Origin of the sequence: Microbacterium sp. M3 (assembly GCF_033548675.1) — a bacterium.
Taxonomy (GTDB): Bacteria; Actinomycetota; Actinomycetes; order Actinomycetales; family Microbacteriaceae; genus Microbacterium; species Microbacterium arthrosphaerae.
Map to the genome: position 1 here is coordinate 752,803 of NZ_JAWTZT010000002.1, position 57,095 is coordinate 809,897.

At 71.1% G+C, this 57,095-nt stretch carries 47 protein-coding genes and 5 tRNA genes (2 of these 52 only partly in view); 19 read left to right on the top strand and 33 right to left on the bottom strand.

The genetic code is table 11. The features are described 5' to 3' along the window. The 7 genes from R8Z57_RS08845 to R8Z57_RS08875 form a co-directional block, all read right to left on the bottom strand. On the bottom strand, positions 1-471 hold the 5' end (the start) of the coding sequence (locus tag R8Z57_RS08845) for a D-alanine--D-alanine ligase family protein (protein ID WP_318353385.1). 648 nt of this gene lie to the left of the window's left edge; 471 of the gene's 1,119 nt are visible here — the first part of the coding sequence; the start codon lies at positions 469-471; its stop codon lies beyond the left edge, outside the window. Continuing rightward, entirely contained in the window at positions 371-1,507 is a 1,137-nt protein-coding gene (locus tag R8Z57_RS08850; protein ID WP_318353386.1) for an NAD(P)H-dependent glycerol-3-phosphate dehydrogenase, read from the bottom strand. Before R8Z57_RS08850 ends, R8Z57_RS08845 begins: the two co-directional genes overlap by 101 nt. Continuing rightward, positions 1,497-2,261, bottom strand: a complete 765-nt coding sequence (locus R8Z57_RS08855) for a lysophospholipid acyltransferase family protein (protein WP_318353387.1) — start codon at positions 2,259-2,261, stop codon at positions 1,497-1,499. The genes R8Z57_RS08850 and R8Z57_RS08855 overlap by 11 nt, the downstream gene beginning before the upstream one ends. Positions 2,262-2,264: 3 nt before the next feature. Beyond that, on the bottom strand, positions 2,265-3,647 hold the full coding sequence (gene murA / locus R8Z57_RS08860; protein WP_318353388.1) for a UDP-N-acetylglucosamine 1-carboxyvinyltransferase: 1,383 nt from the start codon (positions 3,645-3,647) through the stop codon (positions 2,265-2,267). Between the two features lie 75 nt (positions 3,648-3,722). Then, positions 3,723-4,343 (bottom strand): 3-isopropylmalate dehydratase small subunit, encoded by a 621-nt coding sequence (gene leuD, locus R8Z57_RS08865; protein WP_318353389.1) that lies wholly within the window; start codon positions 4,341-4,343, stop codon positions 3,723-3,725. Position 4,344: 1 nt separating this feature from the next. Beyond that, positions 4,345-5,814, bottom strand: a complete 1,470-nt coding sequence (gene leuC, locus R8Z57_RS08870) for a 3-isopropylmalate dehydratase large subunit (protein ID WP_318353390.1) — start codon at positions 5,812-5,814, stop codon at positions 4,345-4,347. Positions 5,815-6,021: 207 nt separating this feature from the next. Then, positions 6,022-7,146 carry a TerC family protein gene (locus tag R8Z57_RS08875; RefSeq protein WP_318353391.1) on the bottom strand — a complete coding sequence of 375 codons (1,125 nt, stop codon included), beginning with the start codon at positions 7,144-7,146 and terminating at the stop codon, positions 6,022-6,024. A 242-nt stretch (positions 7,147-7,388) separates the two neighbouring features. Between R8Z57_RS08875 and R8Z57_RS08880 the strand changes: the two genes are divergently transcribed. Genes R8Z57_RS08880 through R8Z57_RS08895 form a run of 4 tightly spaced genes read left to right on the top strand, consistent with a single transcriptional unit; the run spans position 7,389 to position 9,869 of the window. Next, complete coding sequence (locus R8Z57_RS08880) at positions 7,389-7,958, top strand: sigma-70 family RNA polymerase sigma factor (RefSeq protein WP_318353392.1); 570 nt, start codon at positions 7,389-7,391, stop codon at positions 7,956-7,958. Then, on the top strand, positions 7,955-9,157 hold the full coding sequence (locus tag R8Z57_RS08885; protein ID WP_318353393.1) for a DUF4349 domain-containing protein: 1,203 nt from the start codon (positions 7,955-7,957) through the stop codon (positions 9,155-9,157). The genes R8Z57_RS08880 and R8Z57_RS08885 overlap by 4 nt, the downstream gene beginning before the upstream one ends. Then, on the top strand, positions 9,154-9,516 hold the full coding sequence (locus R8Z57_RS08890; RefSeq protein ID WP_318353394.1) for a YidH family protein: 363 nt from the start codon (positions 9,154-9,156) through the stop codon (positions 9,514-9,516). Before R8Z57_RS08885 ends, R8Z57_RS08890 begins: the two co-directional genes overlap by 4 nt. Continuing rightward, positions 9,513-9,869: a DUF202 domain-containing protein gene (locus R8Z57_RS08895; protein ID WP_318353395.1), complete on the top strand. Its 357-nt coding sequence runs from the start codon at positions 9,513-9,515 to the stop codon at positions 9,867-9,869. The genes R8Z57_RS08890 and R8Z57_RS08895 overlap by 4 nt, the downstream gene beginning before the upstream one ends. 57 nt (positions 9,870-9,926) lie before the next feature. Here the strand turns inward: R8Z57_RS08895 and R8Z57_RS08900 are convergent. The 4 genes from R8Z57_RS08900 to R8Z57_RS08915 form a co-directional block, all read right to left on the bottom strand. Beyond that, a tRNA-Glu gene (locus R8Z57_RS08900) sits at positions 9,927-10,002 on the bottom strand. Between the two features lie 42 nt (positions 10,003-10,044). Further along, a tRNA-Glu gene (locus R8Z57_RS08905) sits at positions 10,045-10,120 on the bottom strand. Positions 10,121-10,162: 42 nt separating this feature from the next. Then, a tRNA-Glu gene (locus R8Z57_RS08910) sits at positions 10,163-10,238 on the bottom strand. Between the two features lie 42 nt (positions 10,239-10,280). Further along, positions 10,281-10,356, bottom strand: a tRNA-Glu gene (locus R8Z57_RS08915). A gap of 118 nt (positions 10,357-10,474) precedes the next feature. Here R8Z57_RS08915 and R8Z57_RS08920 point away from each other — a divergent pair. Beyond that, positions 10,475-11,113, top strand: coding sequence for an MBL fold metallo-hydrolase (locus R8Z57_RS08920; RefSeq protein WP_318353396.1), 639 nt, complete (start codon positions 10,475-10,477; stop codon positions 11,111-11,113). Between the two features lie 96 nt (positions 11,114-11,209). Here R8Z57_RS08920 and R8Z57_RS08925 read toward each other — a convergent pair whose 3' ends face one another. The 4 genes from R8Z57_RS08925 to R8Z57_RS08940 all read right to left on the bottom strand — a co-directional run bounded on the left by R8Z57_RS08925 (position 11,210) and on the right by R8Z57_RS08940 (position 15,350). Next, positions 11,210-11,479, bottom strand: coding sequence for an HPr family phosphocarrier protein (locus tag R8Z57_RS08925; RefSeq protein WP_318353397.1), 270 nt, complete (start codon positions 11,477-11,479; stop codon positions 11,210-11,212). Positions 11,480-11,543: 64 nt separating this feature from the next. Further along, on the bottom strand, positions 11,544-13,604 hold the full coding sequence (locus R8Z57_RS08930; RefSeq protein ID WP_318353398.1) for a fructose-specific PTS transporter subunit EIIC: 2,061 nt from the start codon (positions 13,602-13,604) through the stop codon (positions 11,544-11,546). Between the two features lie 28 nt (positions 13,605-13,632). Next, positions 13,633-14,574: a 1-phosphofructokinase family hexose kinase gene (locus R8Z57_RS08935; RefSeq protein WP_318353399.1), complete on the bottom strand. Its 942-nt coding sequence runs from the start codon at positions 14,572-14,574 to the stop codon at positions 13,633-13,635. Beyond that, a complete protein-coding gene (locus R8Z57_RS08940) occupies positions 14,571-15,350 on the bottom strand; it encodes a DeoR/GlpR family DNA-binding transcription regulator (RefSeq protein ID WP_318353400.1) in 780 nt (259 codons plus the stop codon). Before R8Z57_RS08940 ends, R8Z57_RS08935 begins: the two co-directional genes overlap by 4 nt. Positions 15,351-15,438: 88 nt before the next feature. Between R8Z57_RS08940 and R8Z57_RS08945 the strand changes: the two genes are divergently transcribed. Next, positions 15,439-16,362, top strand: a complete 924-nt coding sequence (locus tag R8Z57_RS08945; RefSeq protein ID WP_318353401.1) for an aminoglycoside phosphotransferase family protein — start codon at positions 15,439-15,441, stop codon at positions 16,360-16,362. A 33-nt stretch (positions 16,363-16,395) separates the two neighbouring features. Here the strand turns inward: R8Z57_RS08945 and R8Z57_RS08950 are convergent, their stop codons facing one another. Continuing rightward, positions 16,396-19,482, bottom strand: a complete 3,087-nt coding sequence (locus R8Z57_RS08950; RefSeq protein WP_318353402.1) for an MFS transporter — start codon at positions 19,480-19,482, stop codon at positions 16,396-16,398. A 211-nt stretch (positions 19,483-19,693) separates the two neighbouring features. On the opposite strand from R8Z57_RS08950, the gene R8Z57_RS08955 reads away from it, so the two are divergent. After that, a complete protein-coding gene (locus tag R8Z57_RS08955) occupies positions 19,694-20,659 on the top strand; it encodes a hypothetical protein (RefSeq protein ID WP_318353403.1) in 966 nt (321 codons plus the stop codon). 10 nt (positions 20,660-20,669) lie between these two features. Here R8Z57_RS08955 and R8Z57_RS08960 read toward each other — a convergent pair whose 3' ends face one another. After that, the gene (locus R8Z57_RS08960) at positions 20,670-24,473 is read right to left on the bottom strand and encodes an AAA family ATPase (RefSeq protein WP_318353404.1); all 3,804 of its coding nucleotides are present in this window, start codon (positions 24,471-24,473) and stop codon (positions 20,670-20,672) included. Positions 24,474-24,546: 73 nt separating this feature from the next. Here R8Z57_RS08960 and R8Z57_RS08965 point away from each other — a divergent pair, with 73 nt between their 5' ends. The 3 genes from R8Z57_RS08965 (at position 24,547) to R8Z57_RS08975 (ending at position 28,580) form a co-directional block, all read left to right on the top strand. Beyond that, complete coding sequence (locus R8Z57_RS08965; protein WP_318353405.1) at positions 24,547-27,396, top strand: helix-turn-helix transcriptional regulator; 2,850 nt, start codon at positions 24,547-24,549, stop codon at positions 27,394-27,396. Between the two features lie 540 nt (positions 27,397-27,936). Beyond that, complete coding sequence (locus R8Z57_RS08970) at positions 27,937-28,071, top strand: hypothetical protein (protein ID WP_318353406.1); 135 nt, start codon at positions 27,937-27,939, stop codon at positions 28,069-28,071. Next, positions 28,071-28,580: a hypothetical protein gene (locus tag R8Z57_RS08975; protein ID WP_318353407.1), complete on the top strand. Its 510-nt coding sequence runs from the start codon at positions 28,071-28,073 to the stop codon at positions 28,578-28,580. The genes R8Z57_RS08970 and R8Z57_RS08975 overlap by 1 nt, the downstream gene beginning before the upstream one ends. A 363-nt stretch (positions 28,581-28,943) precedes the next feature. Here the strand turns inward: R8Z57_RS08975 and R8Z57_RS08980 are convergent, their stop codons facing one another. The 3 genes from R8Z57_RS08980 to R8Z57_RS08990 are packed head-to-tail and all read right to left on the bottom strand — an operon-like array spanning position 28,944 to position 31,001. Beyond that, the gene (locus tag R8Z57_RS08980) at positions 28,944-29,897 is read right to left on the bottom strand and encodes a hypothetical protein (protein WP_318353408.1); all 954 of its coding nucleotides are present in this window, start codon (positions 29,895-29,897) and stop codon (positions 28,944-28,946) included. Next, positions 29,863-30,477 carry a sigma-70 family RNA polymerase sigma factor gene (locus R8Z57_RS08985; protein ID WP_318353409.1) on the bottom strand — a complete coding sequence of 205 codons (615 nt, stop codon included), beginning with the start codon at positions 30,475-30,477 and terminating at the stop codon, positions 29,863-29,865. Before R8Z57_RS08985 ends, R8Z57_RS08980 begins: the two co-directional genes overlap by 35 nt. A gap of 50 nt (positions 30,478-30,527) precedes the next feature. Continuing rightward, complete coding sequence (locus R8Z57_RS08990) at positions 30,528-31,001, bottom strand: GNAT family N-acetyltransferase (RefSeq protein ID WP_318353410.1); 474 nt, start codon at positions 30,999-31,001, stop codon at positions 30,528-30,530. Between the two features lie 89 nt (positions 31,002-31,090). Between R8Z57_RS08990 and R8Z57_RS08995 the strand changes: the two genes are divergently transcribed. The 4 genes from R8Z57_RS08995 (at position 31,091) to R8Z57_RS09010 (ending at position 35,766) form a co-directional block, all read left to right on the top strand. Continuing rightward, positions 31,091-31,861, top strand: coding sequence for an aspartate/glutamate racemase family protein (locus R8Z57_RS08995; RefSeq protein WP_318353411.1), 771 nt, complete (start codon positions 31,091-31,093; stop codon positions 31,859-31,861). A 933-nt stretch (positions 31,862-32,794) separates the two neighbouring features. Beyond that, the gene (locus tag R8Z57_RS09000) at positions 32,795-34,615 is read left to right on the top strand and encodes an alpha/beta hydrolase (protein WP_318353412.1); all 1,821 of its coding nucleotides are present in this window, start codon (positions 32,795-32,797) and stop codon (positions 34,613-34,615) included. Positions 34,616-34,707: 92 nt separating this feature from the next. Beyond that, complete coding sequence (locus R8Z57_RS09005) at positions 34,708-35,076, top strand: hypothetical protein (protein WP_318353413.1); 369 nt, start codon at positions 34,708-34,710, stop codon at positions 35,074-35,076. Between the two features lie 270 nt (positions 35,077-35,346). Further along, a complete protein-coding gene (locus tag R8Z57_RS09010; RefSeq protein WP_318353414.1) occupies positions 35,347-35,766 on the top strand; it encodes a DUF732 domain-containing protein in 420 nt (139 codons plus the stop codon). Between the two features lie 497 nt (positions 35,767-36,263). Here R8Z57_RS09010 and R8Z57_RS09015 read toward each other — a convergent pair. The 3 genes from R8Z57_RS09015 to R8Z57_RS09025 form a co-directional block, all read right to left on the bottom strand. After that, positions 36,264-36,335, bottom strand: a tRNA-Gln gene (locus tag R8Z57_RS09015). Positions 36,336-36,404: 69 nt separating this feature from the next. Beyond that, the gene (gene gltX, locus R8Z57_RS09020) at positions 36,405-37,934 is read right to left on the bottom strand and encodes a glutamate--tRNA ligase (RefSeq protein ID WP_318353415.1); all 1,530 of its coding nucleotides are present in this window, start codon (positions 37,932-37,934) and stop codon (positions 36,405-36,407) included. 40 nt (positions 37,935-37,974) lie between these two features. Continuing rightward, complete coding sequence (locus R8Z57_RS09025) at positions 37,975-38,949, bottom strand: LysR family transcriptional regulator (protein ID WP_318353416.1); 975 nt, start codon at positions 38,947-38,949, stop codon at positions 37,975-37,977. Between the two features lie 81 nt (positions 38,950-39,030). Between R8Z57_RS09025 and R8Z57_RS09030 the strand changes: the two genes are divergently transcribed. The 4 genes from R8Z57_RS09030 to R8Z57_RS09045 all read left to right on the top strand — a co-directional run bounded on the left by R8Z57_RS09030 (position 39,031) and on the right by R8Z57_RS09045 (position 43,482). After that, complete coding sequence (locus R8Z57_RS09030; RefSeq protein WP_318353417.1) at positions 39,031-40,092, top strand: aminotransferase class V-fold PLP-dependent enzyme; 1,062 nt, start codon at positions 39,031-39,033, stop codon at positions 40,090-40,092. A 78-nt stretch (positions 40,093-40,170) separates the two neighbouring features. After that, entirely contained in the window at positions 40,171-41,826 is a 1,656-nt protein-coding gene (locus R8Z57_RS09035; RefSeq protein ID WP_318353418.1) for an N-acyl-D-amino-acid deacylase family protein, read from the top strand. Between the two features lie 10 nt (positions 41,827-41,836). Further along, positions 41,837-42,223, top strand: coding sequence for a RidA family protein (locus tag R8Z57_RS09040; protein ID WP_318353419.1), 387 nt, complete (start codon positions 41,837-41,839; stop codon positions 42,221-42,223). Then, positions 42,223-43,482, top strand: a complete 1,260-nt coding sequence (locus R8Z57_RS09045; protein WP_318353420.1) for an alanine racemase — start codon at positions 42,223-42,225, stop codon at positions 43,480-43,482. The genes R8Z57_RS09040 and R8Z57_RS09045 overlap by 1 nt, the downstream gene beginning before the upstream one ends. Before the next feature lie 15 nt (positions 43,483-43,497). Here R8Z57_RS09045 and R8Z57_RS09050 read toward each other — a convergent pair whose 3' ends face one another. The 5 genes from R8Z57_RS09050 to R8Z57_RS09070 form a co-directional block, all read right to left on the bottom strand. After that, complete coding sequence (locus R8Z57_RS09050) at positions 43,498-44,796, bottom strand: MFS transporter (RefSeq protein WP_318353421.1); 1,299 nt, start codon at positions 44,794-44,796, stop codon at positions 43,498-43,500. Next, entirely contained in the window at positions 44,789-45,556 is a 768-nt protein-coding gene (locus tag R8Z57_RS09055; protein ID WP_318353422.1) for a fumarylacetoacetate hydrolase family protein, read from the bottom strand. Before R8Z57_RS09055 ends, R8Z57_RS09050 begins: the two co-directional genes overlap by 8 nt. 217 nt (positions 45,557-45,773) lie before the next feature. Continuing rightward, on the bottom strand, positions 45,774-46,880 hold the full coding sequence (locus R8Z57_RS09060; RefSeq protein WP_318353423.1) for a branched-chain amino acid aminotransferase: 1,107 nt from the start codon (positions 46,878-46,880) through the stop codon (positions 45,774-45,776). Between the two features lie 63 nt (positions 46,881-46,943). After that, positions 46,944-47,996, bottom strand: coding sequence for a 3-isopropylmalate dehydrogenase (locus tag R8Z57_RS09065; protein ID WP_318353424.1), 1,053 nt, complete (start codon positions 47,994-47,996; stop codon positions 46,944-46,946). 7 nt (positions 47,997-48,003) lie between these two features. Continuing rightward, the gene (locus R8Z57_RS09070; protein ID WP_318353425.1) at positions 48,004-49,545 is read right to left on the bottom strand and encodes an MFS transporter; all 1,542 of its coding nucleotides are present in this window, start codon (positions 49,543-49,545) and stop codon (positions 48,004-48,006) included. A gap of 63 nt (positions 49,546-49,608) precedes the next feature. Here R8Z57_RS09070 and R8Z57_RS09075 point away from each other — a divergent pair, with 63 nt between their 5' ends. After that, positions 49,609-50,154 (top strand): TetR/AcrR family transcriptional regulator, encoded by a 546-nt coding sequence (locus R8Z57_RS09075; RefSeq protein WP_318353426.1) that lies wholly within the window; start codon positions 49,609-49,611, stop codon positions 50,152-50,154. A 30-nt stretch (positions 50,155-50,184) separates the two neighbouring features. On the opposite strand, the gene serA is transcribed toward R8Z57_RS09075, so the two are convergent. The 5 genes from serA to R8Z57_RS09100 form a co-directional block, all read right to left on the bottom strand. Next, the gene (serA, locus tag R8Z57_RS09080; RefSeq protein WP_318353427.1) at positions 50,185-51,789 is read right to left on the bottom strand and encodes a phosphoglycerate dehydrogenase; all 1,605 of its coding nucleotides are present in this window, start codon (positions 51,787-51,789) and stop codon (positions 50,185-50,187) included. Between the two features lie 147 nt (positions 51,790-51,936). Then, positions 51,937-52,311 carry a bacitracin resistance protein gene (locus R8Z57_RS09085; protein WP_318353428.1) on the bottom strand — a complete coding sequence of 125 codons (375 nt, stop codon included), beginning with the start codon at positions 52,309-52,311 and terminating at the stop codon, positions 51,937-51,939. Continuing rightward, the gene (locus R8Z57_RS09090; protein ID WP_318353429.1) at positions 52,308-52,901 is read right to left on the bottom strand and encodes a DNA polymerase III subunit gamma/tau; all 594 of its coding nucleotides are present in this window, start codon (positions 52,899-52,901) and stop codon (positions 52,308-52,310) included. The genes R8Z57_RS09085 and R8Z57_RS09090 overlap by 4 nt, the downstream gene beginning before the upstream one ends. Before the next feature lie 74 nt (positions 52,902-52,975). Continuing rightward, positions 52,976-53,830 (bottom strand): peptidoglycan-binding protein, encoded by an 855-nt coding sequence (locus R8Z57_RS09095; protein ID WP_318353430.1) that lies wholly within the window; start codon positions 53,828-53,830, stop codon positions 52,976-52,978. An 84-nt stretch (positions 53,831-53,914) separates the two neighbouring features. Next, positions 53,915-57,095: the 3' portion of a lamin tail domain-containing protein gene (locus tag R8Z57_RS09100; RefSeq protein ID WP_318353431.1), read on the bottom strand. Its footprint extends 74 nt past the window's final position; 3,181 of the gene's 3,255 nt are visible here — the last part of the coding sequence; its start codon lies off the right edge, out of view; the stop codon is at positions 53,915-53,917.

The following is a 57,095-nucleotide window of genomic DNA, read 5'->3' on the forward strand; positions in this document are numbered from 1 at the left end:
CGGAACGCCCGCCGCCGCCAGCACGACCTTCATGAAGTGCTTGTCCATGCAGAGCGCCGAATCCAGCACGCCGCCTCCGGCGTAGGGGATGCCGAGGGTGTCGAAGAAGCCCTGGACGGTGCCGTCCTCGCCGTGGAGCCCGTGCAGGATCGGCAGCACGACGTCCACGCGACCGAGCTCGTCGACGGCTCCGTCCGCCCGGCGCACGCGCAGCGTGCGATCCGCGCCGCCCTCGGGCCACACCACGCGGGTGCCGTTGTCGACGACCTCGGGGAGCCGCTCGGCGTCGAGTGCGAACTTGTCGGGGTCGTCGTCCTCCAGCACGAAGACGCCGTCGCGCGTGATGCCGACCGGGATCACCCGGTAGCGGTCACGGTCGATCGCCCGCAGCACCCCGCCCGCCGTTGCGGAACTGATCGAGTGCTCGCTGGATCGACCGCCAAAGAGCACCGCCACCGCCGGCTTGTCCATTCGTCGTCCTCTCGCCCTGGGGGGTGTCGTCGTCGGTCGTGAGATGCGGCGCGATGTCGCGAGGGTTCATGGTGCCGTCGAGCACCATCTTCACCTGCTCGACGATGGGCATCTGCACCCCCACCTCGCGCGCCAGCTGCAGGATGGGCGCGACCGACGCGAGCCCCTCTGCGGTCTGATTCATCTGCTTGACCACGTCGTCGAAGCGGTAGCCCTGTCCGAGCAGTCGCCCGGCGGTGTTGTTGCGGCTGAGGGGCGACTGGCAGGTCGCGATGAGGTCGCCGAGCCCGGCCAGGCCCTGCAGCGTCTCGTGATGGGCTCCAAACGCGACGGCGAAGTCCGTCATCTCGACGAGGCCGCGCGTGATGATCGACGCCTTGGTGTTCTCGCCGTAGCCGACGCCGTCGACGATGCCGATCGCGACGGCGATGAGGTTCTTCAGCACCCCGCCGAACTCGGTGCCGATGACGTCGGTGTTCACGAACGTGCGGAAGTACCGGTTGCGCGCGAGGCGCGCGACGGCCTCCGCGGTCTCCTGGCTGGTGGACGAGATGACCGCAGCGGTCGGCTGCTCGCGTGCGATCTCGAGCGCGAGGTTCGGGCCGGAGGCGACCGCGATCCGGGCCGGATCGCAGTGGAGCTCCTGCTCGATCACCTGGCTCATACGCAGGCCCGTGCGGCGCTCGACGCCCTTCATGAGCGACACCACCGGAACGTCGGACGCCGAGATCAGCGGCCGGACCGCCTTGAGGTTCTGCCGCACCGCCTGGCTGGGGATGGACAGGTAGATCTGATCGGCGCCGTCGAGGGCTTCGGACAGGTGGTGGGTCGCGTGCATCTCGCGCGGCAGGTTGATGCCGGGCAGATACTCGCTGTTCCGCTTGGCCTCCTGGATCTCGCTCGCCAGCTCCGGGCGACGTGCCCACATCGTCACGTGAGCCCCGCCGTCGGCGAGGATCTTGCCGAACGTCGTGCCCCAGCTGCCTGCGCCGACCACGGCGACGCGCGGCCGCGCGGCATCCTGCCTACGACTCAAGGCGCCCCGTCTCCTTCTGGCCGTGATCGGCCGGGTTCCACCGCTGTGCGGGCGCCGGCTCGCCGCGCAGCTCGCCGAGCAGCGCGGCGATCTCCGCCATCACGACGTCCGTCGCCTCGACCAGCGCAGACTGCGAGGACGCCTTCCCGGCGTACGCGGACAGGTCGACAGGATCGCCCACGATGACGCGGACCCTCCGCCGCAGCGGCCACAGCTTCAGCTTGCCGTAGCGCGGGAGCACCTGCTGCGCACCCCAGTGCGCCATGGGGATGACCGGGATGCCGCCGGCCAGTGCCAGGCGCACCGCGCCGGTCTTCCCGCGCATCGGCCAGAGCCCGGGCTCGCGCGTGAGTGAGCCCTCGGGATAGACGATGACACCGCGACCGTCACGCACGAGGGCCTCGGACGCCTCCAAGGTGGCGCGAGCCGCAGCCGACGAGGTCGCGCGGGCGACCGGAACCATGCCCGTCGCGCGCAGCACCCACCCGAGGACGGGCACCCGGAAGAGGCTCTCCTTCGCCATGAACCGCGGCGCCCGGCCGATACGCCACACCGCCAGCGCGACGACGAGAGGATCGATCTCGCTCAGATGGTTCGGTGCCAGCACGAAGGCACCGTCCCGCGGCAGCTTCTCCCGCCCCTGGATCTCGAGTTTGAACAGCAGGCTCAGCAGCGGCACGAGGAGGCCCGCGAGGGGCCAGAAGACGCTCGGACGCGTCTTCTCGGCGGAGGCCCGGGTGCGGTGGCTCGCCATCGCCTATCCGATGACGTCGAAGTCGGCGCCCAGCATCTCGAGCTTGGCGAAGAACTTCTCGTAGCCCCGGCGGATGATGCCGACGTTGCGGACGATCGACTCGCCCTCGGCGGCCAGCGCCGCGATGACGTAGCTGTAGCCCCCGCGCAGGTCGGGGACGACGACGTCGGCGCCGTGCAGCGGGGTCGGCCCGTTGATCACGGCCGCCTGCTCCAGCTCGCGGCGCGGCACACGACGGCCGGGGGCGTCGATGCCGCGCGCATGCACGACGATGTCGGCGCCCATCTGGTTCAGCGCCGCCGTGAAGCCCAGGCGGTTCTCGTACACCGTCTCGTGGACGGTGGACTGCCCCTCGGCCTGGGTGAGCGCCACGATGAGGGGCTGCTGCCAGTCCGTCATGAACCCGGGGTGCACGTCGGTCTCGACGACGACGGACTTCAGTGCGCCGCCGCGACGGAACTGGATGCCGTCCTCGCGCACGTCGAACCAGCCGCCGGCCTTGCGGAAGACGTTGAGGAAGGTCAGCATCTCCTGCTGACGGGCGCCGCCCACGAAGATGTCGCCGTCCGTGGCCAGCGCCGCGCAGGCCCAGGACGCTGCCTCGTTGCGATCGAAGATCGCACGGTGGTCGTAGCCCCGCAGCGTGTCGACGCCCTCGATGAGGATGACGCGGTTGGGCTCGTACGAGATGATCGCGCCCATCTTCTGGAGCACCGCGATGAGGTCCATGATCTCGGGCTCGATCGCGGCGTTGCGCAGCTCGGTCGTGCCCTTGGCCTTGACAGCCGTCAGCAGCACCTGCTCGGTCGCGCCGACACTGGGGTACGGCAGCTCGATGTTCGCGCCGTGCAGGCCGTTCGGGGCCGTGATGCGGATGCCCTCGTAGCTCTTGTCGACGACCGCACCGAACGCGCGGAGGGCGTCCATGTGGAAGTTGATCGGCCGATCGCCGATGCGGCAGCCGCCGAGATCGGGGATGAGCGCCTCGCCGAGCAGATGCAGCAGCGGTCCGCAGAAGAGGATCGGGATGCGCGAGGCCCCGGCGTGGGCGTCGATCGCCTCGAAGTGCGCCGCGACGGCGCCGCTCGGATCGAAGTGGATCGTGCCCTCTTCGTCGCCGTCCCAGACGCGCACGCCGTGCACCTCGAGCAGCGAGCGCACCACCTGGACGTCGCTGATGTCGGGGACGTCGCGCAGCGTGCTGGTCGTCTCGCCCAGGAGCGCGGCGACCATCGCCTTGGTGACGAGGTTCTTCGCGCCCTTGACCTCGACACGGCCGGTCAGCGGGCGTCCGCCCCGGATCGCGAGCACCTCACCCGTCGCTTCCAGCGCTCCCGCCTTCACGGCTGCGCTCTCGTCTGCGGCGACGTTCAGAAGTGGCTTCATCCGGTGGATCCTCACTAGGTGTGCACGAGGGTGCTTTGCGGCGGTCGGGCGCCCTGGTGGGGCGCCCGGCCCGGCTTACGGAACGGGAAGCGTCCGCGGCCGCCACGCCTCTCGGCGAGCCTCGAACTGCGCGATCTTGTCTTCGTCACGCAGTGTGAGCCCGATGTCGTCGAGCCCTTCGAGAAGCCGCCACCTAGTGTAATCATCGATCTCGAAAGCGAGCTCAAGGTGGGTTCCGGACGCCGACGACGGGTCGCCGATGGACGCCGTGCGCGCCTCGAGATCGACCGTCATCCGGACACCCGGGTCGGCCTCGATCGCCGCCCAGGCCGCCTCGAGGTCGGCCTCGGAGATCACCCCGGCGACCAGGCCCTGCTTACCGGCGTTGCCGCGGAAGATGTCGGCGAAGCGGGGGCTGAGCACGACCTTGAACCCGTAGTCGCGCAGCGCCCACACCGCGTGCTCGCGGCTCGATCCGGTGCCGAAGTCGGGACCGGCGACGAGGATGCTGGCGCCGGCGTACGCCGGCTGGTTCAGCACGAAGTCGGGGTCCTGCCGCCAGCTCGAGAACAGGGCGTCTTCGAAGCCTGTCTTCGTCACCCGCTTCAGGTACACCGCGGGGATGATCTGGTCGGTGTCGACGGCGGAGCGCTTGAGCGGCACCGCCACACCGGTGTGCGTCGTGAACTTCTCCATGTCAGACCTCCGTCCCCTGCGCGGCCGCGACCGGCGCGGTCAGATCGCTGGGGCTCGCCAGGCGGCCCAGCACCGCGGTCGCCGCAGCGACGAGCGGCGACACCAGATGGGTGCGTCCGCCCTTGCCCTGACGACCCTCGAAGTTGCGGTTGCTCGTCGAGGCGCAGCGTTCCCCCGGGGCGAGCTGGTCGGGGTTCATGCCGAGGCACATCGAGCACCCGGCGAAACGCCACTCGGCGCCGAAGTCCTCGAACACCTTGTCAAGACCCTCGGCCTCGGCCTCCAAACGCACCCGCGCAGAGCCCGGGACGACCATGACCCGTACCCCGTCGGCCTTGGTGCGCCCCTGGATGACCGACGCGAAGGCGCGCAGGTCTTCGATGCGGCTGTTCGTGCACGATCCCATGAAGACCGCATCGACCGGCACCTCCTTGAGGGGCGTGCCCGGCACGAGGTCCATGTACTCCAGCGCGCGCTCGGCGGCGGCACGCTCGTTGGGATCGGCGAAGTCCTCGGGGGCCGGCACCGCGCCGCTCAGCGATACGCCCTGTCCGGGGTTGGTGCCCCACGTCACGAAGGGCTCGAGCTCGTCGGCGTCGAGGAAGACCTCGGCGTCGTAGACCGCGCCCTCGTCGCTGGGAAGCGTGCGCCAGTACGCCACGGCGTCGTCCCAGTCCTGGCCCTTCGGCGCGTGAGGGCGCCCCTCGAGGTACGCGAACGTGGTGTCGTCGGGCGCGACCATCCCGGCGCGGGCGCCCGCCTCGATCGACATGTTGCACATCGTCATGCGGCCCTCCATGGAGAGCGACCGGATGGCGCTGCCGCGGAACTCGAGCACGTAGCCCTGGCCGCCGTTGGTGCCGATCTTCGCGATCACCGCGAGGATGATGTCCTTCGCCGTGACACCCGGCTTCAGCGCGCCCTCGACAGTGATCGCCATCGTCTTGAACGGCTTCAGCGGGAGGGTCTGCGTCGCCAGCACGTGTTCGACCTCGCTGGTGCCGATGCCGAACGCCATCGCGCCGAACGCGCCGTGGGTGGAGGTGTGGGAGTCGCCGCAGACGACGGTGATGCCGGGCATCGTCAGCCCCAGCTGCGGGCCGACGACGTGGACGATGCCCTGCTCCTTGTCGCCCAGCGAGTGCAGGCGGACACCGAACTCGGCGGCGTTGCGGCGGAGGGTGTCGATCTGCGTGCGGCTGGTGAGATCGGCGATCGGCTTGTCGATGTCGAGCGTCGGGGTGTTGTGGTCCTCGGTCGCGATCGTGAGGTCGAGGCGGCGGACCGGGCGGCCCTCGGCACGGAGGCCGTCGAAGGCCTGCGGGCTCGTCACCTCGTGCACGAGGTGCAGGTCGATGTAGATCAGATCGGGCTGGCCGTCGCTGCCGCGCACGACCACGTGGTCATCCCAGACCTTCTCGGCCAGGGTGCGGGGGCGATCGGGGATGCCGGATGCATCGGTGCTGCTCATTGCTTTGTCGTTCTCCTCTGGGGACTGTGCCCGCATGGGTGGGGCCCGCGACGAACTCCGCGACGAGAGAGGCCTGGGAACTAGGACTCGTCGCGGCCGCTAAGGAGAAGGCGAGCGATCCGCACGGGCCCAGGCTACCACCCAGCCGAACGGCGACGGGGCACGCGCGACGTCGTGTGACGTCGCGCGGGCCCCGTCGCCGGCGGGTCAGCGGTGGTCGTCCCGCGGCTGCTCCACGGTCGACGGGGTGCCCTTCTCGTCGGCGACGACCGCGGCGGCCTCGGCGGCTGCCTCGGTGCCGGCGGGAGCTGCAGAGGCGGCGACGGCGGCCGCGGCATCCGTCTTCCCCTCCTTCTTGTCGCGGGCGCTGGCGATGAGGCTGGCGACCGTGGCGACCGTCATGGCGACGATGATCACGCCCAGCGACATCCACGTCGAGATCTCGGGGGCCCACTCGATGTGCTCGCCGTTGTTGATGAAGGGCAGCTCGTTCACGTGCATGGCGTGGAACACGAGCTTGACGCCGATGAAGGCGAGAATGAACGCGATGCCGTAGTGCAGGTAGCGCAGGCGGTCGAGCAGGTCGCCCAGCAGGAAGTAGAGCTGGCGCAGGCCCATGAGCGCGAAGATGTTCGCGGTGAACACGATGAACGGGCTCGTCGTGATGCCGAAGATCGCGGGGATCGAGTCGATCGCGAACAGCAGATCGGTGACGCCGATCGCCGCGAACACGATGATCATGGGTGTGAAGAGCTTCTTGCCGTCCACCACCGTGCGGATCTTCGCGCCGTCGTAGTGGTCGCTGATGTCGATGAACCGACGCAGCAGGCGGACGACGAAGTTCTCCTGCTTCACGTCGTCGTCGTGGTCGCCGCCCGGGAAGGCCTGGCGCCATGCGGTCCACACGAGGAACGCGCCGAAGATGTAGAACACCCAGCTGAACTGCTCGATGATGGCGGCGCCCGCCAGGATGAACAGACCGCGCAGCACCAGCGCGATGATGATCCCCACCATCAGGACTTCCTGCTGGTAGCGCCGCGGCACCGCGAACTGGCTCATGATCAGCACGAACACGAACAGGTTGTCGATCGAGAGGCTGTACTCGGTGAGCCAGCCGGCGACGAACTGACCGGCGTACTCCGGCCCGGCGAACACCCACATCAGGCCGGCGAAGATGAGCGCGAGCGTGACGTAGAACACCACCCACAGGGTCGACTCGCGGGTCGACGGGATGTGCGGCCGCTTCAGGATGAGCAGCAGGTCCGCGAGGAGGATGAGCGTCAGGATCACCAGGGATCCGATTTCGAACCACAGCGGGAGTTCGAGGTCCATGCAGGGCCTTTCGGAGGAAGCGTCGGAGGGGTCGTTCGTGACCGAAAGTCTCTCCCCCGCCGGACGTGGCCTGCGGTGCGCACCCGGGGTCGCTGTGTCGGGACCCGTGATGACGGATACGCGTTACCGGGATACTCCCTCTCGCCCGATCAGGATACAGGCTCCGGACACGGTGCTCGGGCGGTGAGACGATCCTCGCGCTGCGCACACTGACACGGTGAGAGACAATTCGGAGGATGGGGATGCCCGACGACGACTCGCCCAGCGCCACCACCGGTGACGCCGCGCTCGTGGCCCTGGCCGCAGGCGGGAGCGAACACGCCTTCCGCACGCTGTACCGGGCTTACGTGCGCCCGGTGTACTGGCTGGCGCACGGCCTGGTCGGCAACCCCGCCGACGCCGAAGAGGTCGTGCAGGAGACGTTCCTCGTGGCGTGGCGCAAACTGCCGGGGCTCGAGCTCGCAGGAGAATCGCTGCTCCCCTGGCTCGCGACGATCTGCCGCTTCCAGTCGGCCAATCGCGTCCGGCGCCAGCGCCGTGACCGCGAGCACACCGCAGCCGCCGCCGACGAGACGCTGCCGGCGACCGTCGACGTCGAGCAGCAGGTCATCGACGCCGGCCTCGCCGAGGCGATCATGCGCGAGGTCGCCGGACTCGGCGACCTCGATCGCGCGATCTTCCGGCTGTGTGCGACCGAGGGCTACGCCTATCAGGCGGCAGCCGACGAGCTCGGCGTCGCCCACGGAGTCGTCCGCAATCGTCTCTCCCGCATCCGCACGCGTCTGCGGACCGTCGTCAAGGAGAGCACATGAGCACCTCAGCCCCCGAGCCCGGCACCCACGTTCCCCTGCCCGAGCTCAGCCCGCAGCGGATCGACGAGATCGAGACCGCTCTCTTCGCCGACATCTCCGCCGAGCGGACGCGTCAGACCTCTCGAGGCCGACGGCGCCGCGGCCTGTGGATCGCGAGCGGTGCGGCCGCTGCGGTCGTCGCGGTCGCGGCGGTGATCGCACCCTCCGTCGGCTCGCTCGTGAACGGCCCGGTGGGCGGCACGGCCGACGAGGCGGCGGTCGCCCCGGCCGGGCCCGCCGGCTCCGAGGCCTTCACCCAGGAAGATTCGGGTGCGGCCGGCTCCGACGCGCGCGATGCGGCACTCAGCCCGCTCACCACGGAGAGCGGCGTCGAGGGCGCCACCGCCGACCGCGACATCATCACGACGGCCTCCGCAACGGTGTCGGTCGACGACGTCGATGCCGCCACGCGGGCGATCGGCAACTCCGCCGTCGCGCACGGCGGCTACATCGAGTCCCTGAGCATCGGCAGCGACGGCACCGTGTACCCGATGGCCCCCGGCGACGGCGGCGTGGTCTACGACTCGATGCCCTACCCCGCGCCCGCCGACGGCGCCTGGATCACCGTCCGCGTGCCCGCCGACCAGCTGCAGTCGGTCGTCGACGAGCTGGACGATGTCGGAAAGGTGACCGCGACCAGTGTCAACCGGCAGGACGTCACCGAGCAGACGGTCGACCTCGAAGCGCGGATCGACGCGGCGCAGGCGTCGGTCGATCGCCTCACCGACCTGATGGCGCAGGCGCAGAGCGTCGCGGATCTGATCGCCGCCGAGACGGCCCTCTCGGAGCGCCAGGCACTCCTGGAGTCCTACCAGCAGCAGCTGGAGATGCTCGACGATCAGGTCGCGATGTCGACGCTGTCGGTCTCGGTGACGCCGCGGGTCGAGACCGTGACGGCCGATCCCGCGGGATTCGGCGACGGACTCGCCGCCGGGTGGAACGGCCTCGTCGCCACTCTCAACGGCATCGTCGTGGCGCTGGGCTTCCTGATCCCCTGGCTCGCCGTGGCGGCGCTCGTCGGCCTCATCGTGTGGGGCATCGTGCGGCTCGTGCGTGGGCGCCGTCGTCAGCGGGCGGATGCCGCGTCCCGCGCGGCACGTTCCGCCGCGGCGTCCGCGGCCCCCGAGCCGCGCGACGGCGTCGATAGCCTGGGCCGGTGACACGCAGCAGATTCCCCGCATCGGTCTACGGGGCGGGCGCCGAACCGGACGCCCGCTTCAGCCTGGCCAACGAGCGGACCTTCCTGGCGTGGAACCGCACGGCGCTCGCGCTGATCGCCGGTGGCGTGGCACTGGAGGCGCTCGGCCTCGACCTCCAGCCGGGACTGCGGCTCGCGGCATCCCTCCTCCTCATCGCGGCCGGGCTGATCGTGCCCGTGCTCGCGTGGCGGGAATGGGCGCGGACGGAGCGGGCGCTGCGGGCGGCGTCGCCGCTGCCCGGCTCTGCGACCAGCATCGCGCTGGCGGTGACGATCGTCGTGGTCGGCGTGCTCGTCCTCCTCGGAGTCGTGCTGCGGTGAGCGGGGGCCGGCTCTACGATCCGGGACTCCAGCCGGAGCGGACATCGCTGGCGTGGCGACGCACCGCGCTGGCCATCGGCGTGGGCTCCCTCATCGCCCTCCGCGTGCTGCCGGCCATCGCCGCATCGCCGGAGCTGTCGGGGTGGTGGCTGGTCCCCGGCATCATCGGGCTCGGCTTCGCCGTGCTGCTCTGGCTCGCCGCGCAGGCGCGCATGCGCGGGCTCAACGCGGCGCTCCTCGACGACAGCCCCGACCGATTGCCGGGCGCCGGCCTGCTCGTGGCCCTGACGCTGTTCGTCATGGGGTGCGCGGCCGTCTCGGCGGCGCTGACGCTGCTCGCCGTCTGGTCCTGACCGGCTCGGCGGAAAAGACGAAGCCCCCGGATCCTGTCGGTTCCGGGGGCTTCGTGGTGGTGACCCCAGCGGGATTCGAACCCGCGTTACCGCCGTGAGAGGGCGGTGTACTAGGCCGCTATACGATGTGGCCGCACAGCGCGCCGCAGCGTATGCTGCGACGGTGTTGCCTGGCTGGTGACCCCAGCGGGATTCGAACCCGCGTTACCGCCGTGAGAGGGCGGCGTACTAGGCCGCTATACGATGGGGCCGCACAGCGCGCCGCAGCGTATGCTGCGACGTTGTTGCCTGACTGGTGACCCCAGCGGGATTCGAACCCGCGTTACCGCCGTGAGAGGGCGGCGTACTAGGCCGCTATACGATGGGGCCGCACAGCGCGCCGCAGCGTATGCTGCGACGTTGTTGCCTGACTGGTGACCCCAGCGGGATTCGAACCCGCGTTACCGCCGTGAGAGGGCGGCGTACTAGGCCGCTATACGATGGGGCCGTTCAGGCAACCGTTCGATTATGCCACGCCCCGCATGCCCGCTCCAAATCGAGACGGCAGCGCCCCGGGAGCCCGCCGGACGCTTGCCTGCGACCGGCCGGAGCGCTTGACTCGACCCATGCGAGTCACGAAGTTCGAGCACGCCGCGCTGACCCTCTTCAACGCCGGGAAGACGGTCGTCGTCGACCCCGGATCGTTCACCGCGCCGCTGGGAGAGCTCGAGGGGGTCGTGGCCATCGTGATCACGCACGAGCACGGGGATCACTGGACGCCGGACCACCTCGATCGGATCCTCAGCACCTTCCCCGGCACGCCGATCTTCGCCCCCGAGGGCGTCGCGCGGGCCGCCTCGGACTACGACGTGACAATCGTCCATCCGGGCGATGTCGTGGAGGTCGACCCGTTCCGGCTGGAGTTCTTCGGCGGGCGGCACGCGGTGATCCACGAGTCGATCCCGGTGGTCGACAACGTCGGCGTGCTGGTGAACGACGAGTTCTACTACCCCGGCGACTCGTACGCGGTTCCCGAGGGCAGGGACGTGAAGCTGCTGGCGGCTCCCGTGGGCGCCCCGTGGCTGAAGATCGGCGAAGCCATGGACTTCGTGCTGGCGGTCGCCCCGCGCCGCGTCTTCGGCACCCACGACATGACCCTGTCGGTCGCCGGCCGCGACATGGGGCGGGTGCGGCTGGGATGGGCGGCGGAGCAGGACGGCGGCGAGCTGGTCACCCTCGACCCGGGGGACGGCACCGACGTCTGATACGTCGGCCGGACGCGGACGACGGATGCCGCAGCGGCTTCGACCCGCGGCATCCGTCGTAGCGGTGTGGTCCGGCACGGTCGCCGGACGCGGCTCCTACTGTGCGTCGAGGTCGGTCTCGAGCAGCTCGACGAGGGCGTCGAGCGCCTCGTCGGCGCCCTCGCCCTCGGCCTTGAGGGTCACCACGGTGCCCTGCGAGGCACCGAGGCCCATGAGGGACAGGATGCTGCCGGCGTTGAGGTCGGTGCCGCCCTCGACGGCGATGGTGACCGGAACGGACTGCGCCTGAACCGCCTGCACGAAGAGCTTCGCGGGGCGGGCGTGGAGGCCCGAGCTGCTGGCGATGGTGGCCTGACGTTCTGCCATGGTTCTCTCCTGTCTCCGCCGGACCGCTGGGGGTCGACGATCTCGATTCTGGCGGACGACGACCTCAGGCCGCCACCATCACCCCGGCCTCGGCCTGCTCGAGCTCCTTGCGACCCACCCACTTCTTGAGGGCGATGACCGCCAGCGCCGAGACCACCGTGCCGGCCACGACGGCCACCAGGAAGCCCCAGAACGGGTTGATGGCGAAGAAGACGAAGATCCCGCCGTGCGGCGCGAGGGACTGCACCCCGAACGCCATCGTCAGTGCGCCGGTGACCGCACCGCCCACCATCGAGGCGGGGATGACACGCAGCGGGTCGGCCGCCGCGAAGGGGATGGCCCCCTCCGAGATGAACGCCGCTCCGAGCAGCCATGCGGCCTTGCCGTTCTCGCGCTCGACCGGCGGGAAGAGGTCGCGCGCCAGCAGCGTGGAGGCGAGCGCCATCGCGAGCGGCGGCACCATGCCCGCGGCCATCACGGCCGCCATGATCAGGTACGGCGTGGTGTTGTCGGGTGACGCGGCCGCAAGGCCCGCGACCGCGAAGGCATAGGCCACCTTGTTGATCGGTCCGCCGAGGTCGAAGCACATCATGAGCCCGAGCACGATGCCCACGGCGACGATGCCGGCGCTGCCGGCGAGCTCGTTCAGCCAGTCGGTGAGCCAGACCATCAGCGTCGCGATGGGGCGGCCGAGGAAGAGCACCATGAGGCCGGACGCCACGATGGACGCCAGCAGCGGGATGATGGCCACCGGCATGAGGCCGCGCAGCCAGCGCGGAACGCGCCACGTGCCGATCCACCAGGCGGTGACACCGGCGAGCAGACCGCCGACGATGCCGCCGATGAAGCCGGCGTTCATCGTCACGGCGATGGCACCGGCCACGAAGCCGGGGGCGATGCCCGGCCTGTCGGCGATCGCGAAGGAGATGTAGCCGGCCAGCGCCGACACCAGGAAGCCCATCGACGCGGCGCCGATCGCGAAGGCGACCGAGCCCAGATAGAGGCCGAGACCGCCCTCGGGCAGGTCCCACAGCGAGTTCTCGACGATCACCGTCGTGGCGTTGTTCGGTGCCGAATAGTCGTCGCCGAAGAACAGGAAGCCGAGCGCGATCAGCAGCCCGCCGCCCGCGACGAACGGGATCATGTAGCTCACGCCGGTGAGGAGGATCCGCTGGATCCGCGCGCCCCACGACAGCGTCTCGGCCGGAGCAGCGGCCGTCGCGGACGCCTCGCCGCCGACACGCGCCGCGGACGGGTCCTTCGCGGCGGCCAGCGCCTCGGCGATGAGCTGTTCGGGCTGCTCGATGCCCCGCTTGACGCCCGAGCGCACGACCGGCTTGCCCGCGAAGCGCTGCGGCTCGCGGACGTCGACGTCGGTGGCGAAGATCACCGCGTCGGCGCCCTGGATGACGTCGGCGGGCAGCGCCTGGTAGCCGCTGGAGCCCTGCGGCTCGACGACGAGGTCGACGCCCGACTTCCGGCCGGCGGCCGTGAGCGCGTCGGCCGCCATGAAGGTGTGGGCGATGCCGGTGGCGCACGCGGTGACGGCCACGATCCGCGCGGGGCGACCGTCGACCGTGAGGCCCGGGGCGGGGGCGGCGGCCGCGGTCGCGGCGGCGGCGGGCGCCGTAGACGCCGCCGGCGCCGGCGCAGGACGCGCGGGGGCGGCGTCCGTCTCGCCGATCGCCGCCTGCACGATCGCGACGACGTCCTCGTCGGTCGCGGCGGCGCGCAGCCCCGACGTGAACTCCTCCTGCATGAGGCTCCGTGCGAGCTTCGACAGCACCGCGAGGTGGGCCTCGGCGGCGTCGGCGGGTGCCGCGATCAGGAAGACGAGGTCGGCGGCGCCGTCGGGCGCGCCGAAGTCGACGCCGGGATTCAGACGCGCGAACGCGAGCGACGGCGTGGTGACCGCCGGGCTCTTCGCGTGCGGGATCGCGATGCCGCCGGGAAGCCCGGTCTCGTCCTTCTCCTCGCGCGCCCAGGCGTCGGCGAACAGCGCGTCGGCGTCGGTCGCGCGGCCCTGCGCGACCACGCGTGCCGCGAGCGCGCGGATGACGGCGGACTTGTCGGCGCCCAGCGGCGCGTCGAGGCTCACCAGGCCTGGAGTGATGGTGTCGGTCACGGTGACCTCCTGGGTCGTGAGTGGATGGTTAGGCGAGACGGGTGACCGGCACGTCGCCGGTAGGCAGATCCGCCGGGGCGGGCGCCTGTGTGCCGGGAAGGGATGCCGCGGCCGCCCCGTAGCGCACGGCCAGGCGCAGCCGTTCGTCCGGGCCGGCACCGCGGGTGGCGGCGAGGACGTAGCCGGCGAGCGAGCTGTCGCCCGCGCCGACTGTGCTGACCACCTGGATGGGCGGCGGACTCGCCGCCCAGGCGCCACCCCCCTCGACGAGGAGGGCGCCGCGCGCGCCGAGCGTGACGAGGGCGGCACCCGCCCGCGCCGGCACGATCGAGCGGGCGATGTCGGCGATCGCGCCGGCATCGGCGTGCTCGATGGTCGTGCCGGCGAGCTCCGAGAGCTCGTCGTCGTTCGGCTTGATGAGGTCGGGCCTGCCGTCGGCGACCACGGCGGTGAGCGCGGGACCCGACGTGTCGACGGCGATGAGCGGGGCGGCGTCGCCGTGCGCGGTGCGCACGGCGCGCATCGCCCTGACGTAGAAGTCGTCCCCCGCGCCGGGCGGCAGCGAGCCGGCGAGCACGAGCCAGCGGGCGCCGGCGGATGCCGCGACCACCGCGTCGATGACAGCGCCGACTTCGTCGGCCGACAGCTCGGCACCCGGCAGGTTGAGCTTCGTGGTGACGCCGGCGGGGTCGGTGATCGCGAGGTTGGCGCGGACGTGACCGGCGACGGCGACCCGGTGCGTGTGCAGGGCGGCCTCGCGCAGCGCGGCGGCGAACGGGTCGCCGATGGCCAGGGGCAGCACCGCAGTGCACTCCTCCCCCGCGGCCGTGATCGCGCGCGCGACGTTGATCCCCTTGCCGCCCGCGTCCTCGCGGGCCGAGGCCGCGGACTGGACGTCGCCGACCTGCAGCGCGGCCGGGAGCATCACGGTGCGGTCCAGCGACGGATTGGCGGTGAGCGTGACGATCATGCGAGCCAGACCTCCACATCGGCCTCCGAGAGGGCGGCGGCGAGTTCGGCGTCGGGCGGGGCATCCGTCACCAGCACGTCGATATCGGACAGCGGCGCGAACCCGACCAGGAGTTCGGCTCCGAGCTTCTCGGCGTCGGCGACCACGATCACGCGGCGCGCGGACTCGACGATCGCGCGCTTGACCGCGGCCTCGTCGGGGTCGGGGGTGCTGAGGCCGAACCCGGCCGACACGCCGTTGGTTCCGACGAACGCGACGTCGGGCCGCAGCGCGCCGATCGCGCGGACGGTGTCGGCGCCGACGGCGGCGGCCGTCAGTCCGCGGATCCGGCCGCCGATCAGAGAGAGCGAAGCCCCGGGCACCCCCGCCAGCGAGTAGCCGAGCGTCAGTGAGTGGGTGACGACCTCGATGCGCGCGCCGGCGAGGCGAGGGGTCAGTGCCGCGGCGACGGCGCCGGTCGTCGTGCCGGCGTCGAGGAAGAGGGATCCGCTGAAGTCGGCGCCGAGGGCGTCCAGGGCCCGGTGACCGATCGCGGTCTTGGCACCGCCGTGGTGCTCGAGGCGCTCGGCCAGCGACGGCTCGCGGGTGCTGGCACGCTCACGCGTCACCGCTCCGCCGTGAACCCTGCGCAGCGCGCCGCGGGTCTCGAGCTGATCGAGGTCGCGGCGGATGGTCTCCGTGGTGACCTCGAAGCGGTCGGCCAGCTCGACGACGCTGACACGGCCCTGTGAGGCCAGGAGGAGCTCGATCTGGTCGTGTCGCTCCGTCGCGTACATGTGGACACCCTTCATCGGATTCACACACAATACAACACATTCCAACATGAACACAAGCATCCAACCGACACGCGAGTATCTTCGGACCGTGCCAGACAAGCCCAGCGCCGAGGTCGCCATCGACGCCCCGCTGATCCGCCGGCTGCTGGCCGCGCAGGCGGAGGGACCGATCCCCGGTGCCCAGGCCATGGCTCTGGCGAAGGTCGCGGAGGGCTGGGACAGCGAGGTGTGGCGACTGGGCGACGACTACGCCGTGCGGCTTCCGCGGCGCGCCCTGGCGGCGCCGCTGGTGCGGCACGAGCAGGCGGTGCTCGCGGGCATCGCCGCGCGCCTGACCCCGCTGGGCGTGCGCGTGCCGGCCCCAGTGGTGCACGGCGTCGCCGGCGACGGATATCCGTGGGCGTGGTCGGTGGTGCCGTGGATCCACGGCGAACGCGCGCTCGACGTGGACGTCGCCCATCGGACGTCGTGGGCCCCCTTGCTCGCGCAGGTGCTCGGGAGGCTGCACACCCCGGCGCCCGCCGACCATCCCCTGAACCCCTTCCGCGGCAACCCGCTGTCCACGCGCACCGACGCGGTCGAGGGCCGCGCCCGCGACCTGCGGAGCCGCGGCACGCTGGACGCAGCATCCCTCACCGCCCTCCTCGGCGTCTGGCGAGCCGGTGTCGCTGCCACCCCCTGGCAGGCGCCGCCGGTCTGGATCCACGGCGACCTGCATCCGGGCAACCTCGTCGCCCGCGATGGCACGCTCGCGGGGGTCATCGACTTCGGCGACGTGACCGCCGGAGACCCCGCCTACGACCTCGCCGTCGCCTGGCTCGCCTTCGACGCCGCGGGCCGCCGCCGGTTCATCGAGGCCGCCACCGGGTACGACGACGACGTCTGGGTGCGCGCCCGCGCGTGGGCGGCCGCCGTCGCGCTCATGCTGCTGGCCCACAGCGACGACAACCCCGACTACTTCGCGTTGGGACGGGATGCCGCGGCCGAGGTGCGCTCCGACACGCGGGCGTGACGCCGGGCATCGGACGCCGGGTGCTGCGATCGTCTACCGGTTCGCGGCGGAGAAGTCTCCGCCGGTCTGCTCCAGGAGCGTCCGGGCCGCGGCGCGCCCGGACTCGACGAGCCGGTCGAACTGGTGGAACTCCAGGAAGCCCACGCCCATCGAGTGCGGCGTGACGACCCAGGCGCCGAGGCGCTGCGCGCCCGCGGCATCTCCGCCGTTGATCATGAACGTGCGCATCATCGTCTCGCCGAGCGGCGGGATGCGCACCGGAGGCGGCGGCTGTCCCGGTGCGGCAGGCGGCCTGCGGCTGCCGGCCGAGATGTTCACGGCGATGATCGGCCCCTCCGCGCGCTCGGTCACGGTGTCGACCGGGAGGTTGTCGAGCACGCTCCCGTCGATGAGCAGGCGTCCCTCGCTGACGATCGGCGTGAAGACCACCGGGATCCGCGAGGTGGCCCGCATCGCGTCCACCAGGGGGCCCGAGCGGTGCACCACGGCGGAGCGCGTGACGAGATCCGTGCTGACGCAGCGGAACCCGCGCGGAAGCTCCTCGATCCGCCAGTCGCCGTAGCTCCTGGCGAGCGAGCGCTGGACGCGCCTGCCGCGGATCAGCGAGGTGCGCGGCAGCCCGTAGTCGCCGAAGACGTCGTGCCGCACGAACTCGCGGTACGCCGCGTCGCCGACTTCGGCGGCGCTGACGCCCGTGGCGTAGAGGCCGCCGATGACGGCGCCCATGCTGGTGCCGGCGACGCGATCGACGTGGATGCCGGCCGCTTCGAGCTCGAGCAATATCCCGATGTGGGTCAGCGCCCGCGCTCCTCCCCCGCCGCAGACGAGGGCGAGGGAACGGCCGGCGAGCCGGTCGACGAGCCCCCGCATCCCGGTCGGAACAGACCCGCCGGCGAGATCGGCCCTCGTGACCTCGCTGAAGCGCCACGGGTCGACGGCGTCGAGCCACTCCTGTCGCGTGGCGCGCGCGGCGCCGGACGCCGCCGCGGCCACGAGGACGAGCTCGGGGCGAGCGGGCGAGCGCGGAGCGCTGTCCGGCGGGTCCTCGGCGGCGGCGACCAGCACGACCGTGTCGGCTTCCCGGGCGCAGCGCGCGGCCCACTCCTCGTCGTCTCCGGCGGCGACGAGCAGCACCAGCTGGTGCTCGCGCTCGGCGCGGTCGATCTCGTCGGGGGTGCGCGGCTCGTCGATGGCGGCGACGCGGAGATGAGCCGACAGCCCCCGCTGCAGCACGGTCGCGACCTCTCGAGCCGGCGCGCTCGCGGCCGTGCCGACGACGGCGACCAGGCTCGGGCGGGAGGCCCGCGGCGCGGTGGGCGGACTGGCGTCGGCGAGCTGGTGGGCCAGGGCCGTGACCAGCGCCGAGAGCGCCGCCGGGTCCTGCCCGATCGCGTCATCGAGCACCGTCCGCGGCACCTCGAGCACGCGGCAGTCGCGACGGGCGCGGATGGAGGCCGACCGCACCCCGCCGGTGAGCAGGGCGAGCTCGCCGATCACCGCACCCGGTCCGAGCTCGCGCACGACCCGGCCGCCGATCACCACCTCGGCACGACCGGCGAGGAGCACGAACATCGACGATGCCGGATCGCCCTCCTGCAGCAGCCAGTCTCCCGCCGGCACCGTCCGGTGGGGAGCGGTCTGCTCGATGCGCTCGCGGACAGCGGGCGGAAGCCGCGCGAACAGCGACTCTTCGACCGGCGGCAGCGTGCGACGCATCAGCACCGATCGCCCCGCGTCCGGCTGGTGCAGCCGCGAGGGATCGATCGGCTCGGCGCCCGCCTCGACCGCGGGAGGACGCACGCGACCCATGAACAGCGTGATCACCGCGCCCGCCACGAAGGACGCGATGCACAGCTTCCATCCGTCGCGCAGATCGTCCACGACCGTCAGGGCGGTCGGCGTGCCCAGGATCACCACCAGCAGCGCGACCCCGATGGTGCCGCCGATCTGCCGTGCGCTGGAGATGACCGCGGAGGCCGTCGCGTAGCGTCCGCCCGGCTGCGTGGCGAGCGTGGACGCCGCCAGCAGCGGCAGGGTCGCGCCCACCCCGACGCCGCTGATGATCTGGCCGGGAAGCCACTGCAGCCAGAAGTCGGGCGTGACCTCCACGACGGTGAGGTACCACACGTATCCCAGGGCCCACACGACGAAGCCCGCGGCGATGATCCACCGGTACCCGAAGCGCGCCGCGACCGGTTCGAGCAGCCCCGCCGTGATCGCGGCGACGATGGCGCCGGGCACGAGTGCGAGTCCGGCATCCAGCACGGAGTACTGCCACACGTACTGCAGCCACAGCACGTTGGTGAGCATGTAGGCGAAGAAGCCGACGCCGGCGACGAGCGTCACGATGTTGGCCACGAGGAACGGCCGGTTGCGCATCATCGCCAGATCCAGGACCGGAACGGGATGCCGCATCGAACTGGCGACGAACGCCGCGAAGAGCACGACCGCCCCCGCGACGACGAGCCACAGTCCGACGCTGGACGCGCCCCACTCGGAGCCCTTGATGATCGCGAGCGTCGTCAGTCCGAGCGCGCCGGCCAGGAGGACGGCGCCGCGAAGGTCGGGCATGCGGCGGCGACCGGGTGCACGGCTGTTGACGAGGAGGCCGCGGCCGAGCCACCAGGCGAGGATGCCGAGGGGAAGATTGATCCAGAACGCCCACCGCCAGCCGCCCGCTTCCACGAGCATGCCGCCGATGGGCGGTCCGAGACCGGCGGCGACCGCCGCGGCGGCTGCCCACAGCCCGACCGCCCGCGCACGCTTTCCGGCCGGTGCCCCGTCGATCACCACGGCCAGCGAGGCGGGCACGAGCATCGCGGCGCCGAGCGCCTGCACCACCCGGGCGAGCACCAGCACTTCCACCGTCGGCGCCGCCGCGCACGCCAGCGAGGCCAGGGTGAACAGTCCCACCCCGACGAGATACAGCCGGCGACGGCCCATCACGTCGCTGAGCCGCCCGAAAACGATCATGAACGAGGCGAACACGATGTTGTAGGCGTTGAGCACCCACGAGATGGTGCCGATCGACTCGTCGGGGAAGTCCTCCCGCATGCTCGGGAAGGCGATGTTCACGATCGTCGCGTCCAGGAACGCCAGCAGCGCCCCGAAAGAGGCCACGAGCAGCACCGTTCGTCCAGGGATCCGGCTGCGCCCCGCCGCCGGGCGCGATGCGTCCTCGTGCGTTCGGGAGCCGGTGTCCGCACGAGACTCGATCGCCATGTCGCCAGGATGCGCGAGCGCGCACGCCGAAACCTCAGTGATCTCACGGATCTTTTCTGCGCGTGCGCCCGCGAGGCTGGGAAGACCTGATCCGTCGAGGAGCCGTGCCATGTCATCTCAGCCGTTCCGTGCCGCTCGCCGCGTCGTCCTCGCCGTGGCCCTGGGAGTATTGGCGCTGCTGGCACCGCTGGGTGTCGCAGGGCCGGCCGTCGCGGCGCCCACGACGAAGCCCACCTCGATCAGCGTGACCGTCCGCACCGATCCAGGCATCGCGGCGCAGCTGAGCGGTGTGCCCGCGGCCTCGCTGCCCGCCGTCCTCGCCGCCGTCGGAACGCCGTTCGAGGTAGAGGTGTCGCTGTGGAACGGCACAGCCCCCGCCACCTACCCCACCCCCACCGGAGTGACTCTCAGCGCCCCCGGCCCGGGCCGGCTCGCGGTCGTCGAGGCGACGATCCCGGCGGGATCCTCCACCGCGACGATTCGCACGTCCTACTCCGGGGCGACGGCCGCGCTGCAGGTCTCGGTGCAGACGGTGAACAAGAAGTCCGTTCTCACCGCGGTGGCGGCATCCTTCCCCGTCGATCTCGCCCTGAACCTGCTGGACGGTCAGTCGGCAGCCCTCACGCAGGGAGTCGCGGGCGCCGACGGCAGCGGGTGCGCGACCGTCGATGCGTCGCACCCGATGTGCGGTGTGCTGGCGCTTCCCAGCGGCGCGAACGGAACGGTGGCGCTCTCACTCGGAGTCTGCCCCGCGGGTCAGAGCTGCCGCCCCGGCGCCCTGGTCACCCAGTTCCTCGCCGACATGACCGGCCTCTACACCCGCACCGCCCCCGCACGCATGACGATCGTGTGCGACAAGACGGTCTGCGGCCAGGGCGGCGCATCGCAGTTCCGCGCGCTGTGGTCCCAGTCGGCGACGGGGGCGCTGGCGACCACGCCCGCCTGTCCCGCGAAGGGTGTCATCGGCGCGGACCAGGAGTTCTGCACCGACACCGTCGCGAGCACCCGTGACAACGCCGGAGACCTCCACCTGGTGGTGCTGTTCCTCAACGACGTCCGAGGCACCATCAAGTAGGCGGACCGGCTCACCCGACGACGCCGAGCGAGTCGAGGACCCGTCGGGACGCCTCCCGCAGCTCGACGTCGTCGGTGACCTCGGCGAGTGCCAGGCGCAGGAGCGCCGGCTCGTAGCCGCCGTAGGTTCCGGTGGCCTGCGCAAGCCCGCGGTGGGCGGCCGCTGAGGCGGCGTCGGCGTCGCCCTGGGCGATCAGTGTGTGGGCGCGGATCCGGTGCAGGCGGGCCAGCGACTCCGTTGCCTTCGCCTCCGCCACCCCGATCGCCGACTCCAGGAGCTCGAGGGCCTCCTGGAGCCGGCCCGCGGCACCGAGCGACTCCGCATGAGCGGCATCCAGCAGGGCGACCTCCGTCGCGAGGTCGAGCCCCGCGAGCACGGCTCTGGCCTCGGCGAACATCGTCCAGGCGTGCGCGTGATCGCCGGTGCCGGACCGGGCCCGCGCCTGCTCGCGCAGGGCGAGCCCCACCAGCTCCTCGTCGTCCACCCGGCGGGCGAGCCGGAGCGCCGCGGCCAGCTCCGGCAGTGCCTCGCCGTGGCGGCGCTGCGCGACGAGCACGTCGGCCCTGTTGTACAGCGCCGTGGCCTCGTTCGCCTCGTCGCCGAGGCGGTGGAAGCTCGCGGCGGCGCGGCCGAACGCGTCGATCGCCTCGTTCCACCGCCCCTCGTTGTAGGCGTCGATCGCGAGGTTGTTCAGGGTGAGCGCCTGACCACTGAGATCGTCGAGCTGCTCGTACAGGTCCAGCGCGATCCGGCCGTACGGCCGGTCCTCGTCGACGCTCGAGGCGCCGTAGGAGAGATGCAGTGCGTTGCACGCGTTGGCCAGGACCTCCCGATCCCCCGAGGCCTCTGCCGAGGCCACACTGCGGAGTCCCCACCGCACGGCGGCGTCGTTGCGATGCTGCAGGTGCAGGCAGAACCCGTACCAGGTCGCGATCCGCGCGCGCACGCCGTGGGCGGCGGGACCGTCGACGCCGTCGAGCACCCGCAGCGCCCGCGTCAGCTGCGAGAGCGCCGCGCGGTAGCGACCGAGCCGCAGCACGATCCGCGCTTCCTTGTGCATCACGTCGGCCGTGGCCACCGCGTCGTCGCGCAGGTCGCGGCGCGCCCGGCGCAGCGCGGCGAGGGCGCCCGTGGCGTCGCCCGCCACGTCGAGGCAATCGCCGAGCGCGATCGCCGCCTCCGAGCGCCCGGCCGGAGCAGGCGACAGGTGTGCGGCGCTGTCGAGGGCCCGCGCGAAGAACACCGCCGCCTGGGCGTAGGCGTACTTCGCCCGGGCGTCTTCAGCGGCCTGCACGGAGGCGGACCACGCCTGCTCGTGGAGGCCCGCGGCGTGGAAGTGCAGGCTCAGCAGGTCGGGCCGGGCGGAGCGGTCGCCCGAGCTCTGGAGAGCCATCGCCACGCGTTCGTGCATGCTCCTGCGCATCCGGAAAGGCAGCCCCGCGTAGGCGACATCGCGCACCATGGCGTGGTGGAACTCGAGCTCGCCGCCCTCGCCCACGCGCACGAACTCCTGCAGGCGCACCGCGATGTCCTGCGGACTGACCGAGCCGGCCCCGACCATCGCCAGCGTCTCGGCCTCGAACCGCGGGCCCAGCACGGCGGCGAGCCGCAGCAGGGTGCGATCGGCCGGCGGAAGACGATCGATGTCGACGAGCAGGAGGGCCTCGACCGAATCAGGGAGACCGCCCTGCAGCGCCGCACCCCGCGCGCTCCCGGCCAGCGACGCGAGGAACAGCGGATTGCCCTGGGCCCGGTCCGCCATCGCGGCGAGCGTGTGACGACTCGGCGGGGACGCACCGCTGGCTGACTCGAGCAGTTCCCGCGCAGCATCCGGCGCGATTCCGGCGAGCGCGATCCGGACGTCGCCGTCGCCCCGGAGGGCGGGCACGTATCCCGAGGCGACGTCGCGTCGCGTGATCACGAGGACCCAAGGATGCCGCGGCACCACGCTCTCGAGATGCTCCAGGAGGGCGGCCGAGGCCTCGTCCATGAGGTGGGCGTCTTCGACGACCAGCAGCAACGGCGTGCGCAGGAGCGCCGCGAGGAGGTCGGTCGTCACCGCTTCGATGCGGCCGCGGCGGAATCGCGGATCCAGCTCGTCGACCTCGCGCGTCGACGGGACATCCGCATCCACCACGGCCGCCAGCAGCGGCAGCCAGGGAAGCAGCTCCGGGGCGTCGTCCCGCACCGTCGCGGTGAGGAGCGCGCCGGCCGCGTCGGGCAGCTCGTGCAGGCTGATCCCGACGATTTGGCGCACGAGCATCCCCACCGTCGCGTAGGGGCTGGCCGTCTGGTACGTGCTCGCGGACACCGTCACCGCGCGCATCCGCTCCGGCGTGGCCATCTCTGCGACGAGCCGCGATTTGCCGATGCCGGCCTCCCCCACCACGTCCACGACCGATCCGCGGCCCGCCGCCACCGACGCCATCGCGGCCGCGAGCGTCGCCGACTCCGCCTCCCTGCCGACGAATCGCGGCGCGGCGTCGTCGCGCCCGCTCCGCGCGCGGGCCACCACGACCGCGTGCACCGGCTCCCGTTTGCCTTTCACCGCGAACGGCGCCAGCTGCTCGGCCTCGAACGCACGGTGCGCGCCGGCCATCGCCCTCTCGGTCGCCACCAGCTGACCGTCCTCGGCGCGACCGAGCAGGCGCGCGGCGAGGTTCACCGCATCACCCTTGATCGAGTAGGTGCGTCGTGATGCGGGACCGATCTCCCCCGCGAACACGTGACCGGCATTCACTCCGACGCGGATGCCGAGCGTCCCTCGGAAGTCCGCGATCTCACGGGCGGTCCGCAGCATCCGCTCCGCGTCCCGGCCCGCGCTGCGCGGGGCGCCCGCCGTGAGCATGACCTTCGCCCCGTCCACCGCGATGTCGGATTCGAAGAACGTCGCGCCGTGCCGCAGGCACGCCCGCTGCACGGCGATGACGGCCGCCTCGACCGCCGCCGTCGCCGCAGCACCGCCGTCGTCCCGGTCACGCAGCAGCGCGTCCACGCCGGTGATCTGGACGAATCCGATCGCCACCGGCCGGTGACCGGGTTCCGCTCCGCCGGCGCGGAGGTGCTCGCGGATGCCGGGGGGCAGGGTGCCGGCGAGGTCCACCGCCGATCCACCCGTGGGCTGCGTTGCAGGTGCGGGCGAGGCATCCACCCGGGGACTCGTGCGCAGCGCGCAGGCGGCCTGACCGCCGATATCCACCGCGGGACCGCAGAGACCTCTAGGCAGCCTCGCGGCGGCCGCGGTGCTCAGCAGGATCTGTCCCGCGGTGCACGCCTGCTCGACACGCGCAAGGCGGCTGATCCCGGGCCCGGCGACGATCAGCTCGCGGTGGCTGGCGGGATCGCCCACGAAGAAGAAGTCGAACCCCGCGTCATCGAGCACGTCCGAGTCGACGTCGGCGGTGTGGATGCCGATCGACATGCGCAGCGCAGCGGTCGTCGGCATGCCCGTGCGACGGGTTCGCACGAGGTCTCGGAGGGCCGCGCGCATCCGGTGCGCCGCGTGTGCGGCGCGTACGGTGTGGTTCTCGCCTCGGAAGAAGAGGAGCACCGCGTCCCCGCCCCACTTGAGCAGGTCCGCACCGTCGGCGAAGGCCGGTTCGAGCAGCGCGGCGAACGTCTCGTCGAGTGTGTCGCTGAGCAGCTCCGCGCCGATCCTGCCCTGTCGGGCGAGGCGCTCGGTGAGCCGGGTGAACCCGGAGATGTCGGCGAAGACCATCGTGCCCGGCAATCGCCGGTGTCGCTCGGCGGGCGCCGCGGTCAGCCAGTCCTCGACGAGTCGTGACGCGTACGGCGCCGCGGGATCACGAGACACCGCGCCTCCCGCGCTCTAGACTCTGCGCAAGAGTCACGGGGGGTCGCTGTGGGGGCGACAAGGGGACGAAGGCATGCATACGACGACGCGCCACGCCGCTGTGACGCCCGCGCGGCACAGCGTGTTCCTCGGCCGTGACCTCGAGCTCGCGCGGTTGGCGGAAGCCCGCGCGGCGGACTCGGGCCGGTTCTTCTTGGTGCTGGGCGAGGGCGGGATCGGCAAGACCACGCTGCTGGCGGCGGCCGTCGCACAGCTCCCGGCCGACCGGACCGTGCTCCGCGCCGCGGCCGACGAGATGAACCGGCGCAGGTCGCACGGGCTGCTGCTCGAGGCGCTCGCGCCGCTGCTCGGCGACGATGACCGCCGCCTCGCCGCCCGCCAGAACGAGCACGCCATCGGCGAGAGGCTCCTGTCGGTGATCGATGTCGCGGCGGCGGAGCCGACCGTGATCGTGCTCGAAGACCTGCAGTGGGCGGATGCCGCATCCCTCGGTCTGCTCGCACGCCTCAGCCGCACGCTCGAGCAGCTGCCGCTCGTGATCCTCGGTTCGATGCGCACGCAGGCGTCCCACGACGCCTCCGCCGAACTCGATCATCTGCTGAGCGTACTGAGCGAGCGCGGCAGATTGGTCGCCGTGGAGCTCGGCCCCCTGCCCCCGCGGACATGCCTCACTATCACGGAGCGGATGACCGGGGGCCGGGTCGGCGCGGTGCTCGAGCGATACGTCGGAGCAGCGGGTGGGAACCCGCTGTTCCTCACCGAGATGATCCGCGCGCTGCAGCGCGACGGCGCGGTCAGCATCAGCGCCGACGGCGAAGCCCTCCTGGACGCGCCCGCCGGGCCCTCCCCGTCGCTCGGCATGGTCATGATGCGTCACCTCAGCCACCTGAGCACTCCGACCAGAGAGCTGCTGACCACCGCTGCGCTGCTGGGGACGCGCTTCGACGTGGCTCAGCTGCGGATGGTCGCCGATCAGCCCATGAGCGCGCTGGTGCCGCTTCTGCGCGAATCGTTCGCCGCAGGCTTCCTCGAGGAGGCCGAGCCCGGCATCCTCGGGTTCCGTCACGAGCTCATCCAGGCGGTGCTGCTGCACGACCTTCCTGCGGCGGTGCGGGGCGAGCTGCACCGCGAGATCGCGATCCGGCTGGAATCGGCGCACGTGGCGCCGGCCACGGTCGCCGCTCACCTGCTGCAGGCCCCGGCGTCGCCCGAAGACCTCGAGTGGATGCTGGGCCTCGCCCAGAGCACGTCGGCGATCGCACCCGCGACGGCGGAGGAGCTGTGGGAGCGCGTCGCGGCGACGAGCGCCCCCGGGGATCCGGCACACCTCCAAGCGCTCGCCGGCCTCGCGCGGGCGGCGCTCAGCGCCGGCCGAGCCGCGCAGTCGAGCGCGCTCGCCGAGAGTGCGCTGCAGCACGATGTGGGTCCGGATCTTCTGCCGAGCCTCACCGCCACCTACACGCACGCGCTGATGCAGGAGCACCGCAACCACGCCGCACGCGACGAGGCGGAGCGCTACGCCGCATCGCTGGTGCTGGAACCCGGAGATCGCGCGGCTCATCTCGCGTTCGCCGGATGGCCGCGCTTCATGCTCGGCGACCTCCGCGGAGCCGAGCGGCTCGCGGGGGAGGGGGCCGCCATGGCGTCGGCGGCCGGCAACCACGGCGCGGAGGTGCTCGCACTCACGCTGCGGGGTCAGATCGCCGATCTGCGGGGTGACCTCGATGACGCGATCGCCCATCTGACGCGCGCGACGGAGCTCGCCGACAGATACGCCTCGTTCGCCACGATCGAGTCGTTCCCGCACGCACTCCTGGCGCTGGCGCTGGCGGACGCGGGCCGCACGACCGACCTTCTGGACCTCCTGCAGCGAGGACTTCAGATGTCGGAGGTGCTGGGCTATCGGACGGGTGTGCTCGCCGCACACGCGTTCGGCGCGCAGGTGCGCAGCCACCTCGGCAATCTGACCGACATCTCCGCCGAACTGGACGCCCACCGCGACCTGGTCGGCTCCATGGACGTGCGCATGAGCGGCCCGGTCCACGGCCTGCGTGCCTGCGTGGTGTCGCATCAGCACGGCGCCGAGGCCGCGCGAGAGTGGGCTGCGCTGCTCGATCCCCTCCCCGACCGGGCGCGGTGGGCCGGGCGCGGGCGGAGCTGGATCTGGCGGGGGCTGAGCCGGCCGCACCGATCGGATCGCGGCGACGCCGAAGTCTTCGCCGTGCTGTCGCGGGGCTGGCAGGAGCTGCGCGACGCCGACATGCTGATGGACTGCGCGGAGGTGGCGCTCGATCTGGTCGATGCCGCGGGGATGATGACGGATGCCGCGCCCCCGGCACGTGCCGCCGCGCGCGACCGGGCCCACGAAGTGGTCGACGTGCTGACGGACCTGGCAGATCGCAACCCCGGCGTCTCGCACCTGCGGGCCACGGCGCTGGCCGCAGAAGGACGCGCGACCGGCGGAGCGGATCTCCTCGTCGAGGCGACGCTCATGCTCGCGGACGGCCCTCGCCGTCTCGATCACGCCCGGATCGCCGAACTGGCGGCACAGGCCCTGCCCGCCTCGAGCGACGAACGCCGGGCACTGGCAGAAGCTTCCCTGCGCTCGTACTCCGACGTGGGCGCCGATCACGACGTCATCCGCGCGCGTTCCGTCTTCCGGCGCGCAGGGATCCCCATCCGCAACCAGCCGCGCACGCGTCCCACGTACGGCTGGGAGGCTCTGACCCGCACCGAGGAGCGCGTCGCGCGCCACGTGGCCACCGGCGCGACGAATCCCGAGATCGCTCAGTCGCTGAGCGTGTCGCGACGCACCGTGGAGACGCACGTGTCAAACGTCCTCGGCAAGCTGGGTCTGCGTTCGCGCACCGAGCTGGCCCTCTTCATCGCCCGGCGATCCGACGACCCGCGACAGCACGGCTAAGAGATCGATCCATCCGCAGAACGGCAGCGTCTCGCCGTCGTCCTCGACGTGACCCGCCGGCGGATCGCTGCTGTCGACCCAGATCTCGATGCGCACATCGTCAGCGTCACACCGCGTGCATCCCCGGCAGATCCGTGAGTTCACGGAACTTCCGGACCCTGCCGGGACGATCGCGGGACGGAAACGAAAAACCCCCGCTCAGCGGGGGTCTTCTCGTTGGCTGGGGTACCTGGACTCGAACCAAGAACAACTGAAGGTCGTCTGAGGTACGAAGCCGCTCCCCTGCTGTCGCAGGAAACCGCGTGTTTCCGCGGTTCTCATGGAGCCAGTGTACCGGCGAGCACGGGCGCGGGCGGGCTGAATCTGGCGCGCGGGACGGGTTTCTGGTCCGCTTCTGGCCCCGCCTGCAGACACCCGATCGCGACAACCAACTCACCTCGGTCGCGTCCGGCGAGCGGTTTGGTGGGCGGGCATCGAGGATGAGGCGGGCTCGACTCGCACAGCACCGTCTTCAGGCAAGGCTCAACGGCATTCAACGCCATGGCTGCTGTCATCACCGGAGGAGAAGCCCAGTCGTTTGAGCCCGACGGGTCCGTCATCACGCGCGGCACCGTCACGCCGATTTACGGCTACCTCGTGGACGACTACCAGCCCGACTACGTGAGAATCAACTGATGCGCCGCTCCCTCACCGCCCTTGCCGTCGCGGTACTCGCTCTGACCCTTGGAGGGTGCGCCGTGCCCGTCGAAAGCAAACTGCCCGAGTACAAGATCCAGGCCGAGCAACTGCGCGAAGACATCGCAGCGCAGCTGCCTGAGGGCATCACCGTCGGCGAGCCCTACATCTCCTCTGAGGTGAGATTCGAGACGGAAAGTGGGGCGGGCGACTCGTCCGATTCCCCCGCGTACTGGCGCGTGCTCGATGGTCGCAACTTGACTGGCGAGCCGGGCACATCGGAGGACGCCGCGACGGTTCTCGGCGACTACCTCATCGCCGAGGGATGGTCACAGAAGGAGGCCGAGCGCACTGTCGGACGCGGAGTGACCGATGCGTACCGCCTCGAGCCCGGCTGGTACGTCGAGATCTCCTGGGCGACCAGCGAAGACGGCATGGCCGAAACGCTTGACATCCTCGTGCTGAGCCCAACGACCACACGTGGCGAGAAGCCGCCGGCGAACGGCTGAGCAGGCGTCTTAGCGTGCGCGCAGTGGCCTTCTAGGGCTCGCGGCCCTCCCGCTCGCCCTATCGCCGAGCGATCAACCGCCGGTTATAGAGCGACGCGCTCCAGACCAAGGTCATCGTCCTGACGCGGCCGCGATGGCTCGCAGATTGCTTCGACTTTCGGCAGGCTCACGACCGGCCCCTCCCATGCAGGGGGCGCGGTGCAGACGGGTGTCCACCGTGTGGTGTCAATGTTCTGGCGCCAGATGTTCAAATCAGCAGGCGATCGCTGCGGTGCTACGCGGTGGGCGGGGGAGGCACGGGGACAGGGACAGAGAACGTCGGCGGCATGTTGACCGACGAGGGGCTCACGAGGTGCGGTCGGTTCACGGCGCAGTGTCCACGATGGTCGTCTCGATCGCGGTGAGAGACATCTCTTGATTGGGACCCCACCCGAAGATCGAGGCGCCTGAGAGCATACGTTCCCCGATGATCAGTCCGGTCTCCGGATCGATGATGATCTCCTGACGCTCGCCCGCGCGGAGTGGTTCGTCTCGTCCGATCGCCACGCCCGTGACGCCGTCCAGGTTCGCAACGTCGTCCGTCGCCGTCACGCCGGGGATCCTCGACAACGCGTCCAGCAGGGCTGCGCGCTGCGGGGCTGGTACCAGCCCTGATCGGAGGATGTCGGCGATCCGAACATAGTTGTCCTCATCACGAGACATCGACCCACCGGAGTACTGTCGGTCGATCCACTCGTAGGCTTCGGCGCCGTCGAGCGGGATGTCCTCGAAGTCGATAGTCACCCACGAGTACTGAGGATCGTAGAACCGCCCATCGAGCGCGCGGGTCGTCTCGATCGAGACGCCGTTGACGCCTGTGATGTTTCCCCAGTCGCGGTAGAGCACCCATTCGGTCTTGGGGTTGGCGGGCATGTACACATCGAGGATCTGCTCGTTCGGTTCGCATCCCGCTGAGTCGCACGAACCCCAGCGGGCGTGCGTGCGTGAGCGGAGGTACTGATCCGATCCCGGTACGAGATCTGCGTAATTGATGGTCTCGGCGGCTGCGGTGCGCAATACGTCGCTCGCGTACGCGTACTGCGCGTTCATCGTGACATTCCCTGCGACGAGAACACCGGTGATCGCCGCGGCGACTCCGACCGTCGCCCAGGTCAGTCGCGGCACCCATCGCCGCTGTCGGCGAGTGGGAGTCGGCGCTGCGGCGGACCTCTCTTCCGCGATTCGTGCCATCAGCGCCGCGCGCCCCGCAGTGAGCGCGCTCTGGCTGGGTGCGCGGGTGTCGTCACGCGTGCTGCGCAGCAGCGTCAGCTCGTCCATGATTCGTCTCCTGTTCGATGGTTTCGATACCCGCGGCACGGCGCAGCTGGTGCCGTGCCCGGTTCAGTCGTGAGCGCACCGTCCCGATCGGTACTTGCATCGCGGCGGCGATGGAGGCGTAGTCGAGGTCGCCCCACGCGTACAGCAGCAGCGTGTCGCGGTCGGCATCCGACAGCCGGCGCAGCGCCTTACCGAGCCGCCGGGTCAGGCGTTCGGCGTCGATGCGCGCGCTGGCCTGATCGATCAGGTCGGGCGCGATCTGCGCAGCAAGGTCGGCCGACATCCCTTTCCACGCCGTCGCTTCCAACCGGGCGTGCTTGCGGATCAGCCGGGTCGCGATCCCCAGCAGCCACGGCCGCGCGTCGACGACCGTCGCGTCGTACGCCGCGCGCCGCTCGAAAGCCACCAGAAATGTCTCCGACATCACGTCGTCCGCGGCGTGGTCGCCGAGGCGCTGCGCGGCGTACCGGAACACTGCGGTCGCGTGACGGTCGTACAACGTCGAGAACACGGCCGGCTCACCGGCCGATCTCTCAATCACCTCGTTATCGGGGCTCACAACCGTATTGCTCGATTCCATCGATTGGGTTCACACCAATCTTCCGGTACGAGCGATTGGCGAACCGGCCGCTACGTCGAGAGCGTCTCAGCCAGCGCAGGACACTGTGGGACCAGGTCGAGGGGCCGCGACCATGCCAATTCGCGGCTCAGTTGCCCAGTCTGCTGGAACAAGCGCACCTGATGCGTGTCAGCTAGAGCCTCCGCGAGTTCGTGACGGTCAGCGGGCTGGAACCCGAGGCTCTGCCAGAACGGCCCCGAACGACGGCTGAACAGCCATGCCCTCACCGCCCCCTCCCTGGCCGCACGCTCGAGCGCGAAGCTCGCGAGTGCGCTACCTCGGCCGCGGGAGCGATGCACCAGGCTGACCCCCACGCTCCGGATCAGCGCATGACGACCGCAACCGCTGATCTCGTACCCGGTGCTGCCGATGATCTCGCCGCTCCCGTCACGCTCGACCCACAGTCGCACGCTCGGCGCGTCCAGACCACTCAGCGTCAGATCGACCTCGCTCAAGAACGCAGTGAGATCCTCGACATCGGCCACCCGGCACGGCGCAAGACTCACACTCCAAGTCAACCATTCGACCCCCGCGCGAGAACTCGCGTGCGTTCCACCCGTGTGAGGATTGCTCGATGAACGGCCAGCAGCAGGTACCCGGTGTAATCGGGTTTGCTCCCGCGACCGACGCGGTCTACCTCCGGACCATGCAGATGCCGGAACCCAGGACCGTCCAGGGACTCGTGAACCGTTTGCGCGTGTTGTACGCAACGCTGGATACCGACGAGTTCTTCGCGCTCGATGACGAGGGCCGCACACAGGAAGCGCAGCCATTGATCGAGGAAGCCGCGCGGTCGCTTCAAGCCGCCGGTGCTGACTTCCTCGTCGTTACCTCCAACACCGGCAGCCTCATCCTGGAAGAGGCGGCAATCAGCGATCTGCCACCTATGCTCAGCATCTTCGATGCGACCGCCGCAGCAGCACAGGACGCCGGGGTAAGCCGGATTGGACTACTGTCGACCCGCCGGACCGCCGAATCGCGGCGATACGACGAAGCGCTCGCTCGAATCGGCGTCGAGACACTAATCCCAGCCCTGCCATTACTTGCCGAGATTGATTCGATGATTGACCGAGAGGCGATCCGGGGCCTGCAAACTCCCGAGGCGCTTGCCCTACTCCATCAGGCCGTCGCTCGCTTCGCAGAGCTCGACGCACAGGCGATCATCCTTGGTTGCACAGATCTGATGCTCTTCGGAGCCGCCGCTATCGGAGCCGATCTTCTCCCAGTCATCGACTCGACGGTCGAGCACGCTCATGCGGCAAGACGCCTAGCCCGCGCCCCCAAGTCTGCTCCATCACCGGAACGACCGCACACCGCCCCTCCAGTACCATCAGACGGCCGGTGATCGTTTCGCTCGTGGTCCCCCGAACGCAGAGCAAGGTCGATGCGTCGCACCCGATTTGACCAGTCGTGAAGACAGAAGCCCGCGCGCCTGACAATGTCAGACACGCCCTAGCTCACGCGCGCTGCCGCCGACGCAAATCTCTCCGCGAGAGCCCGAACCCTGCCTCCTGGCCACAGCGTTTGGGGTTGTTGCGCCCCTCCGAGCGAAAGTCTCTGAGCAGGGCGAAGGGAATGTTGACGTGGCACGACGCGCTCGCACCGAGGCGGTATACCGAGGTGCTCTGGTCGCGCTGATTTGGGGGCGAGCGCCAGCATCGTCTTGTCAGCCGCGTTGCCCGCAATTGCAGCCTGGCTCTGGCTGCTCGGGCTCGCGCTTCTAGTAGCTGCCACCGTGCTCGCGCTCATCAACTGGCGCCGCCGAGGCGCGGCCGAGTAGCGCTAACCCGATGTGCAGCCGCGCGGGCTGACAACCCATACGTCTCGTTGCGCTCCGACGGCCGCCGGCTCGCCCTAATTCACAACTTGACCGGCTGTTCTGTTGTCCACAGTTCACCGAGGCGACCGCGCCGCTGTAGCTAGGATGGGCACGTGACTGCCGACCGATACGCCGTTGACACGGTCGGTGTCGCATCCGTCACCGGATCGGTCTCCCGAAGCCTGGATGAGCTGCTCACAGCTGGACGGCTGCGGCCACGGCGCTCGACGTTGCCCTCGCCGCAATCGCCGGCGAGTCAGAAGTTTCCCGCGCACTGGCCGACGCGACCGATACGCGGCGACAAACCGGTCTCGCGGCGGTCGCTCGGGGCGGCGAGCTGGTCGCCACAGTGCAGCAGACCACGCTTGAGTACGCCGAAGCCGACATGAAGATGGCGGCCAACTCGGCCGCAAGCGAGGCAGCGGTGCCCGAGGTGTTCCTGTTCCGAATGAGGCCCGTTTGAGCCTCATCACCCTGCAGAGCCTCCCTACGCTCACCATCGACGCCGCGGCACTCGCCGGCGCAGCCATCTCGCTGCGCGCCGCCGCCAGGCAGACCACGGAGCTCGGCACACAGACGGTGTCGGCTTGGAACGGGTTGCCTGCGTCGTACGACACGCCGGAGTGCACTGACGCCGTGTACAAGATGGCAGTTGTCGGCGAGGCGTGCACAGACTTTGAGGATGGTCTCGGCTCCGCAGCCACCATCCTGGGAAGGCTGGCGGACGACCTGACCGAGGTTGCACAGCACATCGACGCCCTGCGAGCTGACGTCGAGGAGCTTCGGGCGGAGGTGCTCAACTATCGCTGGGATGAGGCAGGTCTGAACGCTGCGAGCGAGCAATCCGTGTTGCTATACGGCTACGACACAATCGACCGCCAGTGGGGCGAGGGCCATTTCCAGCGCAACGCCCTCCTGATAGACCTACGGGACTTCATCCAAGGGACGCTCGACCAAGTAATCGCCGACGCCGCACGCGACCTCCGGGCCATCGGAGAGCCTGTCGGGCTCGGTCCGCTCATGACGCGCACCGCCGCTCTCGCTTCCGGGATGACGTGGGGCGAGCGACAGGAGCAATTCACGACGAAGCTGGCAATCTCCGCGCTCAACCAGCTGTCTCTCCTCAATGACCCTGCTGCCGTCCGCGAACTGCTCGCGCAGCACCCTGAATGGGCAGACCTCCTTCGCTTGCATCCTCCCGCGCCGGACGCGGTGAGCGATTGGTGGGCGGGTATCGAGGACGACGCGGTCCGCAGTGCGCTCGTCATGGGTATGCCTGCCCTGGTCGGTGCGCTTGGTGGGTTGCCGGCGTCCGTGCGAGTGAGTGCGAACCGGGAGACCGCGATGCAGCGACTGAGCAAGCTGCAGTCGGAGCTCGACCGGCTCGAGGTGCGCGACTACGACGAGAATCAGCCGTACGCGCACGAAGGTGCACTTGCCGACTACATACAGCGTAGGGCGGAGCTTAAGACCGAGCTCAAATACCTTCAGCGCGTGGCGGACGGCGAGGTTCAGCTCTATCTCTACGACCGTGACCGTGGTCAGGTTATCGAGATGTTCGGCGACGTTGACAAGGCCGACGTCGTGCTCAGCTTCATGCCTGGCACGAACACGTCGATGGAGAGCTTCTACGACCGTAAATTCGGAATCACACCGTTTACGCACTGGGAAGTTCAGAATGCGGAGCGCGACGTGAATGTGGCCGGCTTCGTCGTGATGCAGGGAGCGTTCCCGAACCTCGACGTGCTGGCGAGCGGCCCGCAGTACAACGCCTATGCCGAGGTGCTCGGCCGCCGCTACGCGGGCTTCTCGAGGGAACTCGACGTCATCGCTCCCAGCACCCCCGTCATGTCAGTCGAGCACTCATTCGGCTCGGGCGTCGCCGGTGTCGCCGAGTCGAACGGGGCCCATTTCGATGCCCGCTATACGTTGGCAGGGATTGGGATGACCGAGGGCTGGGAGAAGCAGCTGGGAACGAAATACTTTGCGGCCCAGGGCCCTGGAGACATCAACCGCTACCTGGATGAGGTACAAGCTGGCGGCCTCGGGTACGCGGTCTCGCCTCACGCCGCCAACGGTTTCGAAGAGCGGCCCACTAACTTCGGGGTGCCCGACCTATGGCCGCATGTGCTGTTTGGTCCTGGCGGCGTTGTCGTCGGCGCGGGGACCGGCGGCCTCGAACAGCACAACGGGATAATCAGCGCCGACGAGAGCGTGAACGGCATCGTGCTCAACGACGTGGCCCTGAAGCTGCGCGAGCTTGCGGGAGCAGCAAAGTGAGACGGGCATTCGGGCTTGTTGGCCTGTTCGGACTGGCACTCGGGCTTTCGGCGTGCTCTCCCCCGCCGTCCCCACCGACCTACGAAGAAGTGGTGGCGGAAACGGAGGAGGCGATGCAACTCATTCGAGACACGCTCCCCGCCGACGCGCCCCTCAACGACCGCTCAGGCGAACCGTTCGCTTGCAAGCTCGAAGGCGGCGAGGGAGAGTTCTTCACCGGATTGTGGGACATCGAGATGCCCGCAGGCTTCGACGGCCAGGCGTACATTGACGCACTGCCGGGCGAGCTCGGCGACGACTTCACCATCGAGACCAACGTGATTGACGTCAGTTTCCCGGTAATTCGCCTGCGACCCAGCGCGGCACCGGACGTGCTCATCGACGTGACGACCAACGCAGAGGACGAGGCGCCGTTTGTCAGCATTCGCGCTATCTCTCGATGCGGCGTGCCCGAGCCCTGAGTCTCTACGGCAAGCGGTCGAAGCCGATTGAGCGCTGTCAGTGCGTCGAACGCCTCGCGCGATATCTCGTCGCGCACCACGAGCCCGATTCCGACAGCAGTAGCCGCGCTCTGAAGGCGGCGGCGGTGCACAGGAAGCATGCTCATTGCCGGCGAGAGCTCGCCGGAAGTCTCCCGCGCCGGCCGGCGTGCGGGAGGCGCTGCTCCCGGCGCGACTACCACTTCTACGGGCACGGCACGCGTCGGAGAGTGTGGGCGATACGCTTTCGACATGAAGCCCTTCGTGACGGTCGTGGGTCTGGCGCTCGTCGTGGGGTTGCTCACGGGATGCACCGTGAACATCGGAACGCCGGTACAGCCTGGACCGGCCGAACCTCAGGAACCCGTTGCGCCTGAACCGGCGACCACGGCACCGCAACCTGAACCCGTGACCTCGGAAGACGCGTTCCTCGACTTCATGAGGCGCGAAGCCCCGATGACCTTCAACGAAGTGGGTGAGCAGGAGCTAATCGCGGGCGGCTACACCGTGTGCACGTTCTTCCGTGATGGCGCAACGGGAAGAGAGGTGGTCGAGTCGATGGCGACTGCTGCCGACGCGTTCGGCGATGACCCGACCGATTCGCTGGTCCTCATCTATGCTGCCGTCTCAAATCTCTGCCCTGAATACTCCACAGAGCTCGACTTGGGCTGACTGCAGGGGACGATTGAAGTCTGAGCGTGGCCGGGACACCTCTCTGGTCGGTGAGGCGACGTTTGCGAAATCGACCGATTCTGCGCACGCGGGGACGGACAGTTCGAAAGCGGCGTGTCGCGCTCAGAATCCTCGCACTTCTGAGCACCGACGCGCGCTGCGGGCCGTGGCCGAGCTTCATGTACGGCGGGCCGAGGTGGTTGAGGCGCCAGTCCTCGAGCGTGCGCTCCGGCACCTTGATGATGTCGGCGATCTCCGCCTGCGTCTTGAAGTCCGGCGGTGCGACTCCAGATGTGTCCATGCACGTCAGGTGCGCCGGTGTCGTCCGTGGCGACCCGTACGGGATGCCTCCGGAGCGGGGAAACCGGGACACCAATCCCGGCCGCAGACGAGCGGATGAGTATTTGGTCCCGTTTCTGGCCCCGCACCCGGTTAGACCGGTGGAGACGCCTCGAAACGAGGGTGGATTCAGATGCGGAATCCTGCGAAATTCACTGCTGGGGTACCTGGACTCGAACCAAGAACAACTGAACCAGAATCAGCCGTGTTGCCAATTACACCATACCCCAAGGCTGTCAGCCGAAGCCGTGCCGAGGATAGAGTCTACGCGACGCCGGGACGTGCTCCAAACCGGGGCGTCACCCGCGCGCGTCGACGAGCGCGCCGAGCCGGCGGATCGACTCGGACTTGCCGAGCAGCTCCATCGACTCGAAGAGCGGCGGCGAGACGCGCCGGCCGCTCAGCGCCACGCGCAGCGGGCCGTAGGCCACGCGGGGCTTGAGGCCGAGGCCGCCCTCTTCGAGCGGCGAGATCAGGGCGCCCGCCAGCGCGTCCTGCACGGCCGCGGCGGTGAACTCGGTCTCGGGCACGACCTCGAGCGCGCCGACGGAGGCGACCAGCACCTCGTTCGCGTTCGCCGGCAGCGAGGCCAGGGCGTCGTCCTGGTACGTCACGGTGTCGGCGAAGAGGAAGCCGAGCAGGCCCGGCGCGTCGCCGAGCAGCTGCATCCGCTCCTGCACGAGCGGTGCGGCCGCCGCCAGCAGCGCCTCCTGCGCAGGCGTGGGCGCCTCGTCGACGACTCCCGCGGCCGCGAGGTAGGGAACCAGGCGCGCGGCGAAGTCGTCGGGGCGCAGCATCCGGATGTGGTCGCCGTTGATCGACTCGGCCTTCTTCTGGTCGAAGCGCGCCGGATTGGGGTTCACGTCGGCGATGTCGAACGCGGCGACCAGCTCGCCGAGCGAGAAGACGTCGCGATCGGGGCCGATTGACCAGCCGAGCAGCGCGAGGTAGTTCAGCAGGCCCTCGTGGATGAAGCCCTTGTCGCGCTGCAGGAACAGGTCTGCCTTGGGGTCGCGCTTGGAGAGCTTCTTGTTGCCCTCCTCGCCGAGCACCAGCGGCATGTGCGCGAACCGCGGGATGAACGTGGTCACGCCCGCGTCGACGAGCGCCGAGTAGAGCGCGAGCTGGCGCGCGGTCGAGGGCATCAGGTCTTCGCCGCGGATCACGTGCGTGATGCCCATCAGCGCGTCGTCGACCGGGTTCACGAACGGATACAGAGGCACGCCGCCCGCGCGCACGAGCACGAAGTCCGGGAACGATCCGGCCGGGAACGTCACCTCGCCGCGGATGAGGTCGACGTAGGTGAGGTCCTCGTCGGGCACCCGCAGGCGCCACGCGGGCTCACGGCCCTCCGCACGGAAGGCCGCCTTCTGCTCGTCGGTGAGGTCGCGGTCGAAGTTGTCGTAGCCGAGCTGCTTCGCGCGGCCGTTGGCCTCGTTGCGGGCGTCGATCTCTTCGGCCGTCGAGTAGCTCTCGTAGACGGCCCCGGCTGCGACGAGCTTGTCGAGCACCTCGCGATAGATGTGATGCCGCTGCGACTGCCGGTAGGGAGCGTGCGGGCCGCCCACCTCGACGCCCTCGTCCCAGTCGATCTTCAGCCACTTCAGCGCATCGAGCAGCTGCAGATAGCTCTCTTCGCTGTCGCGCGCCGCGTCGGTGTCTTCGATGCGGAACACCAGCTTGCCGCCGTTGTGCCGTGCGTAGGCCCAGTTGAACAGCACCGTGCGGATGAGCCCGACGTGCGGAAGGCCGGTCGGCGAAGGGCAGAAGCGGACGCGCACGTCGGCGCCCGTGGCGGTCGTGGTGCGGGGATCAGGCGAAGAAGACATCGCTCCCGAGTTTATCCGGCCGCGCCCGGGGCGGCCGGCGTCACGGACGAGCGGATGCCGCGCCCCGGCGTCCGTCGACGGATGCAGCCAGCAGGCGGGTCAGCGTGGCGAGAGTCGCGCGCACGGCCGGCACGCGGTCGGCGCCGCGGGCGGTGACGGTGTGCAGGGTGCGCTGCTCCCCCGCCGGCAGCGGGACGACGGCGATCCCCGGCAGCTGCGGGAACGACTCGACCGCCATCCGCGGCAGCGTCGCGACGCCGATGCCCTGCGCGACGAGCCCCTCGACGGCGACGAAGTTGTCGGTCTCGAAGGCGATGCGCGGGGCGAAGCCTGCCCGCCCGCAGAGCTCGAGCAGGTGCCCGCGGCAGCGGGGGCAGCCGGCGATCCAGTCGTCATCGGCCAGCGCGGCGACCTCGAGCGCCGTCGCTGCGGCCGCCGGATGCCCGGCCGGCAGCACGGCCAGCAGCTCGTCCGTGCCCACCGACTGCACCGCGAGCCCGCGCGCACTCGACCCGTGCGGGTCATCGCGGTCGCCGGGATAGCTGAACGTGAGGGCGATGTCGGCGCGGTCCTCGCGCACCGCCTCCACCGCCTCGGGAGGCTCGGCCTCCACATAGGTGAGCGAGATCCCGGGATGCCGCTCCGCCAGGTCGGCCAGGAGCTTCGGCACCACGGTCGGAGACGCGGACGGGAACGCCATGAGGCGCACCCGCGCCGCCCGCAGGCCGCGCAGCTCGGCCAGTTCGCCGGCTGCGGCATCCAACGCGGTCGTCACCGCGGACGCGTGCCGCGCGAGGATGCGTCCGGCGTCGGTCAGGCGTACGCTCCGCCCCACCCGCTCGACGACCGGCACGCCGAGACGCTGCTCGAGACGCTTGAGCTGCTGGCTGACGGCGGGCTGACTGTAGCCGAGCGCGAGCGCGGCCGCAGTGATGGAACCGGCGTCGGCGATGGCCTTCACGAGACGCAGTTCGCGCGCGTCGAAGGCCGCTTCGTCCTCGAGCACCTGTGTCACGAGCAAAGCATAATCCTGCGTTATGGGTTTCATGGAACAGCTGCCGTAGACGCGCAGTGTCGCCCGGCGCATGCTGGACGCATGTCGACACCGCTCTCCCCCGTCGCCGCTGCTCAGGCCGAGTTCGCCGGCGGCCGCGGCTACCTCGCGGCGTGCACGGTGGGTATCCCCTCCCGTGCCACGCGGGAGGCGCTGCTCGCCGACCTCGACACGGCGTGGGCGGGACGCCCCGACGTCGCCGGCTACAGCGCTGCGGCGGAGAGATCGCGCGCGCTGTTCGCATCGCTCGTCGGCGTCGGGACCGGGCGCGTCGCCATCGGGTCCCAGGTATCGCCGTCGGCAGCCCTCGTCGCGACGGCGCTGCCCGAAGGCGCCGAGGTGCTGGTGCCCGAGGGCGAGTTCTCGTCGGTGGTGCTGCCGTTCCTCCACACCGGGCGCGGCATCCGCGTCCGCACCGCCCCTCTTCGGGAACTCGCCGCGCACGTGGGGACGCAGACAGCGCTGATCGCCTTCTCGCTCGTGCAGTCCGCGACCGGCGAGGTGGCCGATGCGCACGCGATCGCCGCTGCGGCTGCGCAGCACGATGCCCTCACCCTGTGCGACGCGACCCAGGCGGTCGGATGGCTGCCGGTCGAGGCATCCGTCTTCGATGCCGTCGTCTGCCACGCGTACAAGTGGCTGTGCGCGCCGCGCGGCGCGTCGTTCCTGGCGCTGTCGGAACGCATCGCCTCACGCATGACGCCGCTGCACGCGGGATGGTACGCCGGCGACGACCCCTGGGCGTCGTGCTACGGCACCGATGTCGATCTCGCAGCCGATGCGCGGCGGTTCGACGTGTCGCCCGCCTGGCAGGCGTTCACGGGCGCCGCACCCGCGCTGGCGCTGTTCGCGGCACTCGAGCCGCACGAGCTCCACGCCCACACCACCGGTCTCGCGGCCGCCTTCCGCGCCGGTCTCGGCCTCCCCTCGCCCGACCGGGCGTCGGCGATCGTGACATGGGCGGATCCGGAGGGCCGTGATCTCGCACGTCTCACCGCCGCGGGCATCGTCGCCTCGGGACGAGCCGGACGGGCACGGGTCGCATTCCATGTCTTCAACGACGGCGACGACGTAGGCGGAGCGCTCGCGGCACTGGGACGCTGAGCACCGCAGCCCGCGACCCCGCGACGGCACTGCGTAGACTGCTGACGCGCGCGCCCGGCGCGCGCCGACGGAGGCCCCATGAGCGCTCACCCGCATCGCACGGTGCTGCGCGGCGGCACGGTGATCGACGGGACCGGTGCTCCGGGACGCCGGGCCGACCTCGCGATCGTCGGCGATCGCGTGGGCGCCATCGGAGAGGTGCCCGCTCGCGACGGAGACACCGTCGTCGACTGTCGCGACCGCCTCGTCATGCCCGGATTCGTCGACGCCCACGCGCACGCGGACGGCGCGGTCTTCCGACCCGACGTGCAGCTCGCTCTGCTGCGGCAGGGGGTCACCACCGTGGTGGGCGGTCAGGACGGTGTGTCGTACGCACCCGGCGACGGCGTGTGGGCGACCCGCTACTTCGCCGCGATCAACGGGGTGCACCCGACATTCGCCGGCGGGGGCGTCGCCGAGCTGCTGCGCACCTACGACGGCACGACACCCCTGAACGTCGGCTACCTCGTCCCGGCGGGCACCGTCCGGCACGAGGTGATGGGCATGGACCCCGGACGAGCGGATGCCGCGCAGCTCGCCCGCATGCAGCAGCTCGTCCGCAACGGGCTCGCCGCGGGTGCGCTCGGGCTCTCGACCGGCCTCGACTACGTGCCGGGCATCTTCGCCGACACCGCGGAGCTCACGGCACTGTGCGCACCGGTCGCCGTGGCGGGGGCGCTCTACGTCACGCACATGCGCGGCGGCTACGAGGCCAATACCGCGGCGGGGCTGCGCGAGGTCGTCGAGATCTGCGGCGGCGGCGACGTGCACCCGGGCGTGCGCGGCCATGTCTCGCACCTGCACGTCGACGCCGCCGACGCGGAGCGCCTGCTCGCCGAGGCGACGGCAGCAGGTGCCGACCTCACCTTCGACATGTATCCGTACACGCGCGGCTGCACGCTGGTGGCCATGGCGGTGCTTCCGCCGGAGTACAGCGCGCTCGACGTCGACGACGCGGTCGCTCGCCTCTCGGATGCGGCCGAACGCGCGCGCCTGCGGGCGGACTGGTTCCCCACCGTCGCAGGCAAGCCCAGTCTCGGCCCGGAGTGGCCGTCGATGATCCGCATCGGTCACACACCCGCGCCCGAGTGGGAGTGGGCCTGCGGGATGACGCTCGCCGAGATCGCCCGCCGCCGCGGCGACACCGTCGAGGATGCGACGCTCGACCTCCTCGTGGCAGGTCGCCTGGCGGTCAACGCCGTCATGGCGGTGCGCGACGAGCGACCGGTCGACAACCTCGCCCGCCTGTTCGCGCACGCCGGGCACACCGGCGGCTCCGACGGCATCTACATCGGCGAGGTGCCGCACCCCCGCGGCTGGGGCACGTTCGCACGGTTCCTCGGCACCTACGTCGGCCGTGCCTTCTCGTGGGAGGAGGCCGCCGTGCACCTCGCCGCCCGACCGGCAGCGCGGTTCGGCCTCTCGGGTCGCGGCATCCTGCGTCCAGGTGCGGCGGCGGATGTCGCGATCATCGATCCGCGGACGGTGACGGATGCCGCCACCTATGAAGACCCCCGGGCGCTCGCCGTCGGCATCGACGACGTGTTCGTCAACGGTGCCCGGGTGCTGGCCGACGGTGCGCTCACCGATGTCTCGGCCGGACGCGGCCTTCGCCGCAGCGGTTCACCGGCGGCCCTCGCGCTCGAAGACCCGGCACGCGGGTCCGACGATACGACCTCGCACGACCTCCGATGAAAGGAACCCCATGACCAAGCAGGCCATCCTCCTCGACAACGCTCCCAAGCCCGCAGGCCCCTACAGCCACGGCGTCGCCGCCGCCGGCATGCTCTTCACCGCGGGCTTCGGACCGCAGGACCCGGCCACCGGCGAGGTGGTCGCGGGCGGCGTGTACGAGCAGACGCAGCAGGTGCTGCGCAACGTCGGCAGCGTGCTCGCGGCGAAGGGCGCGTCGTTCGACGACGTCGTCAAGGTGACCGCGCACCTGCAGCACCTCAAGCGCGACTTCGCGGAGTACAACCGCGCCTACGCGGAGTTCTTCGCCGAGCCGTACCCGGTGCGCACGACGGTCGGCTCGGACCTCTACGACATCCTCGTCGAGATCGACGTCGTCGCGGTGCTGCCGCAGGCCTGATGAGCAGCGTGCCGCGCGGGATCGCCGATCGAGGGCTCGACGCCCGCGACAAGGGCCTGCCCGCCGAGGCGGACGGGCTGTCGGTCGGCGCGTTCCTGGCGCGATCTCCCCGGCTCTCCGAATTCTGGACGCCGCTCCTCGTGCTGGATGACGGCGCGCTGCGCGACAACATCGCCTTCCTCGCGGTCTGGTGTGCGGACCGCGGCCTCGAGCTCATGCCGCACGGCAAGACCACGATGGCCCCGCAGGTGTGGTGGCGCCAGCTCGACGCCGGCGCGACCGGCATCACGGTCGCCACGCCCTCGCAGCTGCGCACCGCGGTGGACGCCGGCATCCCCTCGGTGATGCTCGCGAATCAGCTCGTCCAGCCGGAGGCGATCCGCTGGACCGCCGGCGCCGTCGCCTCCGGCGTCCGGGTGTGGAGCTGGGTCGACGATGTCGCGGGCATCGAGGCGATCGAGCGTGCGCTGGGGCCGTCACCGGTGCATCCGCTCGAGGTGCTGGTCGACGTCGGCCGCCCGGGCGGCCGCACCGGCGCCCGCTCGCACGACGCCGCGGTCGCCCTCGCGCGGCGAGCCGCCGCGTCAGCGAGCGTGCGGCTGGCCGGCGTCACGGGATACGAAGGATCCGTCGCCCACGGCCGGGGCGCCGGGGCGCTCGCCTCGGCCGCGTCGTACGTCGACGAGCTGCTCGCCGTCCACGCCGCCGTCACCTCGCTCTACGACGACGGCGACGTCGTGGTCTCGGCGGGCGGCAGCGCGTACCCCGACGTCGTGGGCACGGCCTTCGCCGCGGCTGCGGCGCGCGGCGATCGCGCGCGCTTCGTCCTGCGCTCGGGCGCCTACGTCGTGCACGACCACGGCTACTACCGGCAGAACTCGCCGTTCGAGGCGGCGGGCCTCCGCCCCGCCGCGCGTGGCCTCGCGCGCGTGGTCTCGCGGCTGGACGCCGACACCGCGATCGTCGACGCCGGCAAGCGCGACTTCCCTTACGACGAAGGGCTTCCCGAACCGCTCTTCGCGATCGACGGCGCGGGCGAGCGGATGCCGTTGCCCGGCGCCGCGATGACCAAGCTCAGCGATCAGCACGGCTTCGTGCGCGTGGAACCCGGTTCGCCGCTCGCCACCGGCGACCTCGTCGTGTTCGGGCTCTCGCACCCCTGCACGATGTTCGACAAGTGGCGGCTGATCCCGGTCGTGGACTCGTTCGACGACCTCTCCGGCGCCGTCGTGACCGACCTCATCGAGACGAGGTTCTGACGCTCGGCGGTCGGATCAGCCGCCTGGCGCGTCGGTCGCCGGGCGGGCACGCGATGCCCGCCAGCCGAGCGGGGCCAGCAGGACGGATGCCGCCACCAGCGCCATGACGACGAGCGCGAGGCCGTCGTAGCCGATTGCGCCCAGCACCGCGCCGGCGGCGATGGCGCCGATGCCGCCGACGATGCTCATGGTGAAGTCGCTGAGGCCCTGGCGCCGTGTGCGCAGCTCTTCGGAGGACGACTCGGTGAGAAGCGTCGACCCCGCCACGGTCGAGGCGCTCCAGCCGAGGCCGAGCAGCACCAGCGCGACCGTGACCGCCGTGGTGGACGCCTCGCCGAACGAGGCGGTGAGCAGGGCGGCGGCGAGGAGCGCCTGCCCCACGAGGATCGTCGCGACGCGCCCGATCCGGTCGGCGAGGATGCCGAACACCGGCGCGAGCAGATACATGCCGGCGATGTGGAGGCTGATCGTGAGCCCGATGATCGACAGGGTCGCGGCGTCGGACTCGGCATGGGTGAGGTGGGTCAGGTGCACCGGCGTCATCGCCATCACCGACACCATCGTCCCGTGCGCGGCGGCGACGGCGAAGATCGCGTAGCGCGCCGCCACCGGCCGGTCGGCGCGCGCGATCGGCCGGCTCCCCGGTGGTGCGGTGGCCACCACGCGCTGCGCGAGAAGCAGCGGGTCGGGCCGCATCGCGACGAGGTACAGCACGATCGCGAGCGCCTGCGCGACCACCGTGAACAGGTACGGGCCCGTGAGCGGCGGCATCCCGATCGCGCCGCCGACGACCTCGCCCGGACCGGTCAGGTTGGGCCCCAGCACCGCGCCGACGGTGGTGGCCCACACCACGATCGACAGATCACGGCCGCGCGAGGCATCCGTCGCCAGATCGGCCGCGGCGAACCGCGACTGCAGGTTCGCGGCCTGGCCGGCGCCGATGATGAAGAACCCGGCGAGGAGCAGCGGGAACCAGCCGAGCGCCACGGCGAGGATGACCAGGGCGACGCCGGCGAGGGCGACGGCCATTCCGGTCGTCAGGGAGCGCCGCCGGCCGTGGCGCCGCGCGACGGCGGCGAGGGGCACGGCGGTCAGTGCGGTGCCGAACGTCACCGCGGCCGCGGCCAGCCCCGAGAACGTCTCCTCGCCGGAGAGCTCCGCCGCCAGCACCGCCCCGAGCGACAGCGTCGCGCCGAAGGCGAGGCCGCCGAGCACCTGCCCGAGCGAGAGGACCCAGACCGTGCGCCGCTGGACGGCCGCGATCTCGGCGCTCGTCGGCGCGAGCGCCGGCGAGGCGGGCTCGGTCTCAGGCATCGCGGGCGGTGTTGCGGAGGGTGCCCAGCCCGGTGATCTCGACCTCCACGGTGTCGCCGGCCGAGATCTGGCCGACGCCTGCCGGGGTGCCGGTGAGCACGACGTCGCCGGGCAGCAGGGTGAACGCCGCCGAGGCGTAGGCGATGACGTCGGCGAGCGAGAAGATCATGTCGGAGATCGGACCCTGCTGACGCACCTCGCCGTTCAGCCGGGTCGTGATGACCGCCGGGCCGTTCACGTCGAAGTCGGTCTCGATCGCCGGCCCCAGCGGGCAGGACGTGTCGAAGCCCTTGGCGCGGGCCCACTGCCCGTCGGACTTCTGCCAGTCGCGAGCGGTGAGGTCGTTGGCGATCGTGTAGCCGAACACGTAGTCGAGCGCGTTCTCGGCCGGCACGTTCTTGGCGATGCGGCCGATCACGGCGGCGAGCTCGCCCTCGAAGCTGATGAAGTCCGACCCGCGCGGCAGCACCACCGCGTCGCCCGGGCCGATCACCGACGTGTTGGGCTTGAAGAAGAGCATCGGCGACGTGGGGACGTCATTGCCCAGCTCGGCGGCGTGATCGCGATAGTTGCGGCCGACGCAGACGAGCTTCGAGCGCGGGATCACCGGCGCCAGCAGCGCCACGTCGGCGAGCGGCACCCGCTCCCCCGTGGTCTCGTACCCGGCGAACATCGGGTCGCCGGCCAGGACGACGAGGTCGCCCTCGTCGACGATCCCGAATCTGATGGCGTCGTTGTGGCTGAAGCGCGCGATCCTCACCCGTTCAGCCTAGCCACCGGCGTCGACGCCGGTCCGCGGCATCCCGCCCGCCCTTCGACCATGTCCCGATTCCTCGCCTCCATGTCCCGAAAACGTCGCTTCCCGGCACCGGGAACCACCGAAATCGGGACATGCAACGCGAGGTGAGGTGCAAAAAGCCGACATGCGGATGCCCCGGCCGCCGCGCGTGCGGTGGCCGGGGCATCCGGAACAGGACTCAGGCGTCCAGGCGCACCAGCCAGCCGTGCTTGTCTTCACGGCGGCCGTACTGGATGTCGGTCAACTCCTCGCGCAGCGACAGTGCGAGCTCGCCGATCGGCTGCTCGTCGACGAAGTCCTTGCCCTTGAGCAGGCCGATGGGGGTCACCACCGCGGCGGTGCCGCACGCGAACACCTCGACGATGTCGCCCGAGGCGACGCCGCGGCGCCACTCGTCGAATGAGACCGCGCGGCCCTCGACCTTGTGGCCTCGGTCCATCGCGAGCTGGAGGATCGAGTCGCGGGTGATCCCCTCGAGGATCGAGTCCGACTGCGGAGTGACGATCGTGCCGTCCTTGTAGACGAACACGACGTTCATGCCGCCGAGCTCCTCGACGTTGCGGTCCTGGTCGAGGAACACGACCTGGTCGCACTCGTTCTCGTACGCCTCGGACTGCGGCAGCAGCGACGCGGCGTAGTTGCCGCCGGTCTTGGCCGCACCCGTGCCGCCCTTGCCGGCGCGCGCGTAGTCCTCGCTCAGCCAGATCGACACCGGCTTCACGCCGCCCTTGAAGTAGGCGCCGGCGGGCGAGGCGATGACGTAGTAGCCGACCTTGTGCGCCGGACGCACGCCGAGGAACGCCTCCTTGGCGAACATGAAGGGACGCAGGTACAGGCTCTGGTCGTCGCCCGAGGGCACCCAGTCGCCGTCGACCGCGATGAGCTCGCGCAGGGACTGGATGAAGTACGGCACGGGCAGCTCGGGCAGCGCGAGGCGCCGGGCCGACCGCTGCAGGCGGCGTCCGTTCTGGTCGGGGCGGAACGTGTGCACCGAACCGTCCGCGTGGCGGTAGGCCTTGATGCCCTCGAAGATCTCCTGCCCGTAGTGCAGCACCGCGGCGGCCGGGTCGAGCGAGAGCGGCCCGTAGGGCTGCACGCGCGGGCGGTGCCAGCCGCCCCCGACCGACCAGCAGATGTCGACCATGTGGTCGGTGAAGCTGGTGCCGAAGCCGGGGCTGGCGAGGATCTCGGCGCGCTGCTCGGCCGACTTCGCCTGCAGGTTGCGGTTGACGGTGAACTGCAGCGGGGCGAGTCCGGTGTCGGGATCGGTGTCGATGATCGTCATGACGGGCCTGTGCTTTCGTGCGGAGCGTCGTGCTCCCTGGTGGCGGCGCTTGCCGGTTCCAGGTTACGCCTGGAGTCGCGCGGCGATGGAGTCGCCGATCTGCGCCGTGGTGCGGGCTGCCGTGCCCCGCTCCGCGATGTCCGCCTCGACCGCACGGGTGACGGCTTCGGACTCCGCCCGCAGCCCGAGGTGATCGAGCAGCAGCGCGGTGGAGAGGATCGCGGCGGTGGGGTCGGCCTTCTGCTGACCTGCGATGTCGGGCGCCGAACCGTGCACGGGCTCGAACATCGAGGGGAACGCGCCGTCGGGGTTGATGTTGCCCGATGCGGCGAGACCGATGCCACCGGTGACGGCGCCGGCCAGGTCCGTGAGGATGTCGCCGAAGAGGTTGTCGGTGACGATCACATCGAAGCGGCCCGGGTTCGTGACCAGGAAGATGGTGGCCGCGTCGACGTGCAGATAGTCTACGGCCACGCCGGGGTGCTCAGCGGCCACCTCGTCGACCAGACGCTTCCAGATGCCGCCGGCGTGCACGAGCACGTTCGTCTTGTGCACCAGCGTCACCTTCTTCGAGCGACGCTCGGCGAGGTCGAACGCGTAGCGCACCACCCGCTCCACGCCGAAGGCGGTGTTCACCGACGTCTCGTTCGCGACCTCGTGCGGCGTGCCCGTGCGGATCGAGCCGCCGTTGCCGACATACGGCCCCTCGGTGCCCTCGCGCACGACCACGAAGTCGATGTCGCCGGGCTCGGCGAGCGGACCCGGCACTCCGGGGTACAGCTTCGACGGGCGCAGGTTCACGTAGTGGTCGAGCTCGAAGCGGAGCTTCAGCAGCAGACCGCGCTCGATGTTGGCGTCCTTCAGCCGCGGGTCGCCCGGCACTCCCCCGACGGCGCCGAGCAGGATCGCGTCGTGCGCCTTGATCGAATCCAAATCGTCGCTCGTCAGCGTGTCGCCGGTCTCGAGGTACCGCGCGGCGCCCAGCGAGAACCGGGTCTTCTCGAAGCGGATGCCGCTGCCCGCGGTCGCGGCATCCAGCACCTTCTCCGCCTCGGCGATGACCTCCGGACCGATGCCGTCACCCGGGATGACGGCCAGCTTCACGACACGCGACATGGTGCTCCTACGACTTCTGGCGGGACCCTCCCAGGGTAGTGGCCGCGATGACCCCGGCGATGACGACGAGTACCGCGCCGATGAGCGCGGTCACCGTCACACCGGCGTCGAAGGCCATCGCCGCGGCGTCTGCCAGCGCGGCGCCGGCGGCCCCGCCGAGCGTGTCGGCCGCGTGCATCGCACCGGCCAGGGTCTCGGACGCGGCGGCGGCCGCGGCATCCGGAACCCCCTCCGGAATGACGAGATTCGTGCGGTAGAGCGCCGTGAGGATGCCGCCCAGCACGGTGGTGCCGAGCACCGCCCCGAGCTCGTACGCGGTCTCGGACACGGCGCTCGCGGCACCCGCCTTCGCCGGCGGCGCGCTGGCGAGCACGAGCTCGTTGGAGACCGTCTCGGCGGCGCCGATGCCGATCCCGAGCGAGATGAAGGCGGCGACGAGCGCCGCGACGCTCTCGGGGCCGGTGGCGAAGGCCACCGCGACGTAGCCCACCAGCGAGAAGACGAGCGCCGTCGGAACGACCACGCGGGCGGGCCACTTCTTCGCGATCGGCACGACCGCGAGGCCTGCGGCGATCATCATCGCCAGCCCGGGCACGAGCGCGAGCCCCGCCTGCATCGGCGTGAGCCCGACGATGAGCTGCAGGTGCTGGGCGACGAAGAACAGGAAGCCGACGAGGGCGATCACACTGAGCAGGTTCACCAGCAGCGCGCCGCTGAACGTGCCCTGCCGGAACAGGCGCATGTCGAGCATCGGCGACGCGGCGCGCAGCTGCCGCCGCACGAACAGCACGCCGAACCCGAGCCCCACCAGCATGGGCAGCCACGCGGCGACGACGAAGCCGTGCACAGCGAGCTCCTTGATGCCGTAGACGATCGGGATCATCGTCGCCATCGACAGCGCGATGCTGAGCGGGTCGATGCGACCCGGCTTCGGGTCGCGGCTCTCGGGCACGAGCAGCGGAGCGAGCACCAGCAGCGGAATGAGCACCGGCACCGACATCAGGAAGACCGAGCCCCACGCGAAGTGCTCGAGCAGCAGGCCGCCCACGATGGGGCCTAGCGCCGCGCCGGCGGAGAACATCGACGCCCACACCGCGATCGCGAGCCGCCGCTGGTCCCGGTCGGTGAAGATGCTGCGCAGCAGCGACAGCGTCGACGGCATCAGCATCGCGCCGAAGACACCCATCCCCGCCCGGGCCGCGATGAGCCATGCGGCGCTCGGCGCGAAGGCCGCGAGCACCGACACGGCGGCGAAGCCGGTGGCGCCGATGAGCAGCATCCGCCGCCGGCCGAACCGGTCGCCGAGCGTGCCCATCGTGACGAGGAGGCCCGCCAGCACCAGCGGGTACGCGTCGATGATCCACAGCTGCTGGGCGCTCGTGGGACCGAGCTCGAGGGCGATGGCGGGCAGGGCGAACGAGAGCACCGTGTTGTCGACCGAGACGAGCAGCACGGGCAGCATGAGCACGACGAGCGCGGCCCATCCGCGCCAGCCGACCTTGCGTCCCTGCGCGTCGGCGAGCGAGATTTCCTGAGTGAGAGTCATCATTTCTATACCGTCCAGCCGGTATAGTAACAGGATGCCTCGACCGCTGTCGATACCATCGAGCCCATGAGCCGTCCTCCCCTCGCCCGCGACAAGGTGCTGGACGCCTTCGAGCGGATCCTCGTCGAAGAGGGCGAGCGCGCCGCCACCATGGACGCGACCGCGAAGGCCGCAGGCGTGTCCAAGGGCGGCCTGCTCTACCACTTCGGCACCAAGGACGCGCTCGAGTCGGCGGCGATCGCCCGGCTCCGCGACCTCGTCGACGAGGATGTGGCCGCGATGGCGGCGGCCCCCGAGGGGCCGATCGCCTACTTCCTGCGCTCATCGGCGATGGAGAACGACCCGCTGGACCGTGCGGTGCTCGCGGTCTCGCGCCTGGCGCAGGGCGGCAGCCCCGCGGCGTCCGAGGCGCTGCGCGGCATCCGCGACCGCTGGGCCGACGCCCTGCGCGACGACACGAGGGACGAGGCCGCGCTGGACCTCGTCATGCTCGTGAGCGACGGGCTCTACTTCAACAACGCCCTCGCAGGCGGCGCGATCCCGGGGCCGGTGCCGCGCGGCGCGGCGATGGACGCCCTCGTCGCCCTCGTGGAGCGCGCCGCGCGCGACTGACCATCGGACGGTCGCGCGCGGGCGCCGGGCTCACTCCTCGGTGAGCTCGATGCGGCGGAAGAGGTCGGCTCCGACGGACTCGCGCATGTCTTCGAGGAGGTCGTCCGGAACGGGCGAATCCACCGTGAGCACCGACAGGGCGCGGCCGCTCGCATCGGCCTGCGCGACCTGGAGGCCCGCGATGTTGATGCCGGCGCTGCCGAGCTTCTGACCGTAGATCGCCACGATGCCCGGCCGGTCGGCGTAGCGCATGACGAGGTGGTGACGCTCGATCGGCACCTCGATCTCGTACCCGTTGATGCCCACGACCTTCGGCACCATGCGGGTGCCGGCCAGGGTGCCGGCGACCGTCAGGACCGAGCCGTCGGCGAGCGTGCCGCGGAGGATGGTGATGTTGCGGTAGAGCGGGCTCTCGGCCTCGACGATCAGCCGCGTCTCGATGCCGCGCTGCTCGGCGAACAGCGGCGCGTTGACGTACGACACGTTCTCGCTGACCACGTTGGCGAGGATGCCCTTGAGGGCCGCAAGGCGGTAGACGCTGACGTCGTAGGCGGCGAGCTCGCCGCGCACCTCGATGTCGAGGCTCGTGAGGGCGCTGTGCGAGATGCCCGTGAAGAACTGCCCGAGCTTCTCGACCAGTGCGATGCCGGGGCGGACGAACGGGTCGATGATGCCGCCCGCGACGTTCACCGCGTCGGGGACGAGGTCGCCCTCGAGGGCGAGCTTGACCGACTTGGCGACCGAGACACCCGCCTTCTCCTGCGCCTCGTCGGTCGAGGCGCCGAGGTGCGGAGTGACCACGACGTTCGGCAGGCTCAGCAGCGGGAAGGCGGTGCCGTCGGCGGCGGGCGGCTCGCTCGTGAACACGTCGAGGCCGGCACCGGCGATCTCGCCGTCGGTGAGGGCCGTGTACAGCGCCGCCTCATCGATGAGTCCGCCGCGGGCCACGTTGACGACGAACGCCGTCTTCTTCATGATGCGGAACTGCTCGGCGCCGATCATCCCCGTCGTCTCGGGGGTCTTCGGCATGTGGATCGTGACGAAGTCGCTCTGGGCGAGCAGGTCGTCGAGCTCGAGAAGCTGCACGCCGAGCTGCTGCGCGCGCGTCGGGGTGACGTACGGGTCGTAGGCGACGACGGTCACGCCGAACGCCTGCAGGCGCGCGGCGATGAGCGCCCCGATGCGCCCGAGGCCGATGATGCCCACGGTCTTCTCGAACAGCTCGGTGCCCGTGTACGAGCTGCGCTTCCAGGCGCCGCCCGCCAGCGACGCGTGCGCGGCCGGGATGCGGCGGGCGAGGCTCAGGATGTGGCCCACCGTCAGCTCGGCGGCCGAGATGATGTTCGAGGTCGGGGCGTTGACGACCATGACGCCGGCGGTCGTCGCCGCCTTGATGTCGACGTTGTCGAGTCCGACGCCGGCGCGCGCCACCACCTTCAGCGCGGGGGCCGCGGCCAGGGCCTCGGCGTCGACCTTCGTGGCCGAGCGGATGAGCACCGCGTGGGCGTCGGCCAGCGCCGACAGCAGCGCGGGACGGTCGGTGCCGTCGACGTGACGAACGTCGAAGTCGGGACCCAGGGCATCGATCGTGGCGGGTGAGAGCTCTTCGGCGATGAGGACGACAGGCTTCGGCACGGGTGTTCCTTCGTGGGGCATGCGCGGAACGCGCGGAGCAGGGCTGACCGGATGCCGCGCCGCACGCCGTCGGGGGCGAGGCCTGTGCCAGCCTACCTCGCGCGCGTCCGCCGCCCCGACCGTGTGACGCCGCGCGGCACGGCGACCTCAGCCGAGGAAGGACGCGGAGTTGAGCGTCGTGTAGGCCACGACGTTCAACCAGAACACGGCGACCAGGGCGAGGCCCGTGAGCATGACGAGCAGAAGCTCGTGCGCCGCCCGCCGATGGCCGATCGCGAACGCGGCTCCCCAGACGAGGATCGGGAACGCGGCGGCGAAGATCCAGATGAACCACCCGAGCGCGTTCAGCGTGAGCCCGGCGTCGCCGAAGACACCGAGCGTCGCGACGAGGTTGCCGATGGCGTTCCAGACCGCGTAGGCGTAGAACAGCCCGACGACACCCGAGATGGCGGCCACGAGCCAGGTGGGCGTCTTCGCCCGCTTCGCACCGGCTGCCACGGCATCCGTCCCTCGCTCGCTCATTGCCCGACCGCCCCGATCATCACGAAAGGCCACGGGAGCAGCAGCACGGCGCCGGCGGCGAGCCAGGCGAAGCGCAGCCACGGACGGGCGCGGCGGGTGAGCAGCAGGGTCGTCGCGAACCACAGCAGGGGCGCGAGCACGGCGAGCCACAGGCTGCCCTGGTACATGACGTCCAGCACGAGGTACTGGGCACGCCCCTGCAGCCGCAGGCCGCCGATGAGCCACCCGACGGCGTACAGCGCGTAGATCCCGCCCAAGACGCCCAGCGCCACGAGCGTGCCGTTGCCCATGGGCGCAGACTCGGCGGCCCGGTGCGCGGCAGCGGCGTCGCTCGCACTGTCGTCGGATGCCGCGGCCGCCGGCAGCTCGGAACCCACGGTGTCGCTGCCCTTGCCCACGGCGGTGAAGCCCTGCGGGAGCCGCGCGGGCGTCGCGTTCGCGGCGGCAGCGTCGGGGGTCGCGTCGGGGTCCGGCACGTCGCGCCGACCAGCCTCGGCGGAGTCGGGGGTGTCGGCGGAATCGCCCAGATCGAGTGTGGGGTCGTCGTCGCCGTCCCAGGTGAGGGCGTCGTCGTCGCGGCCGGGTGTCACCCGTCCAGCGTAGTGCCGCCGGCCGGCAGGCCGGGGAGCCGCCCGGCACGCCGCCGGCTCCCCGCCCCGGCTGCTCAGTCGAACAGCCGGACCATCAGCGTGTGCCAGGTCTCGGGCCCGACGACGCCGTCGGCGGGCGGGAGGAACACCTGCTGGAACTCACGCACCGCCGCGGCGGTCAGCGGACCGAAGTCGCCATCGACCTCGAGGTCGGCCAGGAGCGTCTGCACGGCCCGCACCGCCTCGCCCTTGACGCCCGCCGGTCCGTCGCCCTGCTGCACCGTGATGATCAGGCCCGGCCAGTCGAGCTGGCCGAGCGTCGTCGAGATCTCCACCGCGCGCAGGGTCTGCTGGAAGTCCCGTACCGCCTGCCCGCTCTGCGGACCGAACACGCCGTCCGCCGCGATCGTGGCGCCGTGTGCGCGGAGCAGGTGCTGCGCGGCGAGCACGCGCCAGTTCGTCGCCTGCGAAGCGCCCTGCTTCACCAGCGCCCAGGGCTGCACGCCCGGTACGAAGGTGCTGAGGAACGACCAGGTCTCGCGTCCCGCGACGCCGTCGAGCGTGAGCCCCCACGACTCCTGGAAGAACTCCACCCGCTCCTTCGTGATCGGGCCGAAGCTGCCGTCGACGGCGAGCGGGTCCTCGCCCGGCGACCGCTGCAGTCCGAACTGCTGCACGGCGCGCACGGCGTCACCCGTGGATCCCTGCTGCACCGCCATCACCAGGCGCGGCCAGGTGATGGGCCCGACGATGCCGTCGGCGGGCACTCCCTGTGCCGTCTGGAACGCGGTGACCGCGGCCGCCGTCTGCGGACCGTAGTCGCCGTCCACCGCGACGGCGTGACCGTGCGCACGCAGGAGGTACTGGATGCCGGGGACGACGGCCCCCGTCGATCCCTGTCCGACGGTGGTCCACGGTTCTACGTTCATGACGGCTCCTTGCGAGGTGGTTTCGGTCAGTGCGCGGGGATGGCCCCACCCGCTCCCGAGGCGTGCAGGGCGCGGCGTGATACCTCAGTCCGGCAGGACGGTCAGCGCGTCCGTCGCCACCGCTTTCGCGTGCTGCAGCGACAGCGACACCGCGAAGGCGTCGTCGGCCGCTGTGTAGCGGTGCTGCAGCCCCTGCGCGAGGATGCGCCACGGCCGTTCGTTCGACGGCGTCGCCTCGTCGCCGTCATCGGGCAGGAACTGGGAGTAGTCGTACGGGTGGCTCGCGGTGGCCTGCAGGGGCACCGAGAAGGTGTCCACGGCGAGCACGCCGGCCGCGAGGTCGAGCTGCAGCAGCCGCTGGAACCCCGTCGCACGCTCGCCGGTCGGGGTGCGGAACTCCTGGTAGTCGGCGAGCGCCTCCACGACCGTGTGGCCGGGGATCCCGCCGGCGTCCTCGGTGACGATCGCACCGAGGCCGTGGAAGTGACCAGACAGCACGAGCACGACGTTGCGGTGCGGGGCGACGACCCGCTCCCACAGCTCGTCCCCGCGTGAGACCCAGCGCGACGTCGACGAGCGCTCGGCGTCGTGGCCGGCGCCCGCGGGGGTCAGATGCTCGTGCGTGGAGAGGATGACATTGGCGTCGGGGTGGGCGGCGACGACGTCCTCGGCCCAGGCGATCTCGCGCTCGCCGTAGGCGTAGGGCAGCGAGAGCATGAGGAAGGCCGCACCGGCGGCCTCGAACCGCGACCAGTTCGCGCTGTTGTCGCCGGCCGCGATCGAACCGCCGTACCAGGGCTGGTCGCGGTACCGGTCCGGCCCGAAGTACTCGTTGAAGAGGTCGTTGGTGACTCCGCGCTTGTTGTCGTGGTTCCCCGGCAGCACGCTGTTGGCGATCCCGGCGTCGTCGAGCACCCGCTGCATGCGCGACGCGACGGCGTACTCGCGGCGCGCCCGGTCGTCGGGCTGACCCGGATCGATCCAGTTCTGCACCAGGTCGCCGGTGTGGGTCACGAAACCGATCTTCCGCGCGTCGGCGTTGGCGGCCAGCCACGCCACTTCGGCCGCGTACACCTCCGGGTAGGCCTCGGAGTAGTACTGCGTGTCGGTGAGGTGGCCGACGGCGACGTCGTAGTCGTCGGGATCGGCGATGCCGTCCGCGTCGGCGGCGGCCGACTCCGCCCGCGGGACGACCTGCACGAGCAGATCCGCGACGCCATCGGCGACCTCGGCCTCGCGCACCGCTCCGTCGAGCCGCAGCGCCGCGTCGGTGGCGGCATCCGTCCCGGTCCCCTCCCCCGCGGCCGCGTCGAGAACGCGCCACACGCCGGAGCCGGGCCGATCCGGTGCGGGGGCCCACACCGACAGCCGCACCTCGGCGCGTCCGACGGTGCGCCCCTGCCACGTGACCGTCGCCCCCTGCTCCGGCAGGCGCACCCGCAGCCGCAGGTACGGGAGGTCGTAGCCGTCGTCCCGCGCGATGAGATCTGTCACGCCGGCCTCGCGTTCCCCGGGCGTCGCGAGCGTCGTGAGCGGCGCGGCGGTCGCGCCCGCGTATGCCGCCACGACCTCGAGCGCCTGACCGCGCGGCGCCGTCGCGGCGGCTGCCGGCGAACCGACCGCCGCGGTCTCGATAGGCGTGGGCTCGGCCGCGCGCTGGCGACGTGCCAGCGCGAGGGCCTGCGTCACCAGGTCGTCGGGCGCGTGCGCCTGCGGCGCTGTCATCCGCCCGGGCGTGGCCGCGCCGGGGGCGAAGTCGCTCGCATCATCGCCGGTGAACGCGGTGCGCTGCAGGGTCTCGCCCCGCAGCCGGTCGACGGCGAACGTGGGAAGCGGGAGGCCGTTCGTGCACGGACTCTCCTGCGCCACACTGCCGTCCATCTCGTTGCGGTGGTAGATGCCCACGCTGTCGACCCGCTCGCCCGACGCATCCTGCAGCCACGCTCCCGCACCGGCCAGCTCGAGCGCCGTCTCGTACCGGGCATCGGCGTCCGCTGCCGCCGGTGTGCCCGTGAGCGCCGCCGTCCAGGTGGTGCCGGCGGCGAGCTGCGTGCCGGCCGGGATGCGGGCGAGATCGTCGAACCGCGGGAATCCGTCGGCGCCGCACGCGACCAGCGTCCAGCCCGAGATGTCGACGTCGAGGCTGCCGTAGTTGGCGATCTCGACGAAGTTGTGGCGGACGGCTCCCTCGATGACCGGATCGGTCGCGATCTCGCTGATCGCCACGCCCGGCCGTCTTCCATCCGCGGAGAGCGAGGAGACGGATGCCGCGACCCGGCCTTCGCCGGCGGCGTTGGGCGCCCCGGGGGTGCGGCCGGCCGTCGTGAATCCGCCGTCGTCCTGCCGCTGCCAGCTCTCCCCCGCGCGGTAGTCCAGTGATGCCGGGAGCTTGACCCGTCCGGTCTGGCACGCGGTGTCTTCGCGCGATGACACCCCGACGCCGTCGACACGGCGTCCGTCGGCGGTGGTGAGCAGTGCGCCTGACACCGTGTCGGCCAGCGACGTCGTGGTCTGCACGTCGGCGACCCCGGAGAAGCCCGGTCCGCCGACGACGAGCCGCGCGCCGGGTGCCAGCGACAGCCCGGGTGCGAAGACGTGCTGCAGCGCGTCCGACGGCGCCGCACCGGTCGCGGTGCAGCGGTAGAGCCGCCACCCGCCGAGGTCCACAGGGGTGGAGCCGGTGTTGCGGAGCTCCAGCACGTCGTCGCCGTGACCGCCCGGGCCGGCCGCTGCGATCTCCTCGATCCGCACCTCGCCGGGCGCCGGGGCGGGGACGGCGTTGCCCGATCCCGGCGTGGCACGCGCACGTACCCACGTCGGGTCGGAGGCCGAGCTGCCGACGCGCTGCCAGCTCTCGCCCAGCGCCGCCGCAGTGGTCACCGGGAGCTCGGCATGGCCGCCGCACTCCGACATCATGGGCGCGGGGTCGTCGGAGTACACCGCCACCGCGTCGACGGTCTTCCCGCCCGGGTCGATGACGATGATCCCGTAGCCGCGTTCGTCCAGCCTCGTCGTCGCGAACACGCGCCGCTCCCCCGCACCGAGAACGACGCCCCGGAGGTCGGCCTCGGGATCGGTGAGACGGGTTCGCACGCCCTCCCCGTCACACCGGAAGACCGCGAAGCCGGTCAGGTCGATCGGGCGGCCGGCGGGGTTCTCGAGCTCGAAGAAGCCATCCCGGCCGCCGCGGACGCCGGCCGGCGCGATCTCGCTGACGACCACCCTGCCTCCGCCGTCGGCGCCGCTCACCGGCAGGTCGGGCACA

Excerpts from the sequence above, each read along its gene's own strand:
- R8Z57_RS09050 (WP_318353421.1), bottom strand. The coding sequence starts at position 44,796 with ATGCCTGAGACCGAGCCCGCCTCGCCGGCGCTCGCGCCGACGAGCGCC.
- R8Z57_RS08985 (WP_318353409.1), bottom strand. The coding sequence starts at position 30,477 with ATGGAATCGAGCAATACGGTTGTGAGCCCCGATAACGAGGTGATTGAG.
- R8Z57_RS08885 (WP_318353393.1), top strand. The coding sequence starts at position 7,955 with ATGAGCACCTCAGCCCCCGAGCCCGGCACCCACGTTCCCCTGCCCGAG.
- R8Z57_RS08925 (WP_318353397.1), bottom strand. The coding sequence starts at position 11,479 with ATGGCAGAACGTCAGGCCACCATCGCCAGCAGCTCGGGCCTCCACGCC.
- R8Z57_RS08995 (WP_318353411.1), top strand. The coding sequence starts at position 31,091 with ATGAACGGCCAGCAGCAGGTACCCGGTGTAATCGGGTTTGCTCCCGCG.
- R8Z57_RS09070 (WP_318353425.1), bottom strand. The coding sequence starts at position 49,545 with ATGATGACTCTCACTCAGGAAATCTCGCTCGCCGACGCGCAGGGACGC.
- leuD (WP_318353389.1), bottom strand. The coding sequence starts at position 4,343 with ATGGAGAAGTTCACGACGCACACCGGTGTGGCGGTGCCGCTCAAGCGC.
- R8Z57_RS08855 (WP_318353387.1), bottom strand. The coding sequence starts at position 2,261 with ATGGCGAGCCACCGCACCCGGGCCTCCGCCGAGAAGACGCGTCCGAGC.
- R8Z57_RS08965 (WP_318353405.1), top strand. The coding sequence starts at position 24,547 with ATGCATACGACGACGCGCCACGCCGCTGTGACGCCCGCGCGGCACAGC.
- leuC (WP_318353390.1), bottom strand. The coding sequence starts at position 5,814 with ATGAGCAGCACCGATGCATCCGGCATCCCCGATCGCCCCCGCACCCTG.
- R8Z57_RS09065 (WP_318353424.1), bottom strand. The coding sequence starts at position 47,996 with ATGTCGCGTGTCGTGAAGCTGGCCGTCATCCCGGGTGACGGCATCGGT.
- gltX (WP_318353415.1), bottom strand. The coding sequence starts at position 37,934 with ATGTCTTCTTCGCCTGATCCCCGCACCACGACCGCCACGGGCGCCGAC.
- R8Z57_RS09095 (WP_318353430.1), bottom strand. The coding sequence starts at position 53,830 with ATGAACGTAGAACCGTGGACCACCGTCGGACAGGGATCGACGGGGGCC.
- R8Z57_RS09030 (WP_318353417.1), top strand. The coding sequence starts at position 39,031 with ATGTCGACACCGCTCTCCCCCGTCGCCGCTGCTCAGGCCGAGTTCGCC.
- R8Z57_RS08970 (WP_318353406.1), top strand. The coding sequence starts at position 27,937 with ATGGCTGCTGTCATCACCGGAGGAGAAGCCCAGTCGTTTGAGCCCGAC.
- R8Z57_RS08955 (WP_318353403.1), top strand. The coding sequence starts at position 19,694 with ATGTCATCTCAGCCGTTCCGTGCCGCTCGCCGCGTCGTCCTCGCCGTG.
- R8Z57_RS09060 (WP_318353423.1), bottom strand. The coding sequence starts at position 46,880 with ATGACGATCATCGACACCGATCCCGACACCGGACTCGCCCCGCTGCAG.
- R8Z57_RS08935 (WP_318353399.1), bottom strand. The coding sequence starts at position 14,574 with ATGATCGTCACGCTCACCGCCAATCCGTCGCTGGACCGCACCGTGATG.
- R8Z57_RS09010 (WP_318353414.1), top strand. The coding sequence starts at position 35,347 with ATGAAGCCCTTCGTGACGGTCGTGGGTCTGGCGCTCGTCGTGGGGTTG.
- R8Z57_RS09075 (WP_318353426.1), top strand. The coding sequence starts at position 49,609 with ATGAGCCGTCCTCCCCTCGCCCGCGACAAGGTGCTGGACGCCTTCGAG.
- murA (WP_318353388.1), bottom strand. The coding sequence starts at position 3,647 with ATGAAGCCACTTCTGAACGTCGCCGCAGACGAGAGCGCAGCCGTGAAG.
- R8Z57_RS09040 (WP_318353419.1), top strand. The coding sequence starts at position 41,837 with ATGACCAAGCAGGCCATCCTCCTCGACAACGCTCCCAAGCCCGCAGGC.
- R8Z57_RS08920 (WP_318353396.1), top strand. The coding sequence starts at position 10,475 with ATGCGAGTCACGAAGTTCGAGCACGCCGCGCTGACCCTCTTCAACGCC.
- R8Z57_RS09035 (WP_318353418.1), top strand. The coding sequence starts at position 40,171 with ATGAGCGCTCACCCGCATCGCACGGTGCTGCGCGGCGGCACGGTGATC.
- R8Z57_RS08975 (WP_318353407.1), top strand. The coding sequence starts at position 28,071 with ATGCGCCGCTCCCTCACCGCCCTTGCCGTCGCGGTACTCGCTCTGACC.
- R8Z57_RS08875 (WP_318353391.1), bottom strand. The coding sequence starts at position 7,146 with ATGGACCTCGAACTCCCGCTGTGGTTCGAAATCGGATCCCTGGTGATC.
- R8Z57_RS08880 (WP_318353392.1), top strand. The coding sequence starts at position 7,389 with ATGCCCGACGACGACTCGCCCAGCGCCACCACCGGTGACGCCGCGCTC.
- R8Z57_RS09045 (WP_318353420.1), top strand. The coding sequence starts at position 42,223 with ATGAGCAGCGTGCCGCGCGGGATCGCCGATCGAGGGCTCGACGCCCGC.
- R8Z57_RS08940 (WP_318353400.1), bottom strand. The coding sequence starts at position 15,350 with ATGTACGCGACGGAGCGACACGACCAGATCGAGCTCCTCCTGGCCTCA.
- R8Z57_RS09085 (WP_318353428.1), bottom strand. The coding sequence starts at position 52,311 with ATGAGCGAGCGAGGGACGGATGCCGTGGCAGCCGGTGCGAAGCGGGCG.
- R8Z57_RS08980 (WP_318353408.1), bottom strand. The coding sequence starts at position 29,897 with ATGGACGAGCTGACGCTGCTGCGCAGCACGCGTGACGACACCCGCGCA.